Origin of the sequence: Agromyces sp. ISL-38 (assembly GCF_018613935.1) — a bacterium.
Taxonomy (GTDB): domain Bacteria; phylum Actinomycetota; class Actinomycetes; order Actinomycetales; family Microbacteriaceae; genus Agromyces.
Window position 1 is genome coordinate 171,963 of record NZ_JAGGPF010000006.1, and the last position, 49,071, is coordinate 221,033.

39 protein-coding genes and 1 pseudogene (1 of these 40 cut by a window edge) are annotated in these 49,071 nt (G+C 66.1%); 28 read left to right on the plus strand and 12 right to left on the minus strand.

What is annotated here, in order from left to right; translation table 11 throughout:
• Positions 1-832, minus strand: partial view of an aldo/keto reductase gene (locus J7E25_RS05760; protein ID WP_214868814.1) — the 5' portion only. The gene continues 185 nt to the left of window position 1, outside the view; only the first 832 of its 1,017 coding nucleotides appear in the window; it begins with the start codon at positions 830-832; its stop codon lies off the left edge, out of view.
• A gap of 186 nt (positions 833-1,018) precedes the next feature.
• On the minus strand, positions 1,019-1,696 hold the full coding sequence (locus J7E25_RS05765; RefSeq protein WP_214868815.1) for a TetR/AcrR family transcriptional regulator: 678 nt from the start codon (positions 1,694-1,696) through the stop codon (positions 1,019-1,021).
• A gap of 381 nt (positions 1,697-2,077) precedes the next feature.
• Between J7E25_RS05765 and J7E25_RS05770 the strand changes: the two genes are divergently transcribed.
• Positions 2,078-3,019: a glycoside hydrolase family 16 protein gene (locus J7E25_RS05770; protein ID WP_308164386.1), complete on the plus strand. Its 942-nt coding sequence runs from the start codon at positions 2,078-2,080 to the stop codon at positions 3,017-3,019.
• On the opposite strand, the gene J7E25_RS05775 is transcribed toward J7E25_RS05770, so the two are convergent.
• The gene (locus J7E25_RS05775; protein WP_214868816.1) at positions 3,001-3,210 is read right to left on the minus strand and encodes a hypothetical protein; all 210 of its coding nucleotides are present in this window, start codon (positions 3,208-3,210) and stop codon (positions 3,001-3,003) included. The two genes, J7E25_RS05770 and J7E25_RS05775, sit on opposite strands and share 19 nt — an antisense overlap.
• A gap of 361 nt (positions 3,211-3,571) precedes the next feature.
• Between J7E25_RS05775 and J7E25_RS05780 the strand changes: the two genes are divergently transcribed.
• Entirely contained in the window at positions 3,572-6,250 is a 2,679-nt protein-coding gene (locus J7E25_RS05780; protein ID WP_214868819.1) for a glycoside hydrolase family 3 protein, read from the plus strand.
• 265 nt (positions 6,251-6,515) lie between these two features.
• On the opposite strand, the gene J7E25_RS18170 is transcribed toward J7E25_RS05780, so the two are convergent.
• A complete protein-coding gene (locus J7E25_RS18170) occupies positions 6,516-6,962 on the minus strand; it encodes a transposase (RefSeq protein ID WP_374196195.1) in 447 nt (148 codons plus the stop codon).
• A 135-nt stretch (positions 6,963-7,097) separates the two neighbouring features.
• On the opposite strand from J7E25_RS18170, the gene J7E25_RS05790 reads away from it, so the two are divergent.
• The 7 genes from J7E25_RS05790 to J7E25_RS05820 all read left to right on the plus strand — a co-directional run bounded on the left by J7E25_RS05790 (position 7,098) and on the right by J7E25_RS05820 (position 20,757).
• Positions 7,098-8,294, plus strand: coding sequence for an ROK family transcriptional regulator (locus tag J7E25_RS05790; protein ID WP_214868820.1), 1,197 nt, complete (start codon positions 7,098-7,100; stop codon positions 8,292-8,294).
• Between the two features lie 79 nt (positions 8,295-8,373).
• Complete coding sequence (locus J7E25_RS05795; protein WP_214868821.1) at positions 8,374-9,666, plus strand: ABC transporter substrate-binding protein; 1,293 nt, start codon at positions 8,374-8,376, stop codon at positions 9,664-9,666.
• Positions 9,663-10,646 (plus strand): carbohydrate ABC transporter permease, encoded by a 984-nt coding sequence (locus J7E25_RS18280; protein WP_214868822.1) that lies wholly within the window; start codon positions 9,663-9,665, stop codon positions 10,644-10,646. Before J7E25_RS05795 ends, J7E25_RS18280 begins: the two co-directional genes overlap by 4 nt.
• Positions 10,643-11,479, plus strand: a complete 837-nt coding sequence (locus J7E25_RS05805) for a carbohydrate ABC transporter permease (RefSeq protein ID WP_214868823.1) — start codon at positions 10,643-10,645, stop codon at positions 11,477-11,479. Before J7E25_RS18280 ends, J7E25_RS05805 begins: the two co-directional genes overlap by 4 nt.
• A 73-nt stretch (positions 11,480-11,552) precedes the next feature.
• Positions 11,553-12,932, plus strand: coding sequence for a glycoside hydrolase family 1 protein (locus J7E25_RS05810; RefSeq protein WP_214868824.1), 1,380 nt, complete (start codon positions 11,553-11,555; stop codon positions 12,930-12,932).
• Positions 12,929-15,547, plus strand: a complete 2,619-nt coding sequence (locus J7E25_RS05815) for a beta-glucosidase (protein ID WP_214868826.1) — start codon at positions 12,929-12,931, stop codon at positions 15,545-15,547. Before J7E25_RS05810 ends, J7E25_RS05815 begins: the two co-directional genes overlap by 4 nt.
• Positions 15,544-20,757 carry a glycoside hydrolase family 3 N-terminal domain-containing protein gene (locus J7E25_RS05820; protein WP_214868828.1) on the plus strand — a complete coding sequence of 1,738 codons (5,214 nt, stop codon included), beginning with the start codon at positions 15,544-15,546 and terminating at the stop codon, positions 20,755-20,757. The genes J7E25_RS05815 and J7E25_RS05820 overlap by 4 nt, the downstream gene beginning before the upstream one ends.
• Before the next feature lie 433 nt (positions 20,758-21,190).
• Here J7E25_RS05820 and J7E25_RS05825 read toward each other — a convergent pair whose 3' ends face one another.
• On the minus strand, positions 21,191-21,490 hold the full coding sequence (locus tag J7E25_RS05825) for an MFS transporter (RefSeq protein ID WP_308164387.1): 300 nt from the start codon (positions 21,488-21,490) through the stop codon (positions 21,191-21,193).
• A 112-nt stretch (positions 21,491-21,602) separates the two neighbouring features.
• Positions 21,603-22,433 carry an oxidoreductase gene (locus J7E25_RS05830; RefSeq protein WP_214868830.1) on the minus strand — a complete coding sequence of 277 codons (831 nt, stop codon included), beginning with the start codon at positions 22,431-22,433 and terminating at the stop codon, positions 21,603-21,605.
• 141 nt (positions 22,434-22,574) lie between these two features.
• Here J7E25_RS05830 and J7E25_RS17790 point away from each other — a divergent pair.
• A pseudogene (locus tag J7E25_RS17790) lies at positions 22,575-22,676 on the plus strand (transcriptional regulator); the annotation flags it as partial.
• 292 nt (positions 22,677-22,968) lie between these two features.
• Here J7E25_RS17790 and J7E25_RS05835 read toward each other — a convergent pair.
• Genes J7E25_RS05835 through J7E25_RS05845 form a run of 3 tightly spaced genes read right to left on the minus strand, consistent with a single transcriptional unit; the run spans position 22,969 to position 25,316 of the window.
• On the minus strand, positions 22,969-23,361 hold the full coding sequence (locus J7E25_RS05835) for a hypothetical protein (RefSeq protein ID WP_214868831.1): 393 nt from the start codon (positions 23,359-23,361) through the stop codon (positions 22,969-22,971).
• 21 nt (positions 23,362-23,382) lie between these two features.
• Complete coding sequence (locus tag J7E25_RS05840; protein ID WP_214868833.1) at positions 23,383-24,174, minus strand: DUF1883 domain-containing protein; 792 nt, start codon at positions 24,172-24,174, stop codon at positions 23,383-23,385.
• Entirely contained in the window at positions 24,171-25,316 is a 1,146-nt protein-coding gene (locus tag J7E25_RS05845; protein WP_214868835.1) for a hypothetical protein, read from the minus strand. The genes J7E25_RS05840 and J7E25_RS05845 overlap by 4 nt, the downstream gene beginning before the upstream one ends.
• Positions 25,317-26,900: 1,584 nt before the next feature.
• Here J7E25_RS05845 and J7E25_RS05850 point away from each other — a divergent pair.
• Positions 26,901-29,909, plus strand: coding sequence for a hypothetical protein (locus J7E25_RS05850; RefSeq protein WP_214868837.1), 3,009 nt, complete (start codon positions 26,901-26,903; stop codon positions 29,907-29,909).
• A gap of 262 nt (positions 29,910-30,171) precedes the next feature.
• Here the strand turns inward: J7E25_RS05850 and J7E25_RS05855 are convergent, their stop codons facing one another.
• Complete coding sequence (locus J7E25_RS05855; protein WP_214868839.1) at positions 30,172-30,711, minus strand: hypothetical protein; 540 nt, start codon at positions 30,709-30,711, stop codon at positions 30,172-30,174.
• Positions 30,712-30,928: 217 nt separating this feature from the next.
• Between J7E25_RS05855 and J7E25_RS05860 the strand changes: the two genes are divergently transcribed.
• The 6 genes from J7E25_RS05860 to J7E25_RS05885 all read left to right on the plus strand — a co-directional run bounded on the left by J7E25_RS05860 (position 30,929) and on the right by J7E25_RS05885 (position 36,875).
• Positions 30,929-31,465, plus strand: coding sequence for a hypothetical protein (locus J7E25_RS05860; protein ID WP_214868841.1), 537 nt, complete (start codon positions 30,929-30,931; stop codon positions 31,463-31,465).
• A gap of 83 nt (positions 31,466-31,548) precedes the next feature.
• The gene (locus J7E25_RS05865) at positions 31,549-32,676 is read left to right on the plus strand and encodes a hypothetical protein (protein ID WP_214868843.1); all 1,128 of its coding nucleotides are present in this window, start codon (positions 31,549-31,551) and stop codon (positions 32,674-32,676) included.
• Between the two features lie 138 nt (positions 32,677-32,814).
• Positions 32,815-33,885 (plus strand): hypothetical protein, encoded by a 1,071-nt coding sequence (locus J7E25_RS05870; RefSeq protein WP_214868845.1) that lies wholly within the window; start codon positions 32,815-32,817, stop codon positions 33,883-33,885.
• A 286-nt stretch (positions 33,886-34,171) separates the two neighbouring features.
• A complete protein-coding gene (locus J7E25_RS05875) occupies positions 34,172-35,920 on the plus strand; it encodes a hypothetical protein (protein WP_214868847.1) in 1,749 nt (582 codons plus the stop codon).
• A gap of 158 nt (positions 35,921-36,078) precedes the next feature.
• Complete coding sequence (locus tag J7E25_RS05880) at positions 36,079-36,252, plus strand: hypothetical protein (RefSeq protein ID WP_214868849.1); 174 nt, start codon at positions 36,079-36,081, stop codon at positions 36,250-36,252.
• The gene (locus tag J7E25_RS05885) at positions 36,249-36,875 is read left to right on the plus strand and encodes a Fic family protein (RefSeq protein WP_214868850.1); all 627 of its coding nucleotides are present in this window, start codon (positions 36,249-36,251) and stop codon (positions 36,873-36,875) included. The genes J7E25_RS05880 and J7E25_RS05885 overlap by 4 nt, the downstream gene beginning before the upstream one ends.
• A 582-nt stretch (positions 36,876-37,457) precedes the next feature.
• On the opposite strand, the gene J7E25_RS05890 is transcribed toward J7E25_RS05885, so the two are convergent.
• Together J7E25_RS05890 and J7E25_RS05895 are read right to left on the minus strand one after the other, a co-directional pair.
• Positions 37,458-38,093 (minus strand): hypothetical protein, encoded by a 636-nt coding sequence (locus J7E25_RS05890; RefSeq protein ID WP_214868853.1) that lies wholly within the window; start codon positions 38,091-38,093, stop codon positions 37,458-37,460.
• A gap of 37 nt (positions 38,094-38,130) precedes the next feature.
• Positions 38,131-38,991: a hypothetical protein gene (locus J7E25_RS05895; RefSeq protein WP_214868855.1), complete on the minus strand. Its 861-nt coding sequence runs from the start codon at positions 38,989-38,991 to the stop codon at positions 38,131-38,133.
• Positions 38,992-40,131: 1,140 nt separating this feature from the next.
• Here J7E25_RS05895 and J7E25_RS05900 point away from each other — a divergent pair.
• The 11 genes from J7E25_RS05900 to J7E25_RS05950 all read left to right on the plus strand — a co-directional run.
• Positions 40,132-40,752, plus strand: a complete 621-nt coding sequence (locus J7E25_RS05900) for a BTAD domain-containing putative transcriptional regulator (RefSeq protein WP_214868856.1) — start codon at positions 40,132-40,134, stop codon at positions 40,750-40,752.
• A 160-nt stretch (positions 40,753-40,912) separates the two neighbouring features.
• Positions 40,913-41,140 carry a hypothetical protein gene (locus J7E25_RS05905; protein WP_214868858.1) on the plus strand — a complete coding sequence of 76 codons (228 nt, stop codon included), beginning with the start codon at positions 40,913-40,915 and terminating at the stop codon, positions 41,138-41,140.
• Positions 41,141-41,269: 129 nt separating this feature from the next.
• Positions 41,270-42,964 carry a phage tail sheath C-terminal domain-containing protein gene (locus J7E25_RS05910; RefSeq protein WP_214868860.1) on the plus strand — a complete coding sequence of 565 codons (1,695 nt, stop codon included), beginning with the start codon at positions 41,270-41,272 and terminating at the stop codon, positions 42,962-42,964.
• A 24-nt stretch (positions 42,965-42,988) separates the two neighbouring features.
• Positions 42,989-43,360, plus strand: a complete 372-nt coding sequence (locus tag J7E25_RS05915; protein ID WP_214868862.1) for a hypothetical protein — start codon at positions 42,989-42,991, stop codon at positions 43,358-43,360.
• 4 nt (positions 43,361-43,364) lie between these two features.
• Positions 43,365-44,612, plus strand: a complete 1,248-nt coding sequence (locus J7E25_RS05920; RefSeq protein WP_214868864.1) for a hypothetical protein — start codon at positions 43,365-43,367, stop codon at positions 44,610-44,612.
• Positions 44,609-45,283 carry a hypothetical protein gene (locus J7E25_RS05925; RefSeq protein WP_214868865.1) on the plus strand — a complete coding sequence of 225 codons (675 nt, stop codon included), beginning with the start codon at positions 44,609-44,611 and terminating at the stop codon, positions 45,281-45,283. The genes J7E25_RS05920 and J7E25_RS05925 overlap by 4 nt, the downstream gene beginning before the upstream one ends.
• Positions 45,283-46,302 (plus strand): hypothetical protein, encoded by a 1,020-nt coding sequence (locus J7E25_RS05930; RefSeq protein ID WP_214868867.1) that lies wholly within the window; start codon positions 45,283-45,285, stop codon positions 46,300-46,302. Before J7E25_RS05925 ends, J7E25_RS05930 begins: the two co-directional genes overlap by 1 nt.
• Positions 46,299-46,955: a DUF2807 domain-containing protein gene (locus J7E25_RS05935; RefSeq protein WP_214868869.1), complete on the plus strand. Its 657-nt coding sequence runs from the start codon at positions 46,299-46,301 to the stop codon at positions 46,953-46,955. Before J7E25_RS05930 ends, J7E25_RS05935 begins: the two co-directional genes overlap by 4 nt.
• Positions 46,955-47,356 carry a PAAR domain-containing protein gene (locus J7E25_RS05940; protein ID WP_214868871.1) on the plus strand — a complete coding sequence of 134 codons (402 nt, stop codon included), beginning with the start codon at positions 46,955-46,957 and terminating at the stop codon, positions 47,354-47,356. Before J7E25_RS05935 ends, J7E25_RS05940 begins: the two co-directional genes overlap by 1 nt.
• Before the next feature lie 16 nt (positions 47,357-47,372).
• Complete coding sequence (locus J7E25_RS05945; RefSeq protein WP_214868873.1) at positions 47,373-47,942, plus strand: hypothetical protein; 570 nt, start codon at positions 47,373-47,375, stop codon at positions 47,940-47,942.
• Positions 47,939-49,071 (plus strand): baseplate J/gp47 family protein (locus tag J7E25_RS05950; RefSeq protein WP_214868875.1); only part of this gene is annotated, 1,133 nt, incomplete at its 3' end. The genes J7E25_RS05945 and J7E25_RS05950, both read left to right, overlap by 4 nt.

Below are 49,071 nucleotides of genomic sequence, written 5' to 3' on the forward strand. Positions count from 1 at the left end.
TAATACCGGGGTGGTTGATGACGAACCCGATAGCGAGTTCGATCATCGTCAGTCCCGCATCCTCGGCGACCTGCGCGAGGCCGTCCACGATCTCGAGCTTGCGTTTGTTGGCGGGTAAAGCCATGTCGAACCGGGCCGCGAGTCTCTTGCGAGTCGGCGACGTCGGGGCGGAGTCCTTCGACCAGCTGCCCGACAACCAGCCCCCACCGAGCGGGCTGTAGCTGAGCGAACCCATTCCATACTTCTGGATGGTGGGAAGGATGTCGAGCTCGATTCCTCGTACGAGGAGCGAGTAGGGCGGTTGCTCGGTTACGAACCTTTCGAGATTGCGCTCCCGCGAGGCCCACTGCGCCTCAACGATCTCGCTGGCGGCGAAACTTGAGGAGCCGATGTATCGCACCTTTCCTTGCCGGACGAGGTCGGTCATCGCGCCGAGGGTTTCTTCGATGTCCACATGCGGGTTGGGCCGGTGCACCTGGTACAAATCGATGTAGTCAGTACCGAGGCGACGGAGCGAGTTCTCAACCTCGCGCATGATCCAGCGCCGTGAGCTTCCCTGATGGTTGGGGTCATCGCTCATCGGCGAAAAGAACTTAGTGGCGAGTACTACGTCGTCGCGGCGTCCCTGCAGCGCCTGGCCGACGATTTCCTCTGAGACTCCGCCGGAGTAGACGTCGGCGGTATCCATGAAGTTGATCCCGGCATCTAGCGCGCGGTGGATAATACGGATCGAGGCGTCACGGTCGTCATTACCCCATGGGCCGAACATCATCGTGCCCAGTGCCAGTGGGCTCACGGATACTCCTGTGCGCCCTAGTGAACGGTATTCCATCAGATTTCCCTATCGGTTGAGTTGGCGCCGATCTCGGCACTGAAGGTTTGGTTTGTCATCGTGGTCGTGGTTCGCACACTCTCCGAACGCACTGTTCCGAGGGGGAGGGCACTGCCTTCAACGTCCGTCCGTCCGGGGTGCGGTATCGCCATGGGGTTTCGCTTCGTGGCTAGCCTTGGAGGTGGCTTAGTCATAGGGCAGGCTTGTTTCCGAGCGAAGCAGATCGTGGAGCTGCTCCGTCATCAGCGCCTGTACGCGCAGTGGTGCGGTGTCCCCGTGTTGAGGGGACAGGCCGTTGAGCATGACCCGGAGATAGCGGCGGTATAGGTCGCGGGAATCGCTGCGTTCTTCGATGTCAGGGCTGCCTTGCACGACGGTGCTGATGGAGATGCAGGCTATCTGGATGAAGATCAGATCGGTACCGGTAGCGTCTGCGCGCATAGCTCCGGCGTCACGTGCACGTTCGGCGACGCGATTCACGAGAGGCGCGAGCCGGTTGCGGCTTCGATCGTGCATTTCCGGTCTGACGCGCCGACCAGTGAGGAGCTCAGTCATCCCGCGATCTCTTACGTGTAGGGCAATCGATTTCTCCAGATAAAGCACGAGCGCATTCCAGGGGTCATCCATGGCGAGAGATTCATTCAGGATTGCCTCGAGTTCATTGTCCTGCTGAACGCGAATCGCGTCGATGAGGTCTTCCTTGTTCGCGAATCGTCGGTACGCGGTGCCCACACCCACGCCGGCATGGTGAGCGACATCGTTCAGGGTCGCGTCCAGGCCTTGCTGCGCGAAGACCTCGCGCCCAGCTTCCAAGAGTCGTGCACGGTTGCGGGCGGCATCCCTGCGCAGCTTGACATCGGTCACGCGCACGATCCTATCAAAAGCGGTTGCGGTGTATCCGTTTATGTGGGTAATTTCTATACGGCTGCGCAGTATCCGCTTGCGGGTTCAACTTTGCTGCCGCCAGGCGGCGTGCATCCCAAACTCCGAAGTTCGGCACCCAGACCGGTGCCTCCCAACGGCCCCGGCTTGGTGGAGCGGATGCCGCGGAGTCCGGGCGCGATCAGCACTCCGTCCCCGGATACGGGACCGATTCCGAATGGTCGGGCCGCCTGCCTACGCTGGTGCCGACGGAAGAATCGGGAGGCAGACGTGATGACTTGGGATCGCTTGCCGGCTTTCGCCCTCACTCTTGCCGTGACACTCCTCCTTGCGGCGGTAGTGTGTTTCGTCATAGCCTCCGTCGTGCGGGGCGCACTGCCGCAGGATGGGCGCACCGGGGATGTCCTCAGGCGCGAACGAAGGCTCAGTGTCGCCGCAGTACTCGCGAGCTGCGTGCTGATCGCAGTGCTGATCGCAGTGCTGATCACCCCAGATTCGCCGGGGCGGCACTCGGAGTCGGCGCCCACTCCGAGTCCGGCAGCGCAACCAGATTCACGGACGCCGATCTGGAGTGACGAATTCGACGGGCCCGCGGGGTCACCGGCCGACCCGGCGAACTGGACGTACGAGACCGGCGGCGGAGGATGGGGGAACGACGAACTCCAGTACTACACCGCGGGTGCCGAGAACGGTGCACTCGACGGTGCGGGCAATCTCGTCATCACTCTGCGAAAAGTGGACTCGGCGACCACCGCGCTGCAGTGCTGGTACGGACCGTGCCAATACACGTCGGCGCGCCTGATCACGGGACAGAAACAGGAGTTCCAGTACGGTCGGGTCGAGACGCGAGTGATGGTTCCCGGCGGTGGCGGCGTCTGGCCGGCAGTCTGGTTGCTCGGCTCGGACATCCGGGACGTCGGGTGGCCGCAGAGCGGTGAGATCGATCTCATGGAGTTCGTCGGACGCATGCCGAACGAGATCTTCGGAACGCTCCACGGGCCGGGCTACTCGGGCGGCCAATCCTACAGCGGCGCCCATGATCTCGGCGCCCCGGTCGAGGGGAGCTGGCACGAGTTCGCCGTGGAATGGGCGCCGGATCAGATCACCTGGGAGGTCGACGGAGTCGCCTATCACCGCGCGACCCCCTCGGACGTGGCGCCCCACGAGTGGGTCTTCGATCATCGATTCTTCTTGCTGGCCAACATGGCGATCGGCGGCAACTTCGGGGGACAGGTGGCCGAAGACGTGGCGATGCCGCGGTCGATGGTGATCGACTACATCCGCGTCTACTCCGACCCCGGGTGACCAGCGACGCCGCCGTTGGCGTCGTCCGTGGACGGGCCGGCCGCCGTCAATAGAGCGCCGGTGGACTGCTCGTCCATGATCTTGCCGGATTCTTCAGCGATTTCGTCGTCCCACGTCGCGGCTATGGCGGAGGCATCCGGAACGGTCGAAGCGGACGCGAGCGTGTTCGTGCTACCAACAGGTCCGGTCATGGGTTCTGGTATCCCATCTCGAGCAGCGCGCCCCAACAAGAAGGACAGACTTGTACGCGAAGAGGGAGTCCCTCGCGATGGAGGTACTGGCACGGTCCCCCAGTCGGGGCGATGATCCCGACGACGCGGGCGCCGCAGGCGTTCCGAGGATCGTCATTGCCGGCCTGTACCGGACGAATTCCTCAGGATGCCGGTCCGGAATGGCCCCCACGCGGGGGACGTCCCGCATGCGGGGACGCGGATGGCCGCCGAGGAAGCCATGTGGTCGAATCAGCCGCGATAGCGATGCATCCCTCGATGGCAAAGGAGTCATACGATGCAACAACGACGATCTACACGGGCACGACGGATCGGAGGTCTTGTGGCTGCAGCAGCAGTCACCGTGACCACCGTCATCGCCGGACCGGCCGCCTTCGCGGTGGATGAGCCGTGGATGGACACGTCCCTGTCAGCCGATCAGCGAGCGGACCTGCTCCTTCCCGAGATGACGCTGGAGGAGAAGGCCGACCTCATGGCCGGCGACCCGTACCCGCCCGGTCAGGAGCTCGCCTACATCAACTACGGGATCGAGCGTCTCGGCATTCCCGAGCTCCGCATGGCCGACATCGGGCCGTCGGTGCGCCGGGCGCTCGACCCAACCACGGCATTCCCGATGGGCCTCGCAGCCGCAGCGACCTGGGACACCGAGCTCGAAGTGGAGGTTGGTGCCGCGGTCCGCGAGGAGGCCCGCCTGAAGCAGTACAACATGGTGCTCGGCCCGAACGTCGACATCCCGCGGAGCCCGTGGTGGTCGCGCGTCGGCGAGTCCTTCGGCGAGGACCCGCTGCTGGCCGGCCGGCTCGCGGCCTCGTTCGTCGAGGGCGCCCAAGCAGAGAAGGACCTCGGTGTCAACCTCAAGCACTACAACGTGTACTCCCAGGAGACGAACCGTACCCGCGGTGGTCAGCTCGGCGGTGGGGATGATAGCCAGAACCAAAACATGATCGTCGACGAGCGCACCCTGCAGGAGTTCTACACACGCCCGTGGGCACCGCCGGTCAGCGAGGACCTCGCCTCGGTCATGTGCGCCTACGGCAAGGTCAACGGCACCTACGCCTGCGAGAACGGGCACCTGATTCAGGACATCCTCCGTGACCAGCTCGGCTTCGATGGCTTCGTGCTGACCGACTTCGGTGCGTCACGTCCGCGCACGGAGACCACCATGGAGGCCGGTACCAACATGGAGACCGGCCTCAACGTCGCCTACGGCGAGTTCGGCTCGAAGATCGTGCAGGCCGTGAACGAGGGCCGCATCACCGAGGAACTCGTCGACGAGCGCGTGCATCAGATCCTTCGCACGTACTTCGAGTTCGGGGTGTTCGACAAGCCTCTGCCCGAGACGCCTCAGGAAGTCCCGGTCGAGGAGCACGGGGCACTCGCCCGTCAGGTCTCCGCTGAATCGGTCACCCTTCTGAAGAACAAGGGCAACGTGCTGCCGCTCGAGAACCCCAACAAGACGAAGTCCATCGCGGTCATCGGCGAGGGTGCGACGTGGGCTGCGCAGCAGTGCTGTGCTGGCGCAGCGACGAACCCGACCTACGAGGTCACGCCGCTGGAGGGCATCCAGAACGGCGCTCCGCAGGGCACGACGGTCGAGTACGCGCGGGGCGCCGATGCGCCCTTCGCCGCGGACCTGATCCAGGGCCCGGAGAGCATCCCGTCGTCGATCGTCTCGCTGCCGGGCGACCCGGCAACTCAGGGCGTTCAGGCGCAGTATTGGAATAACACGACCTTCGAGGGCGACCCCATCGCCACCCGGACGGATCTGCGGCCGGCGTTCGACACGGGCCCCATCGCCTGGTTCGCCGCCCACCCCGAGGTGATCCAGCCGCCGAGCGGCTCCCTGGCGGTTCGGTTCACCGGTGAGATCACGGCACCGGCGAGCGGTGAGTACCGCCTGTCGCTCTCGGGATTCGGAACCGGAACCCTCACGTTCGACGGTCAGGAGATCGTGTCCTTCGTGGACCAGATTGCTCCGAACCAGTACGTGTCTGAGCCGCTCCAGTTCGAGGCAGGCCAGTCGTACTCGTTCCAGCTCGACTACGCAGCGACGACTCCGCGCGATGGTCTCGACCCGGGCATGGTGCGACTCGGCTGGGTGCCGCCCGCAGGCACGCTCTCGCCCGACATCGCGGAAGCGGTTGCGCTGGCGAAGAAGTCGTCCGTGGCGGTCGTGGTCGCGGGGCTCTACGAGACGGAGGCGCGTGACCGCGGTCACCTCGACCTGGCCACCAACCAGGACGAGCTGATCGAGGCCGTGGCGAAGGCGAACCCGAACACCATCGTCGTGCTGCAGACGGGTGGCCCCGTGCTCATGCCGTGGCTCGACAAGGTCAAGGGCGTCGTCCAGCTGTACTACGGCGGCGCCGAGCAGGGCAACGCCCTGGCCGACGTCCTGTTCGGACGGGTCAACCCGTCGGGCAAGCTGCCGATCTCGTACCCCGCGACCGAAACCCAGCCGACCGAGGCGCTCGGTATCGAGGCTTCGCTGCTGCACTCGGAGGAGGCGGACGTCCACCTCACCGAGGGCGTCAACGTCGGCTACCGCGGCTACGCGGCGGCGGGAGCGGAGCCGCTCTTCCCGTTCGGCTACGGCCTCTCGTACACCGATTTCAAGTACCGTGACATCGCTACGGCGGTCGACGGCGGCACCGTCAAGGTCAGCTTCACCCTGCAGAACAAGGGCAAGCGAGCCGGCGCCGAGGTGGCTCAGGTGTACGCGGGTACGCTGCCGACCGATGTTTCCACGCCGGTGACACAGCTCGCCGGCTGGGCGAAGGTCGACCTCCAGCCCGGCGAGAGCAAGCAGGTGACCGTGGAGCTCGCCTGCAAGTCGCTGGCGTACTGGGACACCGATGAGGGCGAATGGGTCAGCCCCGCCGGTCCGGTGAACCTGTCGGTCGGCGCTTCCTCGGCGGACATCCGACTGGAAGGGGAAGTGACGCTCCCAGGCGGCACCTGCAGCGAGGACAGCGATCTCGCCATGAACGCCTCCTTCTAGGGGCGATTCGAATAAGGGAACCCAGCACCAGGGAACGCCGGCCCATCTCCGTAGGAGGTGGGCCGGCACTCTCAGCACGGGAGGACCGCGGTCTCCAACTCTGCGCGGCGTCAGCACCTTGACCGGGTTCGCCCTGGCGGTTGAGATCGGCGACGACCCCGAAAACGTCTTCCGGCACCGGGATGCTGTGGCGACTCGGGTCGGGATTCGTGTACGTCGCGTTCATCGTCGACGTGCTCGCTCAGCGGATTCTGGCCCGGCACGCTCAAACCACCAAGAGCGCCGACCTCGTGATGACGCCGACCTTCTTCACGTCGATATGCACCAGCGAGCCCGGGTAGTCGTGCTCGTACCGGTCGGCGGTCCGGCGGGACGCGCGGATCGGGACAACGGCCAGGGACCAGCACCAGCCGGCCAGTTCGCGGACGATCGCGACGTTCGCGATGGTAGGGCGCTTTCGGCGTTCGAGGAATCCGACCCACCGGTCGTGCAGCCGCCGGTTGCCGGCGTCGCCGCGGGCGCGGGCTGCGGCTGGGGCTTGGTCCCAGCGGGCTTGCATCACGGCGCCGACGCGGTACCGGGGTCGGTGGTGCCAGGCCGCCTCGACCAGCAGCCGGCGGGTGTGGCCGTTGCCGGTCTTCGTGATCGGCCCCAGCGTCCGTGACGCGCCCGAGGAGTACTCGGACGGGACCAGTCTGACGAACGCACCGATCGTGTTCCCGGTGAAGCGGTGCCAGGGGGTAAGCCGCCTTCACCTGCCGGGGCGTGGAGGGTTGTGGTCGAGATTAATTTGGACTATAAAATAACCTACGAAAGAACTTCCACCACTTCAGGCAGGGAATATTTGATGGCGAAGAAGGCATCCGTGAAGGACGTGCGTCGTACGAATCGCGCGCTCATCCTGCGGCACCTGCTCCTCAATGGGCCAACGTCCCGAAGTGAAATCGGTGCGGCCACGGGCCTGTCGGCCGCGACCGTCACGAGCGTGGTGAACGGCCTGCTCGCGGAGGGCGTGGTCAAGGGCGATGGCTTCCTCGAGTCCGACGGCGGGCGTCCGCGGGCGATCCTTGCCATCGATCCGGATGGCGCGTGGGTGATCGGTGCCGATATCAGCGAGTCCCTCGTGAGGGTGGAGTTGTTCGACCTTACGCTGAGTAGCCTTGCGGCCCGCGAGTATCCCTTTGAGGACCGGCATCTCGAGACCTCCCGTGTCCGGGAGATCCTGCGCGACGCGACCCGCGAGCTCCTCGACGAGGTCGGCGGTGACCGATTCCGAATGCTTGGGCTCGGCCTCGGCGTCCCGGGCATCGTCGAAGGCCCCACCGGTGACAGCGACGACGCGATCATTCACGCTGACGTGATCGGCTGGCACTCGGTCGACCTCGCCGGCCTGACCGACGATCTCGGTTTCCCCGTCTACATCGACAACGGTGCGAAGACGACGACGCAGGCGGAGTCCTGGCTCGGGTCGGCGCGTGGCCTCGCGCACAGCATCGTCGTGCTGATCGGTGAGGGCGTCGGCGCCGGAATCGTCACCGACGGGCGCTTGTATCGCGGCTCATCGAGCAGTGCAGGCGAATGGGGCCACACGAAGATCAGCTTCGACGGGCCGTCGTGTCGGTGTGGCTCCCGTGGCTGCGTGGAAACCTTCGTCGGGGCATCCGCCGTTCTGGCTCGCTGGAACGGAACCGACATCTGGAACGGGCGGGAGGCCGACGGGATCGAGGCGCTGTTCACAGCTCGACGCGCCGGAGATGATGCCGCGGCCCACGCAGTCCAGACTCTCATCGACCAGCTCGGGCTGTCGCTGGCGAACCTCGTCAATCTCTACAATCCGCAGAAGATCATCGTCGGAGGATGGTTCGGGGACCGCATCGCGACCGACCTCCTCGACGAACTGCGTGCCGCGACTCGCGCGTACGCACTCGAGCAACCCGGGAATGAGGTCGTGCTGGCACGGTCGAAGCTCGGTCAGGACGCGGTCGCCCTCGGTGCCGCAACCCTCGCCATCGACCGTTTCGTCGAGACGGGTTGGCCGAACTGAATCACCTCCGTGACGGAACCTCACCGGTCTCGGCGCCACATCCCCTTCCAACACCATTCCACTCAACGAGGAGACACCAATGAAACTGCGTTCCCCCGCCCGCACCCGCGTGATCGGTGCCGCCGCCATCGCACTCTCCGCCGGTCTGCTGGCCGGCTGTTCCGCCGGTGGCGCCGCCGAAGGCGGCGACGAGGCATCCGGCACGATCCGCGTGCTCGCGGTCGAAGGCCCCGAGACCGATGCGCTCGTCACAGAGGCGGCGAACTTCACGAACGACTCCGGCATCGAGGTGAAGGTCGACAAGGTCGCCCGTGATGTCTGGGGTCAGCGCAAGGTAGCTGAGCTCACACAGGATGCCGGTACCTATGATGTCGTCTTCCTTGGTGGTGGCGACGACGCGGTCTGGATGCTCGAACACGCACACGTGCAGGACCTCACCCCATACCTCGGCGAGGACGTTGTCAACGACGTGCTGAACCACGAGCTCTTCACGACCGACGACGGCGCCTTCGTCGGTGCACCCCAGTACTACAACTTCCCGGTGACCCTCTACCGTGCCGATCTCTTCGGAGACCCCGAGGAGCAGGCCGCGTTCGAGGCCGAGTACGGTCGGGAACTTGCTGCGCCGACGACGTTCGACGAGTTGGTCGACGTCGCCACGTTCTTCAACCGCCCCGACGAGGGCCTGTACGGGACGTGCCTGGGTGGTGTCGACTGGTCGGTCTTCCTCGACAACACGTACTTCACCTACGGGCAGGGGGCGAACTTCGGCGACCTCGCGACGGGTGAGCTGACGCTCGATACTCCTGAGCAGGTGAAGTCGCTCGAGTACATTAACCAGCTCACCTCGTTGAGCGCTCCCGGTTGGGAGGCGCTGAGCTTCTTCGACTGCGACAACCAGATGAAGGCCGGCACGGTGGCGATCTACCAGAACTGGCTCTACGCCTGGAATGCGGTCGGATCCGAGATGGGTGACAAGCTCGGTATCGCACCGCCCGCCGGCGAGCAGACCCATCTCGGCGCGATGCTCGCCACGATCCCCGAGGCCGCGCCCAACCCCGACGGTGCCGGCGAATTCATCAGCTGGATGCTGACAGACGAGTTCCAGCTCCCGCAGACCGAGCAGACCGGAAACCTTCCGGTGCTGCAGAGTCAGCAGGGTTCCGAGGAGTTCGCCGAGGCCCTTCCGGAGCTGGAGATGCTGAAGTCGGTTTCCGAGCGGCTGACGTACCTGAACTCGACCTGGTCGGGTGAGCTCTCCTCCGGTGTCTCCGAGGCGATCGCCAAGGTCTACACGGGGGAGATGACGGCGCAGGAAGCCGCCAGCTGGCTGCAGAACGAGAAGTTCGCCGGGCGCAAGGCAGTCGAGTGACCAGTTCCACCCTCATCCGCCGCGGGGAGGAGCTCAACTCCTCCCCGCGGCGGGATCGTCCCAACGCCCCCCGACGGGGCCTCAAGGCGTCGCCCGAATCATCGCGGCGCCGGCGCCGCGTCGGGCTGGCGTTCACCATCCCATCGCTCGCGTTCGTGGGCATGGTGATGGCATACCCGCTCGTCTACCTCGCCTACCTCTCGTTCAACACATATCGGCCGTTGTCGTCGCCTGACGTGACGCCTGCGGGGCTGTCGAACTTCGTGGCGTTGTTCACCGACTCGACGGTGGGCAACTCGCTCGTCGTCACGCTGCAGTTCACGGTGGCTTCGGTGCTGCTCGAGGTGGTCTTCGGCACCCTTTGCGCCGTGTTGCTCGCGAACGTCATGCTGGGCGCCGAGGGTCGATTCGCGAAGGTCTACTCTCGCGTGCTCGGCTCGGCGTACATCATTCCGTTCGCGGTCCCGGCCATCGCCGGCGCCTACGCGTGGCGGATGCTCCTGGACGCGCAGTTCGGCCCAGTGAACGCGGTGCTCGGAACGAACACGCCGTGGCTCGTCGAGTACCCGCTGCTCTCGATCATCGTGATCGACGCATGGAAGATGATGCCGTTCGTCGTGTTCGTGATGCTCGCGGCAGTCATGTCGATCGAGCCGACGCAGTACGAAGCCGCGGCGCTCGATGGCGCGGGTGCGCTTCGGCAACTCTTCAACATCACCCTGCCGTCGATACTGCCGATTTTGGTGATCACCGCTGCGTTCCGGGCAGTGGACGCGTTCACGAAGGTCTTCGACACGGTGTTCGCCACGACCGGAGGTGGCCCCGGCGACGACACCCGCGTGCTGCCGCTCGTGATCTGGCGAACCGCATTCACCCACCTCGATTTCGGCGCGGCGTCGGCGCAGGCGCTCATGGCCCTTGCGATCTCGCTCGTATTCGGCTCAGCTCTGCTCGTTGCCCAGCGAAGGAATGCTCGATGACGATCTCCTACCACACCCGCAAACGCCGTGGCGTGACCGCGTCGAGCATCACGCTGACCGTGATCGCCATCATCATGCTCGTACCGATGGCATGGATGGCATTCACGTCGTTCAAGCTCGATGCCGACATCTTCACCACGACTCCGTTGACGATCCCCGACGCATTCTCACTAGAGCACTACTCGAACCTCTTCTCGCAGTTCCATTTCGGACCCTCGATCGTGAACTCGACCATCATCGCCGTCGCGACCGTCGCGATCAGCGTCATTGTCGGAGGACTCGCGGCGTACGGATTCGCACGCTACCCCTGGCGAGGCTCTGGGGTCGCGCTCGGATTCCTCATGGTGGCGCGCATGGTGACGCCGGCGGCGCTCGTCGTGCCGATGTACGTCATCATGCAGTCACTCGGCCTGCTCAACTCGGTGACCGGGGTCATTGTGTGCGTCACCGTGCTGAACCTCCCGTTCGTGATCTGGATACTCAAGCCGTTCTTCGAAACTATTCCGAAGGAAGTCGAAGAGGCCGCCGAAATCGACGGGCTCTCACCGTTCGCCGTGTTCTTCAAGGTCGTGCTGCCCCTTGCCCGGCCCGGCATCATGACGGCGATCCTGTACAGCTTCCTCGCGGGATGGACCGACCTGCTGTTCCCGATGACCTTCATCACCGATGCCGAGGTGATGCCGCTCACGTCGAGCCTGCTGCAGATGCAGACCGGCTACAAGATCTACTGGGGCGAGCTGATGGCGGGCGGCATCGTGCTCACGCTGCCCGCTGTCATCCTCTGCTTCGCGCTGCAGCGGTACCTGCTGCGTGGACTCCGCACCGGCTACTAGAACTGGCGCTCTCAGCATTGAGTCGACGCGCGCGTCCGGCTCGCCTCCAAAAAAGAAGGAAGAACCAAACACGATGACCAAGCTCGCAGGAGTTCGCTGGGGAAGCGCGACCGCCGCCTACCAGATCGAAGGCGCCGTCACCGACGGAGGCCGTGTCCCCACCATCTGGGACGAATTCACCGCCCGGCCCGGCGCGACGACCCGCGGCGACACGGGTGCCGTGGCCTGCGGGGCCTACGACGACCCCGAAGGGATGCTTGACGCGATCGAATGGCTCGGACTCGAGACGTACCGCTTCTCGATCGCATGGAGCCGCATCATCACCGGGCCGGAGGGCCAGAGCAATCCGGAAGGCATCGCCTACTACCGGCGCGTCCTTCAAGAGCTCCGAGACCGCGGCGTCACTCCCGTCGTCACCCTTTACCACTGGGACCTGCCGCAATGGCTCCAGGATCGCGGAGGATGGACGAGCCTCGCGACAACGGACGCATTCGTGCACTTCGCGAACGTTGCCGCGCGTGAACTCGGCGACCTCGTCAACGACTGGATCACCGTGAACGAACCGTTCTGCGCGGCGTTCCACGGCCACCTGAGCGGATTACACGCCCCCGGCATCCAGGATGAGCCGACGGCGCTGCGGGCTGCCCTCGTGCAACTGCACACCCACGGTGAGGCCGCGCGCGCGCTCCGCGCCATCAACCCAGACTTCCGCATCGGGCTGGCGATGAACCTCTCGGACCTCGCCCCGGCCACCGAACACCCCGAAGATCTCGAAGCGCACCGCCGGGCCGACCTCGTCGAAAATCGGCTCTTCCTGTACACCGTGCTTCAGGGACGACTGCCCGCAGACACAGCGGCGTACTTCGGCGCCGACGCCGTGTCGGGCGCTGTCGAAGGCATCGATGTGTCGCGGATCGCCGAGCCGCTCGACTTCATCGGCATCAACTACTACGAACACAACGTCGTCTGCGCCGCTGACCAGGGCAACGACCTGGTCGTCCGCGGCATCGAGAAGCTGCCGGTGCCCGAGCCGCGCAGTTCGAACGGCGTCGCCGTTCGACCCGACGGTTTCACCCGGGTTCTGCTCCGCGTCGCCGCGCTCGCACCGGACCTGCCGATCTGGGTGACCGAGAACGGCATCGGCCTCTGGGACTACCTCGGACCCGACGGAACGTGCAACGACATCGAACGCGTCGCGTTCATCGACCAGTACCTCGACGCACTCGCGGACGCGGTGACGCAGGGCGCGAAAGTCGAGGCGTATTACTTCTGGGCCCTGATGGACAACTTCGAATGGTCTCACGGCTACGAGCTGCGGTACGGGCTCTTTTATACCGACTACCCGAGCGGACGGCTCACTCCAAAGGCGAGCGCGCAACAGTATCGCTCCCTCATCGCCGAAGAGCGTGGCGGCGGCGCAGACAACGCGCGTCGCGTAGGCGCAGCAGCATGAGAAGGAGCAGGCAGGACGCACGCGTGCTGTGGCACACTTCGCCGACCGCATCCACCGAGGCGCGCCTACGCGACCTTGTCGCTTCGCTCACCCTCACCGAGAAGGTCGCGCTCTGCTCGGGCGCGGGGACGTGGCACACCACCGCGATCCCGCGTATCGATCTGGACGCCATCGCCGTATCGGACGGGCCGGCGGGAATCCGGGGCACCGCCACCGATCTCGCCGAGGTCCGCATCGCGAGCGACGAGGAGTTGTCAATCTCGTTTCCCGCTCCGAGCGCGCTGGCTGCGACCTGGGATGTGGGTCTCGCCGAGCGCTTCGGGCAGGCGCTCGCGAGCGAGGCGGTCCGCGAAGGCGTCGACGTGGTGCTGGCGCCGGTGGTGAACCTGCAGCGCACTCCCGTCGGCGGACGCCATTTCGAATGCTTCTCGGAAGATCCGCTCCTCACCGGACGGCTGGCGACCGCAATCGTCGAGGGCATCCAGGGCTGCGGAGTCGCCGCCTGTGTGAAGCACTTTGTCGGCAACGAAGCCGAGACCCGGCGGACGACCGCCATCTCGCGCATCGACGAGCGCACCCTGCGGGAGGTCTACCTCGCCCCGTTCGAGGCGGCGATCCAGGATGCTGGCGCATGGTCGGTCATGGCGGCCTACAACCGTGTGGACGTGCACGGAGTCGCAGAGAAGGCCGTCGGACACCCGTGGCTGCTCGACGAGCTCCTCCGGCGGGAATGGGGTTTCGACGGTGTCGTCATGTCCGACTGGTCCGCCGCGACCGACACCGTGTCCACGGGGCGGCACGGACTCGACCTCGTCATGCCGGGTCCGGACACGGTCTGGTCGGCCGGGCGGCTCGAGGAGGCCGTGGCGCACGGGATGGTCAGCGAGGCCGCCGTCGACGCCAAGGTCCTGAACTTGTTGCGACTCGCCGCCCGCGTCGGTGCGCTCGACGGGAACCGGACACGGCGGCGCACCGCGGTCTCCCGCGACGGGGCACGCGCCCTGTCGCGCCGAATCGCCGCCTGTTCGTTCGTGGTGCTCCGGCACGAGCTGAATGACCTCCCCATCGGCGACCCGCCTCGAACGGTCGCCCTGATCGGGCCGAACGCGGTCGCCCCCTATCTGCAGGGCGGCGGGTCCGCGAGCATCCCGCTGCGTCAGGTGGAGTCCATCGAGCAGGCGCTCGGACGCAGATGGCCCGGCGTCGACGTCACGGTGAGTCCCGGAGCGTATGCGCGGGTGAACCCGTCGATGCTGACGGCGACTGCACTGCGCGACCCGGAGACCGGTACTTCCGGCGTCCGAGTGGACTACCTGGACGATGGCGGCGCGCAGGTCGCGTCCGCGCTTTCGGCTGACTGGTCCGGCGTGGTGCGCGCGCTCCCGACGGACATCGCCGATGTGCGGGTGCGGACGGTAGTGCGCCTCGAGGAGCCGGGGTGGCACTGGCTCGGTGCCGCAGTGGTCGGACGCCACCGCGTGTCCATCGATGGTATCGAGGTGTCGCGCTCCGAGGACCGGGTCGGCGAGGAGGCGGTGCTCGACTCGAGCGCGAACAACCCCGCCGCGGCCGGGCATGCCATTCATGTGGACGTGCCGCGGGATGTGCTGATCGACGTGACCGCGCAGAACGTCGATGCGGGCGGACTCGGGGTGTTCGCGCGGGCCGGGCTGCACCATCGGGTGCCCGGTCCGTCCGCTGACGCGCTGATCGCCGAAGCCGTCGAGCACGCCGTGACGAGCGACCTGGTCGTGGTGGTCATCGGCACGAACGAGGATATCGAGTCCGAGGGGTGGGACCGACCCGATCTGGCGCTCCCGGGCGCGCAGAATCGACTCGTGGACGCCGTCCTCGCCGTCCGCCCGGACGCAGTCGTCGTCGTCAACGCCGGCGCACCCGTCGAGCTGCCGTGGCTGCATCGTGCCTCGACCGTGCTGTGGGCGTGGCTGCCCGGGCAGGAGTTCGCCGGAGCCTTGACGGACGTCCTCGCGGGTGACGCCGAGCCGTCCGGGCGGCTGCCGTGGACCCTGCCCGTCCGGCACGACGACGTGCCCGTGCGCGACGGCATTCCCGACGCAGGCGACGTCGTCGACTACCTCGACGGCCTCGACGTCGGATACCGCGGGTGGCTTCGCTCCGGCGTCCAGCCGATGCTCCCGTTCGGGTTCGGGCTGGGGTGGACGACATGGCGGTACTCGGATGCATCGGCGGGCCCGTGGTCGGCGAACGGCATCGAGGTCGGATGCACGGTCGAGAACATCGGCGCGCGGTCGGGTCGCGAGGTCGTTCAGGTCTACGTCGAGGCCTCAACCGGCGAACCCCGACGCCCACGTCGCTGGCTTGGCGGGTTCGGAATTGCCGAGGTTTCCGCCGGTGAGAGACGGAACATCACGGTGCGAATCCCGCGACGGGCGTTCGAGGTTTGGGATACGGACCAGGGGGCCTGGAGGCTCCCAGCAGGGGAATACCAGCTACTGATCGGGCGAGACGTCAGCGACATCCGGAACCGGATCGCCGCCCGCATCGACGACGAATTCGGAGATGACGTCGAACTGTTCGATTTCGAGGGTCGGCAGACCCGAAGCGCACAACTGACCAATGGAGGTCCCAAATGATTATTCGCCACAACGCGCCCGCCCCGCGGCCACTCGGGCCGATCCGCCCGGAGCGCGCCAGGATTCGTTCCGTCCTCGCCGGCGGCACGGCGCTCGCCCTCACGGCCGTTCTGTCGGTCCAGTGGGTGGCCACGCCGATGCAGGCGGCGGCGGAGCCCGGGACCGCGGTCCAGTGGTTCCAGACGAGCGAGGCGGGCGACCGGCTCACGGCAAAGCCGAACCTGAGCTTCTCGGAGGACACAGCGGGAACGGTCCCGACCATCGAGGTCGACCCGCGCGTCCAGCATCAGGCGATCGACGGCTACGGCGCTTCGCTCAACGAGGTCGGTTATGAGCTGCTGTCCAAGCTGTCCCCGGCAGACCAGGACGAGCTCATGGAGTCGATCTTCGACCCGGTCAACGGGGCCGGCTTCAGCCTGACGCGCGTGCCGATGGGCACCAATGACTTCTCCTTCCTGCCGGACTACACGTACGCCGACGTCCCGGCGGGCAGCACCGACTTCGATCTGTCATCGTTCTCGGTCGACCGCGACCTCGAGCGGCTCATTCCGTTCGCCCAGGCCGCTCAGGACGCGAGCGACGAGCTCCGCCTGTTCGCGTCCCCGTGGACCGCTCCGCCGTGGATGAAGACCAACCAGGACTATTTCAACGGCGGATGCGTCATTCCGCCCACGGCACAGTTGACAGACCCGGTGAACTGCAACGGCTCCACCGCGGTCGATCCTCGGTACTACGAGACGTACGCGGAGTATTTCTCGCGGTACGTGCAGGCCCTCGAGGCCGCCGGCGTGACCGTCGACTGGATCGTGCCGCAGAACGAGCCCGGCTATCCGGCCAAGTTCGGCTCCACCACATGGAATCCGCAGCAGATGGCGGCATTCATCGGCGACTACCTCGGTCCGCGCTTCGACACGGATGGCATCGAGGCGAGGATCCGAGGGTTCGAGTGGAACCGCGACCAGTACACATTCCCCGCGACGCTGCTCGACGACCCGGAAGTGCGAGAACACCTGTCGGGCATCAACTGGCACAACTACGAGTGCCTCGCGCACTGCCAGCCCGACAACGTCGAACTCGTGGACGCACTGCACCCGGGGTACAGCAGCTGGATGAGCGAGTATACGTCGATCGACGGCCCGCACCCGGACTACCTGGACGGCGAGCAGTGGGGCCGGACCATCATGACGGATATGGGCCTCGGCGAGAGCGGCTGGGTGTACTGGAACCTGTTCCTGGACGAGGACGGAGGCCCCTACGCCAAGAACCCGGACGGGACGGACCGCAGCGGCACCCAGGACCCGATGGTCATCATCGACGACGGAACGGACGCGTCCCCGGAGTCTCCGCCACAGGTCACCTACCTGTCGAAGTTCCACTACCTGTCCCACTTCTCGAAGTGGGTCCGGCCCGGTGCACACCGCATCGGATCCACCGGCGGACTCGCCGGTGAACCGGGCGGCGGCAAGGTCCTCGAATTCGAGGCGTTCAAGAACGCCGACGGCAGCGAGGCGCTGGTGGTGATGAACACCGCCGACGAGGCGACCCCCATCACCGTCGCGGAGGAGGGCGGCGTCTTCTCGGCGACGCTCGACGCGCACTCCATCAGCACTTTCATCTGGGACGCGCCGAACAACTCCGTCCACGTGCGCGCGGGAGCGACAACTTCGTGGAACAGCGTCAGTTCGGACCAGTACGCCGCGGAGTCCGGCTTCACCGGCGGCACTGCGGCGTCGACGTCACAGGACATCGCCGGGACCGCGGACGACCCGCTCTACCAGTCCGAGCGATACGGCGACTTCTCGTACGCCGCCGCCCTCCCGGATGGTCGGTACGAGGTGACGCTCCGGCTCAGCGAGAACCACTGGGATGATCCCGGCGACCGTGTCTTCGACGTCGTGGCCGAGGGTGCGACCGTGCTCGACGACGTGGACATCCTCGAGGAGGCGGGCGGCAGGTTCCGGCCCTACGACGTATCCTTTACCACGACCGTGGCGGACGGCTCCCTCGACCTCGGCTTCGAGTCCGTCGTCGACAACGCGAAAGTGAGTGCGCTGTCCATCGTGCCGCTTCGCGCCACGGGCGAGCCCTTCGCGTCGACCGTGACCGCCGGAGTCGCCGACGGCTACAGCCTCGCCGGCGTCAGCCTGCCCGGCATGGTGCTGGCCCAGGATTACAACAGCGGCGGCGAAGGCGTCGCATACCACGCGGACTACCAGGGCGGCACAGCGACGACCTATCGCGCGGACGCGATGAACCTCGAGGTCTGCTCAAACGACGACCACTGTGGCGGCGACGGCCAGAACCTGGGCTGGATCAGCACCGGGGACTACTTCCACTACACCCGCGAGGTGAACGTCGGCGGGAACTACGACGTCATCCTCCGCACCGCGAGCACCACTCAGGGTGAGATCGAGCTGCGGCTGGACGGTCGCGTGATCGGGCAAGCCACGGTGCCCGACAGCGGCGGCGCTCAGAACTGGGTGGACGTGCCGATGTACGGACTGACCCTGCCCGAGGGCACGCACACCTTCACCGTCACGGCGCTGTCCGGGGGCTTCAACCTCCACTACCTCGACGTCAAGAAGGTCCACCCCCTCTCGGCCAGCACGCTCATCCCGGCGGCCGCCTACGCCGGCGGCGGCGAGGGCTCCGGTTACCACGACACGACGCCGGGCAGCGAGACCACCCCGGGTGCCGACGGCTTCCTCCGCGGTGAGGACGTGGACCTGGAGAACAGCAAGGAAGGCAGATATGACATCGGGTTCGTCGCTGCCGGCGAGTGGATCCGGTACGACGTCTACTCGCACACCGCCGCCAGCTACGACGTGCGGCTGCGCTACGCCAGCGGCACGTCGGGCGCCCGGTTCGCCATGGCGGTCGACGATCCCACCGCGGCCAGTGGCTGGGTGTCCCTGCCATCCACCGGAGGCTGGCAGGGCTGGGCCGACAGCACCGTCGCTACCATCTCCCTGCCCGCGGGGACGCACGCCATCTACGTCCTCACAGACACAGGCGGGTTCAACCTCAACCGACTGGGCGTTACGACGCAAGGCTACCGGCTGTACCTCCACTCCTCCCAGGCCGTCGAGGACCGGGTCGACGACCTGCTGGGGCGCATGACGCTCGACGAGAAGCTCGGGCAGATGACGCAGGCCGAGCGGCTGGCGCTGGGCTCCAACGACGAGATCCCCACCTACCGACTCGGGTCACTGCTCAGTGGCGGTGGCTCCGCGCCCTCGCCCAACACGGCGACGGCGTGGGCCGACATGATCGACGGCTACCAGAGCGCGGCACTGAGCACGCCTCTTCAGATCCCGCTCTTCTACGCGGTGGACGCCGTCCACGGCCACAACAACGTGGTCGGGGCCACGATCTTTCCCCACAACATCGGGCTCGGCGCAGCGAACGACGCGGCGCTGGTGGAGAACATCGGCCGCGCGACGGCCGAGGAGCTGGCCGGTACCGGCGTCTCGTGGAACTTCGCCCCCTGCGCTTGCGTGGCGCGCAACGACAGATGGGGGCGCACACTGGAGTCCTTCGGCGAGACCGCGCAGCGACCGTCCGCCTTGGCGCCGGCGCTCGTCACAGGGCTGCAAGGCGACACCATCGGCGGCGAGAGCTCGGTCATGGCGACCGCCAAGCACTACATCGGCGATGGCGGCACCGCGGGCGGAATAGACCAGGGCGACGCCCAGATCAGCGAGGCGGAGCTGCGGGAGATCCATCTCCCGCCGTTCCAGGCAGCGGTGGATGCGAACGTCGGCTCGGTCATGGTGTCCTACAGCAGTTGGAACGGTGTCAAGTCTCACGCCAACAAGTACCTCGTGACCACCCTGCTCAAGAACGAGCTCGGCTTCGATGGGATCGTCGTGTCCGACTGGTCGGGCATCGACCAGATCGACGGCGCGGGTGGGTTCACCGACGACGAGGTGCGGCTCGCGATCAACGCCGGCATCGACGTGGTGATGGTGCCGTTCGAGTACGAGGCATTCATCGACTCGTTGCGACGAAACGTGGCGATCGGCGCGATCTCGGCGGGTCGGATCGACGACGCGGTCACACGCATCCTGACGAAGAAGTTCGAGTACGGGCTGTTCGAGAACCCCTTCGCCGACCGCACGCTGACCGCATCGGTGGGCAGCGCCGAGCATCGTGACATCGCCAGGACCGCCGTCCAGAAGTCCCAGGTGCTGCTCAAGAACACCAACGGGATCCTCCCGCTCGCGACGACCACCGGACGGGTGTTCGTGGCCGGCAAGAGCGCCGACAACATCGGATACCAGAGCGGCGGCTGGACCGTCAACTGGCAGGGCGGCAGTGGGCCGATCACGCCGGGAACGACCATCCTCGACGGCATCCAGGAGGTGGTCTCGCCGGAGACGACGGTCACGTTCAGCGCGGACGGAACCGGCATCGACGGCAGTTACAACGTGGCGATCGCCGTGGTCGGCGAGACGCCGTACGCGGAGACGGCCGGCGATCGCCCCGGGGGCATGGGGCTCGACGCGACCGACCTCGACACGTTGAGCCGCCTCCAGGCGTCTGGAGTGCCGGTGGTCGTCGTCCTCGTGTCCGGTCGCCCGCTGGATATCGCAACGCAGTTGGACGGCTGGGACGCGCTCGTGGCGGCGTGGCTGCCGGGCACCGAGGGCGACGGAGTGGCGGATGTGCTGTTCGGCGCCGTCGATCCCACGGGTACGCTCCCTGTCACATGGCAGCAGAGTGCCGACCAGGAGCCGATCAACGACGGAGACGGCAAGCCGTCGTTGTTCGCGTACGGTTCCAGCCTCGGCGTCGGAGCCACACAGTCCGCCCGCGACGTGATCGGCGCGGTCTACTTCGACGGCCAGTCGGGCACCTCGGTGGGACTGTGCACGGACGCCGGCTGCGGCCAGAACGTGGGCAGCACGACCGCCGGAGACATCCTCTGGTACGAGAATGTGGACTTTGGCGGGACATCCCCGGCAAGCGTGACCACGAGGGTGGCGTCAGGGTCGACTGTAGCCGGCACGCTGCAGTATCGGCTCGACAGCCCGACCGGTCCGGTCGTCGCGGAGGTGGCGACCGAGAGCACAGGCGGCTGGCAGGAGTGGGTCACAGAGATCTCCCCGGTGCTGACTCCGGTCACTGGTGTGCATACGCTCTACGTCGTCTTCGACAGCGCGGAGCCGGAGGACCTCGTGAACGTGACTTGGTTCAGATTCGAGTGACACGCCCCACGGGCCGCGCACAGTTACGTCGTCTCGTGCGCGCGGATCAGCCGAGCTGCCATAGGGCAGCTTCGAACGAAGCGGAGCCTACCCATTCGAATTCCTCCTCCGACGCACCACTTTCGCTGCAGGATGGCGAACTGGAACTCGCTACCCACGCCACCTTGAAGAAGACGTTCTCGTGGAAGTTGCGCCTCCTGGCTCGAGTGCTACGCCTGGCACCGAGAGTGGATCATCGGGCGCAATGCCGAGATCAAGGACGAGCGCCTTCGGAAGATCATGGAGGGCGTGGATGCCGCACCAACCCTGCCGCCCAGGCGGACGGCTTCGCATAGCATCTGGGCCGTGAGCGGCGGCTTGCCCGGTCTGGGCCGTCGTCGTCAGTACGCGCAATGACAACCGACCCGGTTCTGCCTGCGAAGGTGGAGCCGGGTCAGTTGCTGTGCATCACGATCCCTTGCGCGGCGCGGGCGACGATCATCCAGCCACTCGACGGGGACAGGCCGATCGCCAGTGACTCCAGGGAGAAGATCACGAGCCCGATGACGAACATGCGCCGACGTCCGAGAATGTCACCGGCCCGAGCGCCGAGCAATAGCAGCCCGCCGAACACCAGCGCGTAGGCGTTCTGCACCCAGGACAGGCCAGCGGTCGTGAAGCCGAGGTCTTCGCGGATCCTTGCGAGGCCGGTGAACACGATCGAGTTGTCGAGCACGATAATGAAGTAGCTCACGAGGATGATCGTGAGGATCGCGGCCGGGTGGGCGCGTGCTGCACGATCGCGGTGGAGGGAGCGGTCGTGGTCATCGAGGGTGTCTTCCTGATTCAGCGGTGTGGGGTGTGGCTCAGTCGTCGAGGTCCGTGCTCTGACTGAGGTTCTGCCAGGCCGTCAGGTCGGCGGTCTGCTGGTTGAGGGACGAGCGGTACGCGGCGATCGCATCCTTGCCGAGCACGAGGATTTCTGGCGCGTCTGGTGCCTCGACGGCGGTGATGATGGCGCGCGCGGCCTTGGCCGGGTCGCCGGGCTGGGTGCCGTCGGTGGTGTCGTTCTCCTTGCGGCGCTTGCCGGCCGTCTCGGCGTAGTCGTCGATCACGGTGGCCGATTGGGTGAGCGAGCGGCCGAAGAAGTCGGTGCGGAATGCGCCCGGCTCGACCACCATCGCAATGATGCCCAGCGGTGCCAGTTCCTTGCGGAGCGACCCGGTGAGGCCTTCGATGGCCGACTTGACGGCCGAGTAGTAGCCGGACCCGGCTGGCGTCATTCGCGCCCCGATCGAGGAGAGGTTGACGATCGTGCCTGAGCGGCGGGCGCGCATCTGCGGCAGCACCACTTTGATCATCCCGACCGCCCCGAAGAAGTGCGTGTCGAACAGTGCCCGAACGTCAACGTCGTCGCCCTCTTCGACGGCGGCACGGTAGCCATAACCGGCGTTGTTCACGAGCACGTCGATACCGCCGAAGCGGTCGGAGCCGGCGGACACCGCCGCCCACACCTGCGTGGCCTCGGTCACGTCGAGCGGGAGCGCCAGTGCCGTCTCAGGGTACTGGGAGGCGAAGCCGCTCACCTTCTGGACGTCGCGTGCGGTGACGATCGCGTTGTCTCCGTGGTCCAGGACGGCGGTTGCGAGTGCACGTCCGAGCCCTGTTGAGCATCCCGTGATGAGCCAAGTGGCCATGATCGTTCTCCTTCTGCTCCCGTATCCGTTGCCGGTCGCATATCCAGTGAACGACGGCTCGAGTCAGCTGAACAGGCTCTGTGGAAGCAGGCTCCCGCAGAGCCTCCCTGCCGACACGGGGGAGGGGTAGCGTGCGGGGGTATGGACAACCGAGACGATCCGCGCGAATTCCTGGCCACCCGCCGGGCGAAGATCACCCCCGCTCAGGCGAAGCTCCCCGCTTACGGCGGTAACCGTCGCGTGAATTGCACTTTGCGCTCAGCATGGGGTGACGCTTATCGAGGTGCACCCGGAGGATTTCGACGGCGAGATTGTTGCACGCGTGGACGAGGCTATCCGAACTACACGTGGGACTAACGATCTCGCCGCACGCGATGGCCCCGTCTGAGGGCGGTGCCCGTTTGGTGATCGCGCTACGGGCTGTCGCTCACCGACCCTCATGCGGGCAATGCGCGCAGACAGCTCTGCTCCGTGCATCGCACGAGCTGTCGGCCTGATGTCCCTCCCACCGATCGGGACTTCAATACCGTTCCCGTCAACGGAGCAGCGTGACGGGGAGGTCTGTCTGTGTGTCACGCCCGTTGATGTGCGCGTACGCCAAGATGGTGCCCACTTCGCCGAGACCCAGGCTGGCGTCATTGAAGAGCGCCACGACCGCATCGTCGGTAACGCTCACCGAAGAAGCGTCGTAGTTGGCCTGCGTCGCGCTGGCGTTGTCGAATATCCACGCCGTGACCACCTCGCCGAACCGAACGCCGAGCCGCTTGCCGCCGTTCCCCGTCGGGTCGTAGTAACAAAGGCCGTAGCCGAAGAACTCAATGTCGCTTGCTTCGCCTGGTTTTCCGAGCCCCCATGTCACGGTGATGGTGTCAGTCCCTACCTCGGCGAGCACCGAAGTAACGGTTCGCGGATTTGTCGCATTGGTCATCTCGGCATGCCCGCCAAGGCCTCAGGCCGCCGGCTCGGCGGCAAGGACGACCGCGGCGATCTCGTCCGCGATCTCTGCGATGGTGCTGGTCGCGGTCGTGCGAGCGATCTTGTCAGCCAGCGACGGCGACTCCCGTTCGACTTCGTCCTTCGAAATCTCGTGCCAGATCGGGAGCATTCGCTGCTTGCCGGCCACGGAGAGCCCGACGATGCCGTCGAGTTCGTACTGTGGCCAGCCCTTCGCGAAGAACGACTTCGACATGACTACAATCCCGAACGATGAGTGCGCGAGGCCGTAGTCGATCTTGCGGCGGAGGCTGTCGCCAATTCGGAGCTCGCCCTTGTCAAGCCAGACCTTCAGGCCGCGCTCGCTGAGGGCATCGTGCAGCGGGATAGCGACCACTGCCTTGTCTTCGCTGGCGTGAGAGATGAACACATCCCAGGTCTGCCCCGTCTCATCGGGCGTGAGCCGCACTGGAGGCTCCGCGCGAATTCCCGACAGCGAGGTGATCCGCGCGGGTTGCGCCACGGGTAGTGGCGGCGGAAGCACGCGCACAGAGCTACGCACGTTGGCTCGCCCCATGCCCATCCTGTCGATCGTGAGGTACCACGTGCCTGTAGACGGCACCACAAATGGAAAGGGCGACTTCGTCACCTGCCCACCGCGGAAGTGATGAGCGCGTCCGGCCTTATAGGCGGAGAAATTGCTCGAGTCCATCAGTTTCACGTTGGCCGTCGCGCTTAGCTCAAGCACAATCGTGGAGCCACGCTCAAGATGGTTCCAGTGGTACTGGCGAAATCCAATCCCGCTCATGCGGCGATCTCCTTCTGGCCGAGGTCGAGTTGGTAGACGGTGACAAGGAGTGAGGCCATGAGCATTACGGCCACGATGCAGTTGCGTTCGTTGACTTGGTCTTCGCCGAGGCGATGTGAAACCACGTGGCGCGTCAGATGGGCAGGCCGCGGCTTGCCCGACAGCGGGTTCCAGTCGTCGTAGAACAGAACGAGCGGTGCTCGGGTCGCCTGCTCGAGCATCCGGGCGTATGGCGTCTCCATCGTCAGGACGTGGTGCTTGGCGACTCGTTGCCGATCGCTGACCCAATGGAGGGACTCCACGATGCTGTGCACCACTTGTACCGCGGAGATGGCGCCGACCTTCCAAAAGCCATTCCGGCATGCGTCGAGTACCTCGCGGGCGATCGGAAGGACAGCATCGAGAACTGGATCGGAGAGGTCATCGAGCCATGCCGAACAGTCATCAAGGATTTCGTCGCGGTGCTTTATGAGCACCTCGGACCGTTCGTCGCCAGCCGACGCAGCGAGGAGGGGCGTAAGCACTTCGCTTCGGGGTACCCATGCGGCAGGGATACCGTCACGGTTTACCATTTCGAGCAACTCTGGAAGGTTGTCGTGAATGTCGTCAGGCCAGTTGTCTGGAACGCGTAGCGGCTTCGTAATCGAGTCCCAGTCGAACGACCGAAGCATCTCGAAGATGGGCTGCAACGTTGCCGTGAGGTCGACCTGCGGTCGGATCGCCGCAAGCCAGTCCGTGCGGATCCCGCCCAGCATCTTGGAGTAATCCGGCAGTCCCGCGAGCAGCGACTCCTGCGCCCGAAGGACTTCGGCGGCGGCTGTCCGTGGCATCAGTGACGCGTAGTCGAACTTGGGCATCGCGGCGGCAATGTTCAACGACGGCACGAGCATCTCCATCTTCGGCAGCATGCTCTGCACGTTCGCAATCGCCGTGAGCGCGCCGGTATCGATCTTCGGAATTAGCGATGCGACGTCGACGGCAGGCGTGAGCGCCGAGAAATCGAACTTCGGCATTGCAGCCGTGTAGGCAGCGAGTAGTGACTGCGCATTGCTCGCGAGCGCGGAGGAGACGCTAACGATGTTGGCCGCCCCCGGCCCGTTCCCAATGTCACCCGGGACAACGACAATCTCCGTGAATGCCACCTGGAACCTCCATGCCTTGTAGCGACCCCCGGATCGGGTGTCTCTATGAAGCGCGAGTTAGAGGGTCACGAAACAATTGGAGCACCAACCTCCGACAACGCGAGGCGACACTCCGGCTGAGGTGAGAGATGTTCGATTTTCATCGGCCTTCCGAACGGGAAACCGAAGCTACCGTATTGGGACGGTCTGATCGCTGCGGCATCCGAGAACAGGGCCAACTTGTTCATTGGCGATTTCAATACTGGCGACAACCCACTGGACCGAGTTCCCGGGACGGTCGCGTTCATCGGCGCTGACCGTTTCCATGTCATGGGTAACTCCGGAGTTGTGGATGTCTGGCGAACCAGGAACCCGGATGTCTCCGAGTACTCGTGGTGGTCGCATACTGGGAACGGGTTCAGGATCGACCACGCTTTCATGACCTCCGCGACTGCGGGACAGGTCGTAGATGTCAGCTATGACTGAACTCCCAAGGTGAGCCGGATTAGCGACCATGCCGCACTCACGGTCGAGCTCTCTCGAAGCGGTGGAAGCGAGAAGCACGCTGGGCTTCCCTGAGGAATGGACGTGAGGACTCGGGCTCAAGTCGCGTGAGCCTCGGCGGGCACTGGATGCGTTCACCTTTATCCAACGTTTATTCGATCCGAAGCCGCCCGAGTCGCGTCGAGATAGGTCGAGTAGTCTGGGTTGCGCAGAATCAGGATCGGCGAGAAATCCCCGGTCATGTCGAAATCAATCGAGTGGTCACCGAGACTTGACGTCCGGGAAAATAGTCCCGGGTGAGTCCATCGGTCACGGGTTCAAGTCCCGTCCGCCCTACCTCTCGGAATTAGCTCCTGATCAGGGTTTCTCAAACCATTCCAGGGAAGGCATGTTTTCGAATCGAGCGCGGATCCAACGGACCGAGAACCATGATAACCGCTCTGATCAGGTGTTTTTGTTCGGGACTTGACTCCAAGTCCAGTTGATTCGCGAGTCGAGTGTTGATCGGGCCTATTTGCATTCTGATCGGGGATTTTCTGACCGCGCATTGCGTCATTGCGATGCGTTCACGTTTATCCAACATTTATCCAACGCATTTTCGCGCGTTCTAGAGCGCCGTGGTTTATGCGTTCCGGGGCGTCTTCCTCCCATTCCCTCAGGCGGATGGGCGCGCCCTGTCCTGTGTTTCTCGAGAGCGACTGCCGGTGCAGGGGTAGGGTCGTCGCAGGCGTGGGGACACGATCGATGCCCGGGCCAGGACATGGCTCGATTGGCGTGGGCCGAGATCACAAGAGCTCGCTGGAGCTGGCGAGGTGAGCGCCACGATAGCGCTGGCGCCATGGCGGAGTGGACGACGGCGGCGCGCTCGAAGCGAACCGGGAATTGGGGCCGGTTCGGCGTGACGAGGCCTGGCGTGCGGGAGAACGTTTGAGCCTCACGGAGCACCTGCAGGACTCTGGTTCCCCGGTGCGAATGTATCTGGACGGGCTCTTGGCGCACATGGATAACTCTGAGAAATCGGATCAATTCGGCTTCAGGAGGCTTGCGATGAGTCCGACCGTGGTCCCTTTGCGACCGGGAGTGGACGGATCTCGGTCGGGCATGGCCGTCGACTTTCGGGCGCGCATCGCCCTCGGCGGGTTCGACCCGCACTTCTCGGCCGCCGCGGCTGGCGTCGCGAACCTGCCCGGCCTCCTGGGTCAGGTCGAGAACGGCGCGCATCGCGCCCGCATCCTGGAAGAGGCATTTGCCGTTGCTGTCGAACTCCTTGACGTGACGTCCGACAGCGCGGGTCTGGATCGCGCGGCGCTTCTCCTCGCTTTCTGCGAACAGATCTATCGGGGCGGCGCTGAGGTACTGAATGGTTCCGTTGGAGACGCTTGCGACTTCGCCGCGGACGGTCAGGCGTTCGCTGACGGTCTCGACGAGCGGTCGCTCGCGGACCTTCGCTCCCTGATGGAGACGAACCATGAACAGCTCGAGGAGTGGATCGAGCTGATGTCAGACGGCGAGCGATTCGAGCCGAACCCGTCCTTCGCCGGTTCCGATCTAGTTGGAGGCGCGGATGGGGATTGGCTCATCGGTGACGTGCTGGTCGACGCCAAGGCCTACAACAAGCTAACTGCGCCGACGCTGCGAGGGTTCCTGCGACAGCTGCTCGGCTACGTCATGCTTGACGTTGACGACGCGCTCGGCATTCGACGCGTGGGAATCTGGCTGCCGAGGCAGAGCAGGACGGCAACGTGGAGCCTTGACTTGCTTCTCGGCGGGGATCCAGACGTGATGTTACCGAGCCTACGGGCGGGCTTCCAGAGGGCAGCTGGCGGTGCCCAGATCGCGGTCCGAGTCCCCGTGTCGCAGCGCCGAAAGGACCAACTCCTTTCCGACAACCCGCACACTCCGGGATACATGCTGAAGCATTTCGCTGACGGTGAGGATGCTGACCTCCGCTTCCGAGTCGGTCGGAACATTGCCACGCCCGAGGTGGTCGTCCGGCAACTCGCAGGGGACCGGCTCGCACGGGTCCGCGAAGGCGTCGCCAAGAATGAGCGGGCCCCGTATGACGTACTCGACGAGCTTTCGCGCGATCGCAGCATCGGCGTGCGACGTGCCGTTGCCGCGAACCGAGGTGCGCCACGAACGCTCCTCAAGGCGCTGACCTCCAATTCCGACCGCACCGTGCAGCGGACAGCGACGGCCAATGACGGGGTTGCCAGGCTCGACTCGCCCAACTCTTCTCAGCCATACCGGCCTGTTTCGGACCGCGACGAGGGAGCTTTGGACACCCAGTGGTTCGCGGACTTCCTTCGCAGGACGAGCGGCAGCAACTTCTATTGGGACCGCGAGCTCCCGATTCCGGAAGCGAGCAAGCGCTGGGCCACGATGACCGGGCGGTCTGTTGACAGGCCGGCGTGGATAAGTCAGGGGCTGCCAAAGCAAGTGAGAGCCGACCTGCTCCGGGAGGGCCGACCCAAGTGGATTAGGCGGAGCATAGCTCGGGACTGGCCGGCAGAGGATTCAGACGCACGCTACCGGTTCTTGTCCGACGCGGATCCCGAGATCCGCTGGGACGCCCTCCAGCGGTCGGTCGATCTCCCACAGGACGCACTCGGCCCACTCTTGACAGAACTTGCAGGAGACCGCCGAAGGCGCGTCCAGTTCCGAACGGACGGCGACGACCGGCCGCAATGGCAACGCAGCACCACCCCGTCCCAACACGACCACCTGGTCCTGATGGTCGTTGCCGCACATCCATCCACCCCGCTCGCCTCAATCAGAGTGTTGACCCAGCACAAGTCCATTGACGTCGTCGCAGCGTTGATCACCAACCCCTCGGTCCCCGCCGAGAACGTGCCCGCCCTCATCGCCCGACTGCGGTTCAGCCGCTCCGTGGATGCTCGAGAACGTGTGGCGTCCTCAGAGATGCTCCCCGCTGTGGCCGCGGACGCGCTGGTTGAGGACAAGAATGGGGGAGTCAGAGCCGCTCTTGCCGGGAACCATGCCGCGCCGCCAAGAGCCTTGCTCAGGCTGGCTGAAGATCCCGACTTTGCCGTCCGGCTGGCCGTACTCGAGAACGCGAGCACGCCGGCCGCGCTCGCCGCATCGGTCGCGCCACCGTTGTTGGAAGCGAGCGCAAACCTCGAACTGCTGATGACGCTCAACGCAATCAAGGGCCGGGTCGACGTCACGCTGCCAGCGGAGATGCTCTCGGACGCGCTCAACCGGTTGTCGAAGAGTCGACTGCGCGACCCTGACCTCCGCATCGTCAGCGCTCGAGACCCACGTACCGCGGCGCCCACCCTTGAACGGCTCGCCAAGAGCGTCGACGAAGACGTCCGCAGCGCCGTCGCATCGAACCCCACCGCGTCTAGCGCCCTGATCGAGAAGCTCGCCTCCGACCAGGATCCGTCTGTCCGCACTGCTGCAGCGAAGAGTGCTGCAGCGGAGGTCTCCGTCCTCGTCTCGCTCGCCCACGACGACGACACACGCGTCCGCGCCAACGCGGCCAGCAACCCGGCGCTACCTTCCCGGGTGCTCGCTGAGCTACTGGCGGACGACAGCTTGTTCGTCCGGATGGCCGCTTCGGAGAATCCGGCGACGCTCGCCGAAGACATCCAACGCGCAGAGGAAACCAGGAAGTCCTCGTCAGCGACGACCGAACGCAGCCTCGCCGAGCTCCATGAGATGGCGGCGAGCACCCGGGCCGAGATCCGGATACGTGTCGCCTACGAGCCGCGCACGCCCCCGGACATCTTGAAGTTCCTAGCCGGCGATCGGCGCAGCGCGAATGTTCGGCGCGCCGTGGCAGCGAACCCCAACACCGCACCGGAGATTCTGAGATCACTCGCCGACGACACGGACGACGAGGTGCGGCACGCGGTCGCGTTCAACGAAGCTACGCCCGCCGGTCTCCTACTTGAGCTCGCGGACCGCAGTGTCGACCTCGCGATCCTCGTGGCGCTGAACCCTGACGCGCCGACAGAAGTCCTCGCGGGCCTCGCCCACGACAGTGACCCACTGATCGGGCACGTCGCACGCGAGGCCCAGACGTCTCGATCCCTTGAACCGGCTAGTGACTCGGGGGGTGAAATCACGCCCCAGCTCGGGTGACGCGCTTGCGTACCGGCCCGTAGGGTCGAGCAGAGTTGCCAATGCGATTCCACGGGTCGACAGCAAGTCGTTTGAGCGTCAACTTCTCTCCCCGGAGGGGATGGTTGAGCCGATCGGTCACTGCCGTTCCTGACCCTCCGCTGAGGCGTCTCCACCTGTGACTGGCGCCGCATAAGCGCGCGCACAAACTGCCTTGATGCGCACCGATTGACTGGAAGGAGGCCGTGAAGACACCCGGCGGATGGGGTCCGAAAGGACTCGGTCAGAACTCGTCGTCCTGAGCCCCTACCGTCGTCAGCTCGAGCTCCCGAACTGCGGCATTCGCCGCATCGATATACTTGCGCGCGGTCTCCATCGAGATGTCAATCTCTCGATGATGGGCGGCGGCATTCCGAAGCTGACTCAGGTCGAGGATCAAGCTCTTCAGGTAGGGGTCAACCCGCTCCGACTTACGTACCGCGACCATGGGGCTTCGTGTGACAGACTCTCCCATCGCGGTAAGGAGGTTTACAGCTGCTCGCTCGACCCGAATGAAGGCAGTCACGACAGCCGCGGCAGGGTCAATTGATGCCAGCTCCAGCGCGATGTCGTCCGTCGGCGTGGACTCCGGTCGGCCGACGTAGTCGGGCGACTTCTGCGATGGAAGCCCTTCGGCGCTCTCCTCAACTTCCTCCACACTTTCTTCGAACCACTCTGCCTCGACACCCCATGGGGCTTTCAGCCGCTTGAGTTGGCCCATTCGGTCGAGGAGGGCTGAGAGTAACGACACGAGTGGGCGTCGGAAGACGAGGAAGAGCGTCAACACGACGAGTGGCCATGCAAGCGAGCTTACGATCGAACTTAAGAAGCCCAGTAGATCACTTGCCGAAGGTTCGTCAGAACCTGATAACACGGAACCCATGGCCGGGGCAGGAGTGGGGGTTGGCGTCGGCACCGGACAAGCGTAGTGCGCGAGAGCATCGATTCGAGAGCCAGAAGGCGTCAACCACGGTCATAGCGGATACGGTCGAGAGGACACGATGATCGAATACGACGAGGCGGTCGCCGCCGTCGAAGCTGCAGCCGACTGGTCGGCGTGGGCTCCGTTCGCGGCCGTTGCGACCAGCGCGCCGACCACACCCGGGGTATGCCTGTTTCGCGCCAACTCTCGCATCATCTACCTGGGTGTTGCCGGGCCTCGCGATGGGAACGGTCGGAAGGATCCGACTGGCTTGTACGGTCGCTTCAGCATCTATCGGGGTGGCCGGATCACCGGGTTTGGGCAGGCGATCTTTGACATGGCTCTGGCTGACCGCGACTTCCTCGCCGCGCGCCAGGCAGAACTCGAGGCAGGCTCCGCCCAAACGCGCCGTCGATTGGGTCGTGCAGCGTACGAGCACATTAGTCCGGATGTACGGTGGACGACCGTCCTCACGAAACTGGATGCGCTGCAACTGGAGAAATCGATCGTCGGCCTTCTCCGTGTCTACGACTTGCTCAACCGCGAGGCCATCCGCTATCGCGCTAGGCGGCCCGAGGGCTTTTCCCGCATCGTCCCGAGCGGAGTCAGCAGGTAGTCCTCGAACGGGGGGTGCCGCCGTCGCCAGCCCACCTGCATACTTCAGAGCATTGTCCATTGCGCTTGACGAATGGGGTTTGAGTGAGCGGTGCCAGTGCTGAGCAGCTTCTTGGAAAGCACCAAGGCGAGGATTGGCGAGCTCGCTTTCTGGACATCAGCGATCTAATCGAGATTCTTCGCGACTGCATCATCGACGACGAGTACACGATCCCCGATGATCTGAATGAAGCCATCATTCTTACTTCACGCGGCAATGCGCTCAAGAGCAGGCTGATCCGCAAGGAAGAGGTGCCTGCAAAGGAAGCACATTTAATGTGCGCGCTCACGCTAGGACACGACGAGCTTTTTGTCGATATCGAGGCCACAGATCCGAAGGCACTGTCGTCATCAATTGGCAGGCAGCTGAGGGACGGGGCAATTCGATTCCCTTTCATCTACTCGCGCGATCTCTACGACCTGTTTGCGGATCTCTTTGAGGAGGAGAAGGACTACCTGTCTTCTGAGGAGACCATGCGTTTGCTTCAAGCGATTCCGTGTGGCGTTTTTCAGTACGGGCGCTACATCATCGGACCAAGCGGCCTAACGGAAGCGCAGTCCGGACGTGCGCTCCGATTCTCCAAACGAGTCCCAGCATTTCACTGCAGTGATCCTGTCTGCCGAGACCTTCACTCGGTGGTGTTCAGCACAGGGCACAACGCTGAGATCAACTCGCAACAGCACAAACTCGTTCGATACTTAGAATCTCTCGAGACGCCAGAGGCCGACTGGACTGGGTTGGCGATGGAGCTGAACAATCTGAGTGAGACCCACTTCGGGGATCATTGGATCGCTCCCATGGTCACGTTGTTAGGCGATTGCTTGGGCCTCGAGGAGCTGCGGACCCTCATTGCAGAACTCGGAGATAGCCAGCCGATAGGCGAGCGCCCGGAGCTCCTTGAGATGGCGCCATGGCACAGCGACCAGACGATCGCAGCTGCACTAGACAAGCTCGTTCTTGCCGGCGAGATCGTAGTTCCCGAGGGTGAGGTGCGGGCACCTATCTCAACGGGCCACCTCCGTTCTGGGGCGTACCGGCTGCAGCCCCAACTTGGTTCGCAGGGCGTGCGCTTCGTGTCCGGAGATCCAGGTTTACCAACGCTTCGCCAGCGTGAGTTGATCAGGAAGCTGTACCTCTCGGGCAACGATGACGATCGCCACGAGCTCGATTGACAGTTGCGATCTGTTGATGGGAACTCACTCGAGGGCCGTCTCGATGAGTACCTGAGAACGAGTACGCCGCACGAGGCCCTCACGCGATTGGTGCTTTCGCGCAGCAGTAGTGCGATCGCCGCGAGCGAGGTCTCGGGGTTGGGCGATCTCGACGGTTTCTCGGACGAGGAACTCATCTCACGTCTGGCCTGGAAGCTGGGATTTGAGGTGGCGTCCGCGGACGATGGACACGCGAGTTTCTGGCGGCAGCACGAGAAGCTCTCAGCGATAGTTCAGAGCTGGAGAGGATCTGGGCCCGGCGATGCTGATGAGTTTCGGGGTCAGGCTTCCGCTTATTTCAGCAGCCTCGAAGGCATCCTTGAGGACTCGCTTTCGTTCGCTTCATGGAGCCTCTTGCGTGATCACATTTCGGCTGCGCGCCCGTTTGCATATGACAATGGACGAGACCGCCGGGACGGACTTCTCCTTCTCGCGCAGGCATATGAGAACTGGGCGACGAAGACCCCGAACGAGACTCTGCGCTTCACTGGGCGGTTGACGATGTTCACGCTGGTGCGTGGATTTGGGGTGCTTGCCAGCGCCCTGTCGGCGCTTATCGGTCGCTCAACCGAGTACGCGCGACCGATGAAGAACTACCCGGACTACGCGACCCGGAGCTCACTTCAGCATTTCCCGTTTCGATCAGTCCACCCGTTTCTTGACCTCGCGGAGCACAGTCGCATTCGTATCGTCGATGGTCTGGCCGCAGTCGAATCGATCATGGATGCAGGAACGCTTTCCAGCGTGCGAAACGACTATTCGCACTATCGGCGCACCTCCCCAGAGCTCGCAGCTATGGAGACGACCCTGGAAGCGGTTGGCCGAGCGGTTCGACTTCTTGAGAACCTCGGGTTTGGTCTGAACGTTTGCCACCTTGCTGCTGAGTCCTCCGACGAGTGGGGCAGGCGAACTGTTCTTTTCGTTGGGCCACGCAGTCTGACCCACTCGTTCGCCAGACCATCCAGTCTGGAATGGGTCGGGCTGCCTTCCTTGAGAAGCCCGCAGTACCTTGTTCGCTCCGCTCCGTTCGATGATGGCAATGAGGTACTGCGCTTCCTGCGTCGTTACGATAGCGATTTCGCTCGAATGTGGGATGAGTACCCCAAACCCCGGAAGAAGGCGTTGCCAACAGTCGATGGGACTGTCGGTGTTCAGCAAAGCGGTCACTGAAGTGACGCCTTGAAGTGCGGTGGTCGAGCCGGCATCGCGCACGAGCCGGTACCTTTGAATGAGCGGCTGACTATACGCAACGCACTCTGCGGGCGTGAGGAGAAACCAACCCATGGCGCTATCCGTTCTGGAAATCGAACAAGTTCGCCTTTGCGCAATTCAGGCCCCGAGCGTCCCCGGCCGGAGCGACTACAGTCCTCCGGAAGCCTGACGGGTCGTCTGCTGCATGGCTGGTAGATCGGGACAGCATGAAGCGTTATTTGCTGCGCCCACCATTCATTTCACGATGACCACTCACGCCGGTGGCCCCATTGACCTCGAGTCCGCCGTGCGTCGCTTGCTTAGAGCCGACGTGGCAGTGGCGGCTGCGTGGCCCTCTGAGGCGGGCGTCCGCATCACACCCAAGATGCGTTCGCTCGTAAAGGTGATTCGTTCAGGGGAGCGCCTGCGCGATGACGCGGCCGAGTTTCGGTCCAGACGCTCCATATTGGCGGCCGCAAAGTTCGCAGTTCGGCATCCGCGCATCGTCGCCGAGACGCTGCGACATCCGCAGGCTGAGTCAACGCATAGTGGTGCGGTTGCGTCGACGACGGGTTCCCAGGGACCAAGCACGGACTCACTCGAAGCGGCACTAGACACCGCGCGGGAGATCGTGATTGATGCCCAGACGATCGCGGCTGTTGAGCGCGGTATCGATACAACACTCTTTGGTGGCTCCAGCAGGGATGGAGACGAGTTCGTCCGAATAATCCTGCGGGGCTCTTATCACGACTTGCGGATGCCGCAATCCGGCGGGACTGAACACGTGGTCTTCGAACCGCGTCTTCTCCTGCATCGATCTGGTGTTGTACAGCTGACCGTGGCGCTTCCGGTTCATCGGGAACTAACCACGACCCAGCTCATAGAGATCTCTCGGTCAGACCGCGCGGTTCTGGTGCGTTCCGAGATTCCGGAGCCGCTCTTGGCGGGCCTCCCTAATAAGCATCTCTTCGGCCAATGGCAGGCGGAGCGCGACGCAGGTGCCCGCGTGCGTGTCATGGATTTCCCTGACCCCCCCACGATGGCGGATTCGCTGGATCAGCATCTCGGCGCCATCGGGGCAGTCATTGGCGCGCGCCTTCCGCGTGAATGGAACACGCATGCCACTGTGATCGCCGCAGTGGGGTCCTGCTGCAGGACGGGAACGAAGTGGCGAACTCGTCACGAGGATGCGATCGCCCGCGTGGCGACGCGCTTCACTTCGCGTGCGGAAGTTGATCTCGATCGTTTATCAGGCGTGAACCTCTCGGTGAGCGCGGACCACCGGATCTATACCAATCTCGGTTCGACGACCCGGATTCAAGTCGCCGGACAGCCCCCGGAACCGATTCATCATCTCGACACCGTGTTGATCGTCGAGCACACGTTGCTCCAATACTTCCGGCTCCGGAATCTGGAATCCGTTGCAATAGCTGGCCCGCTATACGACATGGAACTCGAGACCGCCTATGCCGAGGCGATCAACGTGTTCTCGGACATGCGTCAGCACGAGATCCGATATGGCTCAGCACGGGAGATCGCGACTCGTCTCCTCACCGATCTGGGCGGCGAGGAGATGCGTCGCACGATCGAGGCGGCGCTGAACTTATCCTCCCAGGCCAATGCCACTAGAACTGCGACCATTCAGTCAGCCCGGTCACTCCGGCTGACCTGGGCCGCGACCATTCTTGCGGCGCTCGTGGGGGTACCGGTCCTCGGCGATCTCCTCGACTATGTGTCAATGGTAGACGCGTCCACGCCCATCGGGCTCGTGCTCTCCCCGCTGAGGTGGGCGGCCGGTACGGGTGACTGGGGCCCGTGGGTGGTACTTGCAACCCTTGCGGCGGCATTCTTCGCACTCTGGCTGGTCGGGCGAGCAGCGAAGTTACCTGAGGCGATGCGTCGCACCGATCGGTTCCGGCGCCGCCGATCGTGGCTCCCCGCGGATCTTGAACTCATCGTCGAGAGCGGCGGCAGCGAAAGTAATCAGTCTCGCTCCCCAGCCCGACCCGACTAGCGCGCCGCCGCTACGCCGCAGAGCCGCGACGCTTGTCTTCACACTCTTGCGCCAGCGCTATCCGACGGTCGAACGCTGAACGTTAGGATCCTGACTGGGTCAAGGGCGGTGTTCGCTCGTAGACTGGAGAAAACGACCCTGAGTCTTGGAGGTGCGACGTGGCTGCTGTTCGGAAGGTTTCGCCGGTGGCGCTGCGGCGCGCGGTCGTTCGTTCGACGGTGGCATCGGCCAAGCTTGAGAACCGCGTCGTGCCGAGTGGATACGTTCCGTCTGTGGAGGCGCGTCGTTTCGTCGAGGCGGCCAAGGCGCGCGCGATTCGTTCGGGCAAGTGACGTTCGATCCCGGGTACGGTGAGACGCCGATCGACCCGGATGAAGCTGACGCCCTCACAACGGAGGCTCGAGCGGTGGTCGGCGATCCGCCGTTGAAGGCCGTGATCTTCGAACTCGAGCAGGAGATCGAGCAGGCCGTCGCCCTGGATCTCATCGACGCAGTGCTGCGCGGCGAGCTCCGCGTCGGCGATCTCCTGACACCGGATTTCGTGTTCGACGTGCATGAGCGCCTGTACGGTGCGGTCTGGTCGTGGGCGGGTCGGCCTCGAGTTCGGATGCTCAGCATCGGCGTCGATCCGTCCCACGTCCAGGTCGATCTGCGCTCCACGCTGGACAACCTCGCCTACCGGTGGGCCAATACCGACGACTGGGATGCCCGTCAGTTCGGCATCGCCGTGCATGCCGAACTCGTCCGTATCCATCCGTTCGTCGACGGCAATGGACGCACGACGCGCCTCATTGGCGACCTTGTCTATCTCACAGCACAGGATCCGCACTCGCCGCCGGCGGTCTACGACTGGAGCATCGACAAGCGCACGTACATCGAACTGCTGCGCGTGTTCGATCAGAACCGCGACCCGATCCCGCTCGCGGCGTTCATCCCGATCACGCTCATCGAGTAAAACGGAGCGCGTCGCGAACAGGACCATACCTATGACCTCGAGCGATGTTCGGGGTTCAAGTCCTGAGCGCCGGTTTCGGGACTTGATGCGTCAACGTTTATCCAACGTTTATTCGATCCGAGCCTGTCGAGCTGCGCCGAGGTGTCCCGAGTATTCTGGACGGCGTAGTGTCAGGATCGGCGAGAAATCCCCGATCATGTCGAGATAGGTCGAGCAATTCGAGGGGCTAGGAGTTCGGGGGAGTAGTCCCGGGTGAGTCCATCGGTCACGGGTTCAAGTCCCGTCCGCCCTACAAAAGCCCTGTTGAAGTAAGCTTTCTGTCTTCCGAGCGGTGTCGTGGCGACTGAATCCGACAGGCAGTCGAATCGGGACACGGTGCAACTCGCCTGCTCAAAGGTTTGCTCGGGAGCGGTGGCTTGATCTCGAGCGGACTGGCCCATGTTCCTTAAGCTGGTGTCCCGTGGACTGCGAAAAGGCCAAATCGGCTGAACCCGGAAACCAGTCCTCCGGGCGCGCCGTGGAACTCGAATGCCGGGCAGGGAAACCGGCAGGAACGAAACCCAGGCCGAATCATCAGCGTCCCTAAGGCGCCGGCGCTTGGGTTCCCGCTGGCGCCTTCACGGGTGCTTGGTCGGTCGGGAACATATCGTTCGGCAGGTCACGGACGGTAGCTGCCTTCCCTGTTCCTCTATAGGTCGCTGTCGCGATCGTGTTGTCTGCTGGGAAGCGCACCGTCAGTGTCGCTAGTTGGACCCCTATCTCGGTTGGTGTGAAGCGGATGGTGATGCTGCACTGGGCATGGGCGGGCAGGACTCCGCCGCACAGTGTTGTCGTCGTTGATAGGTCCTCGAATGTGAACGGGTTGCTTGCGTTCTCATTGGCGATCTCTGCCGTCCCAAGGGTTACGTCCGAGTCGGAGCCGTTCACCAGAGGGCGTGTGTCCGTATCGAAATCTCCGATCTCGGTTCCGAAGTTGAGTGATATGACTGGGCCGAGGATGACGACGTTCGGGTTCTCGGTCGGCTCTTCGTTACCACCCTCTCCACCGCCACCCTCGGTGCCTCCGCCTTCCGTTCCACCACCTTCGGTGCCTCCGCCTTCCGCTCCACCACCTTCGGTGCCCGACGTCTCCGTAGGTAGTGCCGTGTCAGGCGATTGTCCGCGCGGGGCTGTGACATCGCCGGGCGCGGCCGGGTTGCACCCGGTGACGGTGAGCATGACAGCTGCCAGGACTACGGCCAGCCTGAAACCTGTTCTATTCATCATCGTCTCTCTTCCCGGGCGTGTATTCGAGCCGGATACCCGGGCCTTCGGGAAGGACTATCGTGCCGCCCGTCACGTGATCCCATTCGAATGGCCACAAGAAGTATTTGTCGGCTGCGTGTTGCAGGAACCGGAGGCCGGTGTACTTGTACCGGTACACGGTGCCCGGGTCGGCGCTTACAGTCTCGACGACGGGAGCTTGGAGGCCGAGAGGGCGGTCGCTGTACACAACCACGAGAGTCAGCCTCTCTTGGGCGGCCTCGATAGCTTCGGCGCGGCCGCGACCGAGCGACCCAGCCCACAAGGAGAACACCCAGAAGAGGCTGATGACGACGAGCGACGCCAGCATGATGTAGCCCCCGCGTTGCCAGGACGTCAGACGTGGCGGCGGTGCAAATCCGACATTCCGAATGAGGGAAGCTCCTTCGGCGACGAGCCCGGCGCTGAATCCCAGCACCAGCGGCGGTGCTCGGTAGTCAATCTCGAAGGGCCACCTGTTGAACAGGAACACGACACTCACGACCAGCCCCACGAACCCAACGACGACAGCGACCCACGCCCCCGCGCGAATCCATCGGTGGACTTTGCCGGCTCGGATGAGGTAAAGCAAAGCGCCATGGATAGCGAGCCAGACCAACACGACCACCGAACTGACCGTGGCCGGAATTATGAGCGCGTCGGCACTGCGCAGCACGACGTCGTTCGGGGTGAGTTCCATGACGCTGACCTCAACCCCGAGGTACCTGCCGCGTTCGTTCGTGTACTGCCAGCCGAACCAGAATGCGAGGCCGGCCGCGATCGCAGCCAAAGGAACTACGGCGGCGAGCCAGTCAAACACCGTACCGAATGACATCGACGCTGAACCACGCGGCACGTTGTCGGCAGCGGACTCCGGCATCAGCGGAGCCGGTGCCGGTGGTGCCTGCTCAAGCTTCTTGTTGCGGTTTCGCACCGGACCTCCCTGTCCGCCGATCCCTGACAGCGATGTGACGTAGGGGGTGCCGGGCGTGATCTCGCTATCTCGCTGGTACCAATGATGCGAGATGAGAATCCGTCACGTACTCCCAACCCTCATGATCCTCCCTGCTTGCCGAGATCTGCATGTCCACCAAAGAGAGGACAGACAGCGACAGAGTGTGATGCGGTCAGGTCTGCTGCAGGTTCGGGTGACAGCATGTAGTCATCTGACCTTGACGGGCTTGGCATGTTCATGGTGTCGAGTTCGATCGGAATGAGGCGGACGAGACGCGTTCGCTTGCTCGGCGACGCAATCCTTGTCAACTCGGAGACATTCCCGGAGTCCAGAGCGTCGTCGACGAAGTCAGGGCAATATTGCAGTATGACTCGGACTGGGTTTCGTTCCGATGGGTTTCCGTGTCCGGCGGTCTTCCGCCGGGATTGAACTCCGATTTGCCCGGTGTGAGCAAGGACTGTTCGGGCTGACTCTCGGGATGGTCGACGTCCGTGCCGGAGATCCTGGCGTTGAGCTGGGCACGGGAACGCTCGGAGGAGTATCCGTTTTCTCGACACCACCCCTATTTCGTATTGCATTATTGGCATGGCTGGGAAAGCGCCCAAGGCGACGCGCCACTCCATCGATCGGGATGTCGCCGGCACAGGCCGGGCGAGACGCGATTCGGCGGCAACGAGTGATCCGCCGACTGCCAGCGCTTCGTTGCCAACGGGCTCGACGTGGAATCGGTCTTAGGCGTGCATGTCCGTGAAAATGAGGACTGCTCGACGGTCAAGCCGCGAGCACAATGGGTAGCACCCGCGATGCGAAAGGATGCGCATTGACGCGACCAGCTTTGGCGATTGCTTGTGTGGCACACGAGGGGGTGGATGCTATGGACGAGCCTGGGGTTATGATCGGGCTGCTCGGCCCTTTCAGGTCCTGAAGCTCGGTCGGCCTGCGCCGCTCCGCTCCGGAGGGAAAGGCGAACAGCTGCTGAGCAGCCTCGCGATCCATCACCGGTTCGGGGTCCGGCGCGAGATGCTGATCGAGTCGATCTGGCCCGACCTCGCACCTGCGAGATCGATCCAGTGCCTGAACACGCTCGTCCACGGACTCAAGACGCAGTTCGCCGACGCGCTGGGCGGGCAACCTCCGGTCGTCCATGAGCAGAGCCAGTACGTCTTGAACCTAGCCGCCGGCCTGAGAGTCGACGCGCTGGAGTTTGAATCGGCAGTCGACGCGGGCGACCGCCTACTTTCGGCAGGCGAGACCACAGCGGCCATCAGGACATTCGAGCACGCTGTACTCCTCTACCGCGGCGACCTCACGTCCGGTCCCGACATCTCCGCCCTCCTGGAGAGCGAGCGGTTGCGTGCAGTCTGCCTCACTGCGCTGGCGCGGCTGGCCGACGCCCACTTCGAGCTCTCCAACTACGAGCAAGCGCTGTCATACGCCATCCGGTTGCTCGGCATCGACCCCTGCCGGGAGGATGCCCATCGCATGGCCATGCGCTCCTACGTGCGCCTGGGCGCCCGCGCGCAGGCGTTGCGGCAGTTCATTACGTGTCGGCAGATCCTCGCCTACGAGTTCGAAGCGACGCCGGAACCGGCCACCGAGGAGCTCTTCGCGCTCATCCGCGTCGATCCCGGCGGAGTGTAGTCGGCTCAGTCTGCGTCGCCCGCGGTCTCAGGAGGAGTCCGGGCACCTGCCGAAACCTCACCGGAATCTCATCCGCGCGTCATCGTTCAGGGCCCAATTCTCATCGGGTACTGAGCGGCCCCCGGTAGAACTTGGTGCACACCAATCCATCGAGGACCCCATGACGGAAGGCGCATCGACGGACAAGCTCTCCACGAAACGCCAGTTCGCCCTCGTGGTGCGCGTCGCCATCGAGGGCAACGGAGAGATCACCGGAGAGCTCGTCGATCCGATCTCGGAGCAGCGGAGACGCTTCACCGAGACCGCCGCGCTCGTCGACGAGGTCCGCCACTGGATCGACGACGTCGTGGGAGGGGTCAGCGCCAATGGTCGACCGTCAGCCGAGTAGGGCCACGGGCCATCCGGTCGACGGCGAGCCGGCCATCCGTCCTCCCACGCCGCATCCCATCCACCACATCGCAACGGTCGGCCGACTCGGGCCGCGTCACGCGGTCCGCCACCTTCCTCGGAGGATTCCATGCCTGTTCTCGTAGTGCCGGGAGTATCGGTCGAAGCGACCTTCGACGTCCTGCCGCCGTTGCCCGCCGCCGCCGGCATCGTCGGCGTCGTCGGCGTGGTCGACCGGCCGCCGAGTCCGAGCCGGCTGGTCGGCGTCACGCGCGTCTCCGAGTTGCAGGACCTCTGCGGGCCGGGCACGGTCGCCTCGATGCCCGAAGCCGTCGCGGCGCTCTCGACCGGTGCGCAGGAGGTGATCGTGTCGGCCGTGTCGGGCGGCGCCGCCGCGAGCGTCACGCTCGTGAACGCGGCGGATGCCCCAGCCGTGCGGCTTCGCGCGCGGTCGCGCGGCGCGTGGGCGAACCGGCTCTCGGCCGACGTGCGCATCATCACGAACGCGGCGGGCGAGGTCGTGCGCGTGACGCTGCGCATCCTGCAGGACAACGCGGAGGCCGAGCGCTTCGACGACCTCATCGTCGAGCCGGGCCAGTCGCTCGACCTCTTCTCGGTCGTGAACGCGCAGTCGAACTACGTCGTCGCGGTCGAGCCGGGGTTCGAGGGCGACGACCCGAAGCCGGGCATCTACCCGCTCGACGCCGATGGCAGGGCGGAGATCGAGCAGCTCGGTGCCGCTGGGACCGTGCTCATGGACGTGCGGCTCGTGCCGGGTGCCGCGGGCGACGGCGTGACCGTGCAGATCACCGGTGCGGGCGACGCGATCGCCGTCGAGGTGATTCGCAACGGTGCCAGGCAGGAGCTGTTCGAGGGCCTGACGATGGACCCCGATTCCGAACGTCACCTGCCGGCCGTGCTTTCGGGGCAGAGCCGGTTCATCCGCGCCGTGCCGCGCAGTTCGCTCGCGGGCGCCGCCCGGCTGCCGCGCGCGACGCCCGCGCCGGTCGCGTTCGCGGGCGGCGCCTCGCCGAACGTCGCGGCCTACCGCACCGCGATCGACCTGCTGACCGAGGACCCGCGCATCGACCTCGTGATGGCGAGCTTCGACCCCGCGCTCGATTCGGCGAGCGTCATCCAGATCCACCAGTCGCTGCTCGCGCACGCGCTGACCGCGAGCGACGCGGGTGCGCCGCGCATCGCGTTCGGGTCGATCCGCCCCGAGGACGCCGACGACCTCGACGCCATCCGCGACCATGCGGCAGCGGTGCGCAACCGTCGGTTCGTGCTCGTCGCGCCGCCCGGTGCGACCGGCGCGGTGATCGGGCTCATCGGCCGCATCAACCCCGAGATCTCGCCGACCTTCCAGTCGGCGCAGCTGCTCGGCATCCCGCCGGCCCACTATCGCGAGAGCGAGCTGAACCGCCTGCTCGGGCCGTCGACGAACCTGCTCGTCGTGCAGCAGCGCGCGGGACGCGGCGTGATCGTGCTCAAGGGCATCAACACGATCGGCGACCAGATCTCGGTGACGCGCGTGGCCGACCGATGCATCCGCGAGACCAAGGCGATCAGCGAGAACTTCATTGGCCGCCTCAACTCGGCCGACGCGCGCGAGGCGCTCAAGCAGCAGCTGATCGCGACGTTCACCCGCCTCGAGCGGTCTGGCGCGCTCGTTCCGAGCACCGACGGCACCGACCCCGCGTTCGTCGTCGACGTGTACTCGACGCAGCAGGACTTCGCGCAGGGCGTCGTGCGCGTCGACATCGCGGTGCGGCCGGTGCGGGCGATCGACTACGTGTACGCCACCATCCGCGTGAAGAACTAGGCCGCGAGCCGAGAGGAACCCACCATGCCAACCATCTTCGCCGCCTCGGAAAGCACCGTGCTCGTCGACGGTGAGCCTGTCGAGGGCGTGCAGGGCATCGACTACCGTACCCGGCACGACCGCACAAACGTCTACGCGCTCGGCAGCACCGAGCGGGTCGACGTCGTCTCGGGAGCCTACGAGGTGCAGGGCCGCATCCGCGTCGTCTCGGCGAGCGCCGCGCTCGACGCCATCGTGGGCGACCAGCTGTTCCAGGTCATCGCGAACCTGCGTCACGGCACGACCGAGTCGACGGTCACGTTCGACGACTGTACCCTGACCGAGAAGACGTTCGACCTGTCGGTCAACGGGCAGGGCGCAGCGGTCTACGCGTTCAGTGCCGCCAGGGTGCGGTAGCCGGATGGCGCGTCCGCTCGTCGTCCTCGACCTGGCCGCCGGCCGTGCGCTGCTGGGTGGCGCGGTCGCGGTCGTGCGCGCGCGGCCGGGGGGCGCGGTCGAGTTCGGCGGACGCGTGATCCGGCCGCTGCGATTCGGCGAGCGGTGGCGGCTCCTCGACGGGGCGGCGACGGACGGTGCGGATCGCTCGGATGGCTCTCTGGGCGCGAGCGTGCTCGCGGTCGCGGTCGCGGGGGCGCGTGTTGAGGATGCGAGTGTCGACGGCGCGGGAGCGGATGGCGCGTGGCCCGACGATCGGATCGCACGGGTGCTCGCGCTGCACCTGGCCGGCGCGCGACCCGGGCGCGCGGTTCCCGGTTGCGGTGCACAGTTGGCCGCGCTGGTAGCCGCCGGCTGGAGCCCGCGCGGCGTGCTCGACGCGGATGCCGACCTTATCGACCTGCTCACGGTCGAATCCGAGGGCGGCGGCTCCGACGGGTTCACCGACGGCGGCTGGACGAGCATCGTGCTCGCCGCAGATGCCGACGACGCTTCCGACGCGGCGCAGGTCTCGCTGTCCGAGCTCCTCCAGATGCTCGAGCACGACCTGCTCGGCCGGTTGGCGCCCACCGGGCCGGACGGGTCCGCCGGTGCCGACGAATCCGCCGGTCGCGCGGATGCCGGCGACCGTGTCCGCGCGGCGCTCGCCGCCGTCGCGACCGCGTCGTCCGGGTCTCGGGCGGTCTCGGCGGCAGTCGAGGCCCGGCGGGCCGCGACCGCGGCTGGCTCGCCGCGAACGCCCGCCGCGGGCCATCCGACCGTGTCGTTCCCGGCCGACGAGCCCGCGCGCGCCGCCGCGTCGACCGACCCGTTCGGCGAGCCGGCCGTCGTCGGTCGAGAGATCGGCCCCGCCTCGCCGCCGCGATTTCCGACGCCGATCCGCACCGACTGGCCCGACCCCAGATCCTCGGACGGCGTGAGCGCAGCGCCATCCGTCGCTTCCGCGCCATCCGCTCACCACGACCGCGCGATCACGACGCCTGCGGCGCCCTCGATCGCGCGACCCGCAACCCCGCCCGGCGAGCCGGTCGCGCGCCGCGCGACGCGCGCCGAAGCGAGTGCGGCACCCGTCGTCGTGCTCGACGATGCCGCGGCGAGCCGCACCGACCGGCTCGCGTTCCCGGCCCCGGCCCGGCCCGACGCGTTCGACGTCGCCGACGAGGTCGCAGCGCTCCTCGACGAGGAATCCGACCTTCGGGGGCTGCGGCGATGACCGCGCCGGCCTCGCCGCCGCCCATGCCGCTCGTGGGCGACATCGCGCTCGGCTCGGTGCAGCAGATCGACCACGTCATGAGCGCGGGCTTCCAGCGCATCGCGGTGCCGGGCCTCGACGGCGACGTGCTGCAGCGCGCCGGGCGCGGGTCGCACGCGATCTGGATCCGCGGGCTGCTGTCGGGCGAGACCGCGATGGCCGAGCTCGGCAAGCTGCAGAAGCTCGCGGCGGAGGGCACCGAGGTGCCGTTCTCGGCCGACATCACGGTCGCGCTCGAACTCGAGCAGGTCGTCGTGTCCGACCTGCGCGCACAGGCCGTCGCGGGCACCGCCGACCTCGTCGGCTACGAGCTGTGCCTCGTCGAGAGCCCGCCGCTGCCGCCGCCCGCCGAGGTCAGCGGGTTCGGGGGGCTCGACGACTTCGGCATCGGCGACCTCGGCTTCGACGCCGACATCATGGGCGACCTCGCCGACCTCGCGAGCGACGTCGCCGGCGCGGTCGACGCGGTCATGGAGGTCGCCGACCAGCTCACCGCCCTCGCCTCGCTCGCCGACCTCGACGTCGGGGGACCGCTGCAGCCGATGGCCGACGCCGTCTCGGGCGTCGGGAAGGCGGCCGGCACGTTCGACACGATCTCGGCGTCGCTGACCGCGCTGCTGGGGGGCCCGTGATGACCGCACTCGGCTTCGGCGCGACCGCCACGATCGGCTCGCTGCGCTACACCGGCGGGATCGCCGCCGTGCGCGTCGCGCTGTCGATCGGCCCGGGCGTCGGCTCGGCGCGGCTCACGCTGCCTCGCGACCTGCGCGTGGACGCGAAGCCCGGCGACGACGTCGCGATCGCGCTGCGCGGCGAATCGCCCGACGAGACCGACGTGTTCACCGGCACGGTCGTCACGGTGCGACGCGCGCTCGACCGCACCGTCATCGTGTGCGGCGACGCGGCGGTCGCGCTCGCTGCGATCCGAACGGGCAGCACGTTCGAGCACCAGGGCGCGAGTGCCGTGATCGACGCGTTCGCGCGAGAGGCCGGTGTCGAGGTCGGCACGGTCGACCTCGACCTCGATCTCGCCTCGTACGTCGCCGACCAGGGACGCACCGCGTGGGAGCACGTCACCGCGCTCGCCGCATGGGGCGGCGCGCTCGCGACGACGGCGGCCGACGGCGCCGTCGACGTGCGGCCCTTCCCCTCGCCGCCCGCCGACGTCGCGCTCCGTTACGGCCGCGAGATCGCCGAGCTCGGGGTCACCACGGTCACGCCCGCCGCGGGCGTCGTCTGGACCGGCAGCGGGCCGGCCGGCGACGCATCCGATCCGCGCGCGCAACTGCAGACCACCGCGACGCTGCCCGACGATGCTCCGGGCCCGGACGCCCACACGATCCGCGTCGCCGCGCCCGCGCTGCGCACGCCGGCGGCCGCGGCATCCGCGATCGAAGCCGCCGCAGCCCGGAACGGCGCGCCCCGGCTCGTCGCCGCGTGCTGGCTCGTGCCGGCGTTGCGCGCAGGCACGGCCGTCGAGATCGCCGACGCGCCGACCCCCGAGTCCACCGGGCCATGGCTCATCACAAGGGTCGTGCACACCGTCGGGCCCGGGCCCGCCGGCCGCACCACGTTCGAGGCCGTGAGCATGCAGAGCGCGGGCTCGAGCCTGCTCGACCGGCTCGTCGGAGCGATCGGGAGCCTGCTGTGAGCACCGCGCTGTTCGATTCCGTGAGCCGCATCGCCCGGCACGAGGTATCCGCTCGCTCGATCGCCGCGATCGGCGTGGTCGTCGACGTCTTCGACGGCACCGGCGCGCCATCCGATCACGCGGTGACCGTCGAGCTGCGCGAGAGCGGCCTGCTGCTGCCGCGCGTGCCGATCGCGGTCGGCGTGCTCGGCCAGGCCGCGACACCCGCCGCAGGCGACCTCGTCGTCGTCGTGTTCGCCGACGCCGACGTCAACGCGCCCGTCGTGATCGGCGGACTCTACCACGCCGACCTCGCGCCGCCCGAGCACGGCGACGGCGACGTGGTGCTACAGCTGCCCGCAGGCGCCGCCCAGCCGGGCATCCGCGCGGTGCTGCGCGGCGGCGATCCGCTCGTGACGGTGACGGTCGGCGAGGTCGAGCTCACGGCCGACGATCAGAAGCTGTACGTCAAGACCGGCGACGCCGAGGCCACCGTCGACGCCGCGGGCGGCGGGCGCATCGAGCTCAAGATCGGCGACGCGAGCCTGACCGTGACGGGGCGCGGCGACATCGCGCTCGAGACGAAGGGCACGCTGAGTCTGCACGGCACCGACGTCGAGATCAAGGGCGACGGCTCGGTGACCATCTCCGCGCCGCAGGTGAAGGTGAACTGATGGGACAGCCTGCCGCCAACGGCGCCGCGACCGTGACCGCGACCGACACGCACCTCGTGATGGTGCCGACCCCCGGTGGGCCGGTCCCGACCCCGCTGCCGCACGCGTTCAACGGCATGTTCAGCGGCGGGCTCGTCGCGAGCGTGCTCATCGCCGGCCAGCCGGCCGCGGTCGCAGGCTCGGTCGCCGCGAACCAGCCGCCGCACCTGCCGACGCCGCCCGGCACCTCGTTCCAGGTGCCGCCCGCGAACTCGGGCACCGTGCACACCGGCTCGACCGGCGTGCTCATCGGCGGGCAGCCCGCCGCTCGCCACGGCGACCCGGTGCGCACCTGCAACGACCCCGTCGCGGCGCCGGTCGGGCAGATCGTGTCGACCGTCGCGAACGTGATGATCGGGTGAGGGGAGTGCTGAAGCCGTGACCGACGCGTCCCACCTCGGAACCGACCTGCGGGTCGTCCTCGGACCGCCCGGAATGGCGGCGCATGACGCCGCCGCGCTCGACCTGCGCACCCGCCCGACGCGCGTGCAGCGCACGACGCCGCGGCCGAGCTTCGCGGCGCTGGCGACCGCCTCCGCGTCGCTGCCAGGCGCGGCGGCCGCCGACGACCGCCAGGGCTGGAACGCCGAGCCATCCGGCGCATCCGAGCTCACCGACCTGGCCACGATCACCGGTCGCGAGAACGTCGCGCAGGCGCTCATGCTGCGCCTGCTCACGCCGAAGGGCGCGCTCGGCGACCTCGGCCACGCCGGCTACGGGTCGCGGCTCGGCGAACTGATCGGGCAGAACAAGACCGAGGCGCTGCGGGGGCTGTGTCGGGCGTACGTGCTCGAGACCGTGCGCGAGGAGCCGCGCGTCGAGGACAAGCCGCTCGCGATCGCGTTCGACCCTGCCCGCGAGCACCAGGACGACTTCTTCATCGAGATCACGGTGCAGCCGGTGACCGGCGGCGACCCCGTCACCCTCGGGCTGGAGGTGGGGCTGTGAGCGACCTGGAGTACACGCCGCGCCCATACGCCGACATCGTCCGAGACCTCCTCACGACGCTGACGGGGGGCACGATCGCCGAGCCCGCGATCGCGCCGGCGGCCGGCCCGCTCGTGCTCGACCGGCTCGTGTCGCGGCCGATCCGGCGGGTGTCGCACCTCGAGGGCGTGACGGATGTCGCGGGCACGCCGGTTCCGGTGCGGTTCACCGACGCCGACTTCGACCTCGCCGACACCGACGAGGACGGCCAGCTCGACGCCGTGGTGTTCCGAGAGAACGGGCGGAAGCCGATTCCGGGGAGCGTCCTCACGGTCAACTACTATCCCGTACAGATCGTGCGGCCGGTGCCGCTGACCGACCTCAACGTCGGGTCGGTGATCCGCACCGTGCTCGAGGCGGTCGGCCGCCAGGTCGCGCAGGACGAGCAGTACCTCGACCTGATCTACCGTTCGGCCTTCCTCGCGAGCGCCGAGGGCCCCTCTCTCGACAAGGTCGTCGCGCTCATCGGCGTCTCGCGGCTTCCGGCGCGCCATCCGCTCGTCGAAGTGCGCTTCGGGCGAAGCGCGACCACCGGCGGCAAGCTGACCATCCCGGCCGGCACCGTCGTGACCGATGCCGCCACGCCGCCCTCGCGCTACCGCACCGTCGCCGAGCTCACGCTCGAGGCTGGCGAGCAGTCGCGCAGCGTGCTCACCGCGGGCGCGACGATCGACACGGCCGTCGTCGAGGCCGGCGCGCTGGACCGGCTCGAGACCAGCCTCGGCGGCATCTCGACCGTGACGAACCCCGAGCCCGCGTTCCGCGAGGCAGCCGCCGAGACCGACGACGCGCTGCGCCGCCGCGCGCGCGGCGCGCTGCACGGCACGGTGCGCGGCACGCTCGACGCGCTGCGCTTTGGCATCCTGTCGGTGCCGGGCGTCAAGGGCGTCGAGCTCACCGAATGGCCCGACGGCCGCGCCGGCGTCGTCTCGGTCAATGTCGCCTACGACCGGCCCGACCCCGCGGTCGAGGCCGCGGTCGCCGAGCGCATCGACGAGCTGCGGCCCGCGGGCATCCGCGTCGTGCCCGCGGTCGCGCGCCGGCGCAGCGTGCGCGTGACCGTCGCGCTCGTGCTCGCCGGCACGGGAGT

Excerpts from the sequence above, each read along its gene's own strand:
- J7E25_RS05775 (WP_214868816.1), bottom strand. The coding sequence starts at position 3,210 with ATGACCGGACCTGTTGGTAGCACGAACACGCTCGCGTCCGCTTCGACC.
- J7E25_RS05790 (WP_214868820.1), top strand. The coding sequence starts at position 7,098 with ATGGCGAAGAAGGCATCCGTGAAGGACGTGCGTCGTACGAATCGCGCG.
- J7E25_RS05795 (WP_214868821.1), top strand. The coding sequence starts at position 8,374 with ATGAAACTGCGTTCCCCCGCCCGCACCCGCGTGATCGGTGCCGCCGCC.
- J7E25_RS05805 (WP_214868823.1), top strand. The coding sequence starts at position 10,643 with ATGACGATCTCCTACCACACCCGCAAACGCCGTGGCGTGACCGCGTCG.
- J7E25_RS05810 (WP_214868824.1), top strand. The coding sequence starts at position 11,553 with ATGACCAAGCTCGCAGGAGTTCGCTGGGGAAGCGCGACCGCCGCCTAC.
- J7E25_RS05815 (WP_214868826.1), top strand. The coding sequence starts at position 12,929 with ATGAGAAGGAGCAGGCAGGACGCACGCGTGCTGTGGCACACTTCGCCG.
- J7E25_RS05820 (WP_214868828.1), top strand. The coding sequence starts at position 15,544 with ATGATTATTCGCCACAACGCGCCCGCCCCGCGGCCACTCGGGCCGATC.
- J7E25_RS05830 (WP_214868830.1), bottom strand. The coding sequence starts at position 22,433 with ATGGCCACTTGGCTCATCACGGGATGCTCAACAGGGCTCGGACGTGCA.
- J7E25_RS05835 (WP_214868831.1), bottom strand. The coding sequence starts at position 23,361 with ATGACCAATGCGACAAATCCGCGAACCGTTACTTCGGTGCTCGCCGAG.
- J7E25_RS05840 (WP_214868833.1), bottom strand. The coding sequence starts at position 24,174 with ATGAGCGGGATTGGATTTCGCCAGTACCACTGGAACCATCTTGAGCGT.
- J7E25_RS05850 (WP_214868837.1), top strand. The coding sequence starts at position 26,901 with ATGGCCGTCGACTTTCGGGCGCGCATCGCCCTCGGCGGGTTCGACCCG.
- J7E25_RS05860 (WP_214868841.1), top strand. The coding sequence starts at position 30,929 with ATGATCGAATACGACGAGGCGGTCGCCGCCGTCGAAGCTGCAGCCGAC.
- J7E25_RS05875 (WP_214868847.1), top strand. The coding sequence starts at position 34,172 with ATGACCACTCACGCCGGTGGCCCCATTGACCTCGAGTCCGCCGTGCGT.
- J7E25_RS05890 (WP_214868853.1), bottom strand. The coding sequence starts at position 38,093 with ATGCTCACCGTCACCGGGTGCAACCCGGCCGCGCCCGGCGATGTCACA.
- J7E25_RS05895 (WP_214868855.1), bottom strand. The coding sequence starts at position 38,991 with ATGTCATTCGGTACGGTGTTTGACTGGCTCGCCGCCGTAGTTCCTTTG.
- J7E25_RS05900 (WP_214868856.1), top strand. The coding sequence starts at position 40,132 with ATGCTGATCGAGTCGATCTGGCCCGACCTCGCACCTGCGAGATCGATC.
- J7E25_RS05905 (WP_214868858.1), top strand. The coding sequence starts at position 40,913 with ATGACGGAAGGCGCATCGACGGACAAGCTCTCCACGAAACGCCAGTTC.
- J7E25_RS05910 (WP_214868860.1), top strand. The coding sequence starts at position 41,270 with ATGCCTGTTCTCGTAGTGCCGGGAGTATCGGTCGAAGCGACCTTCGAC.
- J7E25_RS05915 (WP_214868862.1), top strand. The coding sequence starts at position 42,989 with ATGCCAACCATCTTCGCCGCCTCGGAAAGCACCGTGCTCGTCGACGGT.
- J7E25_RS05920 (WP_214868864.1), top strand. The coding sequence starts at position 43,365 with ATGGCGCGTCCGCTCGTCGTCCTCGACCTGGCCGCCGGCCGTGCGCTG.
- J7E25_RS05925 (WP_214868865.1), top strand. The coding sequence starts at position 44,609 with ATGACCGCGCCGGCCTCGCCGCCGCCCATGCCGCTCGTGGGCGACATC.
- J7E25_RS05930 (WP_214868867.1), top strand. The coding sequence starts at position 45,283 with ATGACCGCACTCGGCTTCGGCGCGACCGCCACGATCGGCTCGCTGCGC.
- J7E25_RS05940 (WP_214868871.1), top strand. The coding sequence starts at position 46,955 with ATGGGACAGCCTGCCGCCAACGGCGCCGCGACCGTGACCGCGACCGAC.